The organism is Corynebacterium sp. HMSC036D02, from assembly GCF_001836165.1.
In the GTDB taxonomy this organism is placed as follows: Bacteria; Actinomycetota; Actinomycetes; order Mycobacteriales; family Mycobacteriaceae; genus Corynebacterium.
Map to the genome: position 1 here is coordinate 57672 of NZ_KV827649.1, position 43956 is coordinate 101627.

General features: G+C 59.7%; 42 protein-coding genes (1 of these 42 cut by a window edge). 12 read left to right on the forward strand and 30 right to left on the reverse strand.

Features of this window, described 5'->3' with window-relative positions; genetic code table 11:
• From HMPREF2743_RS01605 to aspS, 3 genes are all read right to left on the reverse strand, one after another.
• Window positions 1–371 carry the 5' portion of a replication-associated recombination protein A gene (locus tag HMPREF2743_RS01605; RefSeq protein ID WP_070527422.1) on the reverse strand. It extends 985 nt beyond the left edge of the window, so 371 of the gene's 1356 nt are visible here — the first part of the coding sequence; it begins with the start codon at window positions 369–371; its stop codon lies off the left edge, out of view.
• Entirely contained in the window at window positions 371–1573 is a 1203-nt protein-coding gene (locus HMPREF2743_RS01610; protein WP_246818740.1) for a phosphotransferase, read from the reverse strand. Before HMPREF2743_RS01610 ends, HMPREF2743_RS01605 begins: the two co-directional genes overlap by 1 nt.
• Window positions 1574–1654: 81 nt before the next feature.
• Window positions 1655–3475, reverse strand: coding sequence for an aspartate--tRNA ligase (gene aspS, locus HMPREF2743_RS01615; RefSeq protein WP_070818070.1), 1821 nt, complete (start codon window positions 3473–3475; stop codon window positions 1655–1657).
• 204 nt (window positions 3476–3679) lie between these two features.
• On the opposite strand from aspS, the gene HMPREF2743_RS01620 reads away from it, so the two are divergent.
• The 6 genes from HMPREF2743_RS01620 (at window position 3680) to HMPREF2743_RS01645 (ending at window position 10670) form a co-directional block, all read left to right on the forward strand.
• On the forward strand, window positions 3680–4573 hold the full coding sequence (locus HMPREF2743_RS01620; protein ID WP_070527413.1) for a KPN_02809 family neutral zinc metallopeptidase: 894 nt from the start codon (window positions 3680–3682) through the stop codon (window positions 4571–4573).
• Window positions 4574–4888: 315 nt separating this feature from the next.
• Window positions 4889–6499 carry an inorganic phosphate transporter gene (locus tag HMPREF2743_RS01625; RefSeq protein ID WP_070527410.1) on the forward strand — a complete coding sequence of 537 codons (1611 nt, stop codon included), beginning with the start codon at window positions 4889–4891 and terminating at the stop codon, window positions 6497–6499.
• Between the two features lie 135 nt (window positions 6500–6634).
• The gene (locus tag HMPREF2743_RS01630; RefSeq protein ID WP_070744760.1) at window positions 6635–7357 is read left to right on the forward strand and encodes a CBS domain-containing protein; all 723 of its coding nucleotides are present in this window, start codon (window positions 6635–6637) and stop codon (window positions 7355–7357) included.
• Window positions 7358–7402: 45 nt separating this feature from the next.
• Window positions 7403–8509 (forward strand): LLM class flavin-dependent oxidoreductase, encoded by a 1107-nt coding sequence (locus HMPREF2743_RS01635; RefSeq protein WP_070818071.1) that lies wholly within the window; start codon window positions 7403–7405, stop codon window positions 8507–8509.
• A complete protein-coding gene (locus HMPREF2743_RS01640) occupies window positions 8510–9187 on the forward strand; it encodes an FMN reductase (RefSeq protein ID WP_070527401.1) in 678 nt (225 codons plus the stop codon).
• Window positions 9188–9260: 73 nt separating this feature from the next.
• On the forward strand, window positions 9261–10670 hold the full coding sequence (locus HMPREF2743_RS01645; RefSeq protein WP_070527398.1) for an L-serine ammonia-lyase: 1410 nt from the start codon (window positions 9261–9263) through the stop codon (window positions 10668–10670).
• Here HMPREF2743_RS01645 and hisS read toward each other — a convergent pair.
• The 3 genes from hisS to tpx are packed head-to-tail and all read right to left on the reverse strand — an operon-like array spanning window position 10667 to window position 13091.
• Window positions 10667–11944, reverse strand: coding sequence for a histidine--tRNA ligase (hisS, locus tag HMPREF2743_RS01650; RefSeq protein ID WP_070527395.1), 1278 nt, complete (start codon window positions 11942–11944; stop codon window positions 10667–10669). The two genes, HMPREF2743_RS01645 and hisS, sit on opposite strands and share 4 nt — an antisense overlap.
• A 5-nt stretch (window positions 11945–11949) precedes the next feature.
• The gene (locus tag HMPREF2743_RS01655; RefSeq protein WP_070527391.1) at window positions 11950–12594 is read right to left on the reverse strand and encodes an MBL fold metallo-hydrolase; all 645 of its coding nucleotides are present in this window, start codon (window positions 12592–12594) and stop codon (window positions 11950–11952) included.
• Entirely contained in the window at window positions 12594–13091 is a 498-nt protein-coding gene (gene tpx / locus HMPREF2743_RS01660) for a thiol peroxidase (protein WP_070818072.1), read from the reverse strand. Before tpx ends, HMPREF2743_RS01655 begins: the two co-directional genes overlap by 1 nt.
• 107 nt (window positions 13092–13198) lie before the next feature.
• Here tpx and HMPREF2743_RS01665 point away from each other — a divergent pair, with 107 nt between their 5' ends.
• The 3 genes from HMPREF2743_RS01665 to HMPREF2743_RS01675 all read left to right on the forward strand — a co-directional run bounded on the left by HMPREF2743_RS01665 (window position 13199) and on the right by HMPREF2743_RS01675 (window position 14987).
• Complete coding sequence (locus tag HMPREF2743_RS01665) at window positions 13199–14056, forward strand: peptidylprolyl isomerase (RefSeq protein ID WP_070818073.1); 858 nt, start codon at window positions 13199–13201, stop codon at window positions 14054–14056.
• Between the two features lie 287 nt (window positions 14057–14343).
• On the forward strand, window positions 14344–14676 hold the full coding sequence (locus HMPREF2743_RS01670; RefSeq protein WP_070744767.1) for a hypothetical protein: 333 nt from the start codon (window positions 14344–14346) through the stop codon (window positions 14674–14676).
• Between the two features lie 56 nt (window positions 14677–14732).
• Entirely contained in the window at window positions 14733–14987 is a 255-nt protein-coding gene (locus HMPREF2743_RS01675; RefSeq protein ID WP_070527378.1) for a hypothetical protein, read from the forward strand.
• A gap of 134 nt (window positions 14988–15121) precedes the next feature.
• Here the strand turns inward: HMPREF2743_RS01675 and HMPREF2743_RS01680 are convergent, their stop codons facing one another.
• The 11 genes from HMPREF2743_RS01680 to ruvC form a co-directional block, all read right to left on the reverse strand.
• Complete coding sequence (locus tag HMPREF2743_RS01680) at window positions 15122–15697, reverse strand: DUF421 domain-containing protein (RefSeq protein ID WP_210383634.1); 576 nt, start codon at window positions 15695–15697, stop codon at window positions 15122–15124.
• A 73-nt stretch (window positions 15698–15770) separates the two neighbouring features.
• Complete coding sequence (locus tag HMPREF2743_RS01685; protein ID WP_070818074.1) at window positions 15771–17834, reverse strand: bifunctional metallophosphatase/5'-nucleotidase; 2064 nt, start codon at window positions 17832–17834, stop codon at window positions 15771–15773.
• A gap of 171 nt (window positions 17835–18005) precedes the next feature.
• Window positions 18006–20303, reverse strand: a complete 2298-nt coding sequence (locus HMPREF2743_RS01690) for a RelA/SpoT family protein (protein WP_070527372.1) — start codon at window positions 20301–20303, stop codon at window positions 18006–18008.
• Between the two features lie 34 nt (window positions 20304–20337).
• Window positions 20338–20892 (reverse strand): adenine phosphoribosyltransferase, encoded by a 555-nt coding sequence (locus tag HMPREF2743_RS01695; protein WP_070527368.1) that lies wholly within the window; start codon window positions 20890–20892, stop codon window positions 20338–20340.
• Window positions 20889–22502: an ABC transporter substrate-binding protein gene (locus HMPREF2743_RS01700; RefSeq protein WP_070527365.1), complete on the reverse strand. Its 1614-nt coding sequence runs from the start codon at window positions 22500–22502 to the stop codon at window positions 20889–20891. The genes HMPREF2743_RS01695 and HMPREF2743_RS01700 overlap by 4 nt, the downstream gene beginning before the upstream one ends.
• Before the next feature lie 3 nt (window positions 22503–22505).
• Window positions 22506–23669, reverse strand: coding sequence for a protein translocase subunit SecF (gene secF / locus HMPREF2743_RS01705; protein ID WP_070527362.1), 1164 nt, complete (start codon window positions 23667–23669; stop codon window positions 22506–22508).
• 2 nt (window positions 23670–23671) lie between these two features.
• Window positions 23672–25465, reverse strand: coding sequence for a protein translocase subunit SecD (secD, locus tag HMPREF2743_RS01710; RefSeq protein ID WP_210400238.1), 1794 nt, complete (start codon window positions 25463–25465; stop codon window positions 23672–23674).
• A gap of 246 nt (window positions 25466–25711) precedes the next feature.
• Window positions 25712–26044, reverse strand: a complete 333-nt coding sequence (gene yajC, locus HMPREF2743_RS01715; RefSeq protein WP_070818076.1) for a preprotein translocase subunit YajC — start codon at window positions 26042–26044, stop codon at window positions 25712–25714.
• A 39-nt stretch (window positions 26045–26083) separates the two neighbouring features.
• Window positions 26084–27169 (reverse strand): Holliday junction branch migration DNA helicase RuvB, encoded by a 1086-nt coding sequence (ruvB, locus tag HMPREF2743_RS01720; protein ID WP_070818096.1) that lies wholly within the window; start codon window positions 27167–27169, stop codon window positions 26084–26086.
• Between the two features lie 15 nt (window positions 27170–27184).
• Complete coding sequence (ruvA, locus tag HMPREF2743_RS01725; RefSeq protein WP_070818077.1) at window positions 27185–27793, reverse strand: Holliday junction branch migration protein RuvA; 609 nt, start codon at window positions 27791–27793, stop codon at window positions 27185–27187.
• A 39-nt stretch (window positions 27794–27832) separates the two neighbouring features.
• Window positions 27833–28444 (reverse strand): crossover junction endodeoxyribonuclease RuvC, encoded by a 612-nt coding sequence (gene ruvC, locus HMPREF2743_RS01730; RefSeq protein WP_070744892.1) that lies wholly within the window; start codon window positions 28442–28444, stop codon window positions 27833–27835.
• A gap of 141 nt (window positions 28445–28585) precedes the next feature.
• On the opposite strand from ruvC, the gene HMPREF2743_RS01735 reads away from it, so the two are divergent.
• Complete coding sequence (locus HMPREF2743_RS01735) at window positions 28586–29281, forward strand: nitroreductase (RefSeq protein WP_083276479.1); 696 nt, start codon at window positions 28586–28588, stop codon at window positions 29279–29281.
• Window positions 29282–29286: 5 nt separating this feature from the next.
• On the opposite strand, the gene HMPREF2743_RS01740 is transcribed toward HMPREF2743_RS01735, so the two are convergent.
• Both HMPREF2743_RS01740 and HMPREF2743_RS01745 read right to left on the reverse strand, forming a co-directional pair.
• Entirely contained in the window at window positions 29287–30042 is a 756-nt protein-coding gene (locus HMPREF2743_RS01740) for a YebC/PmpR family DNA-binding transcriptional regulator (protein WP_070446794.1), read from the reverse strand.
• A gap of 104 nt (window positions 30043–30146) precedes the next feature.
• A complete protein-coding gene (locus tag HMPREF2743_RS01745; RefSeq protein ID WP_070744771.1) occupies window positions 30147–31013 on the reverse strand; it encodes an acyl-CoA thioesterase in 867 nt (288 codons plus the stop codon).
• A gap of 102 nt (window positions 31014–31115) precedes the next feature.
• Here HMPREF2743_RS01745 and HMPREF2743_RS01750 point away from each other — a divergent pair, with 102 nt between their 5' ends.
• Together HMPREF2743_RS01750 and HMPREF2743_RS01755 are read left to right on the forward strand one after the other, a co-directional pair.
• On the forward strand, window positions 31116–31604 hold the full coding sequence (locus tag HMPREF2743_RS01750) for a DUF3817 domain-containing protein (RefSeq protein ID WP_070744773.1): 489 nt from the start codon (window positions 31116–31118) through the stop codon (window positions 31602–31604).
• A gap of 25 nt (window positions 31605–31629) precedes the next feature.
• Window positions 31630–32877 carry a DUF2029 domain-containing protein gene (locus HMPREF2743_RS01755; protein WP_070818078.1) on the forward strand — a complete coding sequence of 416 codons (1248 nt, stop codon included), beginning with the start codon at window positions 31630–31632 and terminating at the stop codon, window positions 32875–32877.
• Here the strand turns inward: HMPREF2743_RS01755 and HMPREF2743_RS01760 are convergent.
• From HMPREF2743_RS01760 to HMPREF2743_RS12830, 11 genes are all read right to left on the reverse strand, one after another.
• A complete protein-coding gene (locus tag HMPREF2743_RS01760) occupies window positions 32858–33316 on the reverse strand; it encodes a LemA family protein (RefSeq protein ID WP_070818079.1) in 459 nt (152 codons plus the stop codon). The genes HMPREF2743_RS01755 and HMPREF2743_RS01760 overlap by 20 nt on opposite strands.
• Window positions 33317–34417, reverse strand: coding sequence for a glycosyltransferase family 4 protein (locus tag HMPREF2743_RS01765; RefSeq protein ID WP_070818080.1), 1101 nt, complete (start codon window positions 34415–34417; stop codon window positions 33317–33319).
• Between the two features lie 18 nt (window positions 34418–34435).
• Window positions 34436–35338: a phosphatidylinositol mannoside acyltransferase gene (locus HMPREF2743_RS01770; protein WP_070818081.1), complete on the reverse strand. Its 903-nt coding sequence runs from the start codon at window positions 35336–35338 to the stop codon at window positions 34436–34438.
• A 65-nt stretch (window positions 35339–35403) separates the two neighbouring features.
• Window positions 35404–36039, reverse strand: a complete 636-nt coding sequence (gene pgsA, locus HMPREF2743_RS01775) for a phosphatidylinositol phosphate synthase (protein ID WP_070527321.1) — start codon at window positions 36037–36039, stop codon at window positions 35404–35406.
• Window positions 36032–36610 carry an ATP adenylyltransferase gene (locus HMPREF2743_RS01780; protein WP_070818082.1) on the reverse strand — a complete coding sequence of 193 codons (579 nt, stop codon included), beginning with the start codon at window positions 36608–36610 and terminating at the stop codon, window positions 36032–36034. Before HMPREF2743_RS01780 ends, pgsA begins: the two co-directional genes overlap by 8 nt.
• Before the next feature lie 45 nt (window positions 36611–36655).
• Window positions 36656–38719: a threonine--tRNA ligase gene (gene thrS, locus HMPREF2743_RS01785; protein ID WP_070527315.1), complete on the reverse strand. Its 2064-nt coding sequence runs from the start codon at window positions 38717–38719 to the stop codon at window positions 36656–36658.
• Between the two features lie 93 nt (window positions 38720–38812).
• Complete coding sequence (locus tag HMPREF2743_RS01790; protein WP_070527311.1) at window positions 38813–40084, reverse strand: Dyp-type peroxidase; 1272 nt, start codon at window positions 40082–40084, stop codon at window positions 38813–38815.
• A gap of 66 nt (window positions 40085–40150) precedes the next feature.
• Window positions 40151–40831 carry a copper chaperone PCu(A)C gene (locus HMPREF2743_RS01795; protein ID WP_083321590.1) on the reverse strand — a complete coding sequence of 227 codons (681 nt, stop codon included), beginning with the start codon at window positions 40829–40831 and terminating at the stop codon, window positions 40151–40153.
• Between the two features lie 76 nt (window positions 40832–40907).
• Entirely contained in the window at window positions 40908–41495 is a 588-nt protein-coding gene (locus tag HMPREF2743_RS01800; protein ID WP_070527308.1) for a copper resistance CopC family protein, read from the reverse strand.
• Between the two features lie 252 nt (window positions 41496–41747).
• Window positions 41748–43253, reverse strand: coding sequence for a vWA domain-containing protein (locus tag HMPREF2743_RS01805; protein ID WP_210398340.1), 1506 nt, complete (start codon window positions 43251–43253; stop codon window positions 41748–41750).
• Window positions 43254–43314: 61 nt separating this feature from the next.
• Window positions 43315–43770 carry a VWA domain-containing protein gene (locus HMPREF2743_RS12830; protein ID WP_210398341.1) on the reverse strand — a complete coding sequence of 152 codons (456 nt, stop codon included), beginning with the start codon at window positions 43768–43770 and terminating at the stop codon, window positions 43315–43317.
• Window positions 43771–43956: the final 186 nt, after the last annotated feature.

The window sequence follows — 43956 nt, forward strand, 5'->3', positions numbered from 1 at the left end:
ACCGTGCGGCGGCCCTCGATGAGCTCGCGGCGCGCATGAGTAATCACTTCGCGGACTTGCTTAACCCCAGAGTCTAGGGCAGAAAGCCCAATGAAGTTATCCCCCAAGGAGGAAGCGATGAGGGAGGCTAGCGTTGTCTTTCCGGTTCCCGGCGGGCCGTAGAGGATGACTGAGGCCTCCCCCGAGCCCTCCACCAGCCGGCGCAACGGGGTCCCCGGCTCCAGTAGGTGCTTCTGCCCCACCACTTCATCAAGGCTCTGCGGCCGCATACGAGCGGCAAGGGGTGAGCCGGAATGAGTTGCAAACATATCGGGGCCACCCGGCAGGCGTGGCGCTGACTGGTCATCGCCGAAGAGTGACTCCTGCCCCATCAGGACTCCCGGAGACGGGAAGCTACTGCGCGGCCAAATGCGGCCACCGCGGAGCATCCATCATTCTTGCACTGCGCGGCAAACCGCGACAGCGCCTCGAAGGTTTCATAAAGATCACGGCGGATGAGGGCCTCATCTTCGGTGAAGGGCCCTTGATCGGAGCGGCGAAGCAGCGAGCGACGCGGGTCACGATAAATCTCGGCATTGCCCTCCGCCAGAGCTACAACACCTTCGATCCCACCGGCATACATGGTTGTCACGCTCGACAGAGCCCAACCGATGAGGCAGGCCACGAGCAATTCATGCAGTGTCTTCTCATCAGCAAACTGGGGCCATACATCGACGATGCGGCGCTGCCAGGCTTGGATGAAGACATCCGCTTCACTATCAGTAATCGGCCGTGAGAACAGGAATTGCGGGAAGCCAGCAACAACGCAGGCCACGTCGAAACCAACGTTACGGAAACCAGCCCACTCATAATCCAGGAAGGTCAACGTTGTCCCCGCAATGATGTTGTCTGGGGACAGATCGAAGGGAGTAAAAGCGCGGTTGCGGCCAGAGCTAAAGCTCTGCATGGCGCTGCGAGCCAAGTCGCGGACGTGCTCCGGCGGTTCCAGTCCGGCCTCACTGAGAATGTCAGCGCCGATCATAATGGAGCGCTTCAGCGAATCATCACGCAGCGCCTGGTGCTCAGCATATTCGGGATGCCGGCGCAGCTGACGGTTCAGCAGGGCCTCGTAATCCTCTTCGCGCCCCGCCGTTCCTGCGTGCATCTTGCCCAGCGCGCTGCCCAGGGATCGGAGCAGCTCACCGCGATCCTCATCGCTGCTGTGGGCGAGGGTATCCGCCAAGGTGTCGCCATCGCCGGCGTCGGTAAGCACGAGGATGCGCTTTTCCACATCGTGCGCAAGCAGGACTGGGCCTGGGCGGACCTCTTCAGACAGCGCCGTGGTGAATTGATAGGCCACCACTTCGCGTAGAAGCGCAGCGTCATCAATAGTGTGCCCGGTGACCGGGTTGTACTTGATGACGACCGACCGATGTGGAAAGAAGGCACTTGGTGTCGTGCGGGCACGAAGTACCACAGCATTGCCCGAGCCGGTGAGCTGTTGAATGTCACTCAGCTCAGGCTCGCCGCCATAGCGGCGGGAAATCATCAGCGATGCTTCCGTCACCACGGCATCAGCCGCAGAACTATTCATGGACTCGTGTCCCATCGAATTCACTTGCTTGCCTGCCTCCACTTGTCGTAGGCCCAACTACATTACCGGCGCTGCGCGGTCTTAAGACTCCTTCCCAGCCTTCTCCCCTTGTGCAGCCTTAGCGGCCTTTTCCGGCTTGAAGTCTACGCCGGTCTCCTTGCGCTGCTCAGCAGGGATGGTGCCCGGAGCATCGGTCAAGGGATCTACGCCGCCACCCGACTTCGGGAAGGCAATGACGTCACGGATGGAATCGAATCCGCCCAGCAGGGAGACGATGCGGTCCCAGCCGAAAGCGATGCCGCCATGCGGCGGAGCACCGAACTGGAAAGCCTCGAGTAGGAAGCCGAACTTCTCCTGTGCTTCCTCTTCACCAATGCCCATGACATCGAAGACGCGCTTTTGCACATCCTGGTCGTGGATACGGATGGAGCCGCCGCCGATCTCGTTGCCGTTGCAGACGATGTCATAGGCGTAGGCCAAGGCCTCTCCCGGATTCTCATCAAAGTTATCCAGGTACTCCGGCTTCGGCGAGGTAAAGGCGTGGTGGACTGCCGTCCACTTGGAGTGGCCCAGAGCAACGTCGCCCGAAGCGGTGGCATCAGCGGCCGGCTCGAAGAGCGGTGCGTCCACAACCCAGGTGAAGGCCCAGTCGCCGTCCTTGATGAGGTCCAGCTTCTTTGCAATCTCACCGCGCGCTGCGCCCAGCAAAGCACGGGAAGACTTTACGTCACCTGCGGCGAAGAAGATGGCGTCACCCGGCTTAGCACCGACGTGCTCGGCAATGCCCTCGCGCTCGGCATCAGTAATGTTCTTGGCCACTGGGCCACCCAGGGTGCCATCCTCGGCGATCGTGATATAAGCCAGGCCCTTCGCACCGCGTTGCTTTGCCCATTCCTGCCAAGCGTCGAACTGGCGGCGCGGCTGGGAAGCTCCGCCGTCCATGACAACAGCACCGACGTATTCGTTCTGGAAGACACGGAAGGTGGTGTCCTTGAAGAACTCAGTGCACTCCACGATCTTGATGTCGAAGCGCAGGTCCGGCTTATCAGAGCCGTAGTACTTCATGGCATCGGCGTAGGACATGCGCGGGATGGGCGTCTTAATCTCGTAGCCGATGAGCTTCCAGAGAGCGGATACAATCTCTTCCGCTAGGGCAATAACATCGTCCTGGTCCACGAAGGACATCTCAACGTCAAGCTGCGTAAATTCAGGCTGGCGGTCCGCGCGGAAATCCTCATCGCGGTAGCAGCGAGCGATCTGGTAGTAACGCTCCATGCCGGCCACCATGAGTAGCTGCTTAAACAGCTGCGGGGACTGCGGAAGTGCGTACCAGCTACCCGGCTTGAGGCGGGCGGGCACGAGGAAGTCACGAGCGCCCTCCGGGGTGGAACGAGTCAGGGTCGGGGTTTCGATCTCGGTGAAGTCGTGGCTGTCCAGAACTTCGCGGGCGGCGCGGTTCGCTGCCGAGCGCAGACGCAGCGCCTCGTGCTGACGCTCGCGGCGCAGGTCCAGGTAGCGGTACTTCAGTCGGGTTTCCTCACCGACTTCGCCGGAAGAAGACGGATCATCAATCTGGAACGGCAGTGCTGCGGACTTGTTGAGCATCTCCAGATCGGTGACGTTGACCTCAATCTCACCGGAGGCCAGGTTCGGGTTAGCCGAACCCTCAGGGCGCGGCTCCACAACGCCTGTGACCTTCACGCAGTACTCAGAACGCAGGTCGTGGGCACGCTCAGCCACCTCGGTCTCGCGGAAAACTACCTGGGCAACGCCGGAACGGTCACGCAGGTCAATGAAGATAACACCACCGTGGTCGCGACGGCGTGCTACCCAACCCGTCAGGGTGACGGTCTCCCCCGCCATCTCCTTGCGCAGTTCGCCTGCCAAATGTGTACGCAGCACTTTCGTTCAATCCCTTCTCATCGTTGACGCTCGCACCCACTCACGCCACGCGTAGACAGCACGCGCCGAGGGATGCAAGTACTTGAACGGCCCAAGTCTACCGCCCGCACCGGACTTGCTCAGCGCTAGGGTGAACACCATGTGCTTGTCGGCAGTCCACTTATCGAGCAGACACCACCTACAGCTTGTGGCAAAATCTCTGGCATGACTTTTAAATCTGGCGCCAATTTTGATGGTAAGCGAGCTAGCTCCGGCGGTGGAGGCCGCGGCGGCATGATCGCTACCGGCGGCGGCATTGGCTCTCTCCTTCTTATTGGTCTCTATCTACTACTCGGCGGCGATCCTGGCGCCATCACCGGAAGCGATCCCCAGACCGACCAGACCCAGGTGGGACCAGAGGAAAGCGGCGAAGACGCATTTGCGCATTGCCAAACTGCCGAGGACGGCAATAAGTACGACGATTGCCGCGTCATGTTTGCCGCCCAGTCCGTCGATAAGGTCTGGGCCCAGCAGTTGCCGGATCAGGCAGGCATCGAGTACATCGAACCGGGCCGCGTCATCTTCAACAACACCACCATGTCCGGCTGTGGCCAAGCCTCCGGCGCCACGGGCCCGTTCTACTGCCCGGCCGATGAGTCGGCCTACTTCGACACCGCCTTCTTTGATCAGCTCCGCAATTTCGGCGGCGAGAATGCTCCTCTGGCACAGATGTACATCGTGGCCCACGAATTTGGCCACCACATTCAAAAGCTGGAAGGCACGCTCAGCTTGTCCAATTACAACGAGCCCGGCGAGGATTCCAACGCTGTGAAGATTGAGCTGCAAGCTGATTGCTATGCCGGCCTCTGGGCACACTACGCCGATGAGGGCGAAGACGCTCTGCTCGAGACGATTACTGAACAACAAGTAACCGATGCCGTGAACACCGCTCGTGCTGTGGGCGATGACAACATCCAGCGCCGCTCGGGCGGCGAAGTACGCCCAGACATGTGGACGCACGGCTCCTCCGAGGACCGCGCTCAGGCCTTCCTCGCTGGATATAACACCGGCAAGATGGAACAGTGCGACACCTTGGGCCGAGGCGTATACAAGTCTTAATACTGAGCTTAAATAGTGCTAGTGCGGTCGCCACAAGGTCGCACCACCCCCAAATGTGCCACAAAAATGCAGATTAAATTCAAATACATGAAGTGTTTACCTGCTGGCAATCTTGATGCTTTACCCTGATCAAGTTCCCGCCGGTTTGCGGTGGGTTCCGCTCTGTCTTTAAAAGCATAAAAGAACCATGCGTGATGCCATCACCCTGCACCGCGACAGGCACACTATCCCCTGCTTTCACGGCGCATCCGCCCTGCCCGCGGCAGCCCGCGCTTCCTCATCACGCAACGTTCTCTTCATGAAAGGAACGACGTTTTGAGCACCGCCACGCCGACGATGCCTGACCTCGAATCGATGAATGGCAAGAACAAGGACTGGATCTGGCACTTGTTCTTCGGCGCCATCACCGCTGTCACGCTGATCTTCTTCATCATTTGGAGCAACGGCGAAGTTGCTGAGGGGGCTAATCGCGTAGTCCTGGTTACAGCGATCATCTTCGCCGTATTCATGGCCTTCAACATTGGCGGCAATGACGTCGCCAACTCCTTCGGTACCTCCGTGGGTGCAGGAACCTTGTCGATGAAGCAGGCCCTCGCGGTCGCAGCAGTCTTCGAGGTATCCGGTGCCATCCTCGCAGGCGGCGAGGTGACCGATACCGTCCGCTCCGGCATCGTGGACCTGGAAGCGATTGACGGGCTCGACCCCATGGAGTTCGTCTACATCATGATGGCCTCGTTGCTTGGCGCTGCCATCTGGCTGCTCGTCGCCACCCGCATGGGCTGGCCAGTTTCCACGACCCACTCCATCGTCGGCGGTATCGTCGGCGCCGCACTGACCGTCGGCTTCATCACCGGCAAGGGCGGCATGGATATGGTGCAGTGGGGCGGCATTGGCACCATCGCTTTCTCCTGGGTCCTTTCCCCAGTTCTTGGTGGTGTTGCCGCCTTCCTGCTCTTCAAGTGGATCAAGACGTCCATCTTGGTGTACAACGACACCGCAGACGAGCGCCTGCGCGAGATCAAGGTTCGCCGCGCCGCGCTGCGCAAGGAGCACAAGACCCGCTTCGAGCGCATGAACGAACTACAGCAGATTTCCTACACCAACGCCATGGCCCGTGATGCCGCCCTCACCGCGGAAGATGATTACGACCCAGAGGCCCTCGAGTCCGACTACTACCGGGATTTGCACAACCTCAACAAGGATCTCGAGGACATCAACGCGCATCGCGCACTGGAGAACTGGGTCCCGCTGCTAGCCGCTTTGGGCGCCATCATTATCTCCGCGATGATGCTCTTCAAGGGTCTGAAGAACACCGGCGTTGACTTCTCCACCCTGGAGACCTTCCTGGTCATGGGCATGATTGGCGCCGTGGTTTGGATGGCAGTGTTCATCTTCGCCCGCTCCCTGAAGAAGAAGTCCCTGTCACGATCGACCTTCCTTCTCTTCTCTTGGATGCAGGTCTTCACTGCTTCGGCCTTCGCGTTCTCACATGGCTCGAACGATATCGCTAACGCGATTGGCCCCTTCGCCGCCGTCTTCGACGTCCTGCAGACGAACCAGATTTCCAATGAAGTCACTGTCCCCCTCCCAGTCATGGTGGCCATGGGTATCGCCCTGATTTCTGGCCTCTGGTTCATTGGACGCTTCGTTATCCAGACGGTCGGTTCGGGCCTGACTCAGATGCACCCTTCCTCCGGTTTCGCCGCTGAGCTGGCCGCCGCGGCCGTCGTCATGGCAGCCTCCCTCCTGGGCCTCCCGGTCTCATCGACCCACATCCTCATCGGTGCTGTCCTTGGTGTCGGCATCGTAAACCGCGCCGCCAACTGGAAGCTGATGAAGCCTATCGCCCTCGCGTGGGTCATCACCCTCCCCGCAGCAGCTGCCATCGCAGCCGTGACGGTTTCCATCCTGCGCGTCGCCTTCTAAGACTTCAGCGCATCACGCGCACAGCACAATAGTGCTCTATCGCCGCGAGTGCCCCCATCAGCCGGGGACCTCGCGGCGATTGTGCTTTAGCGACTGGGCACAGCACGCACCGCCAGATCCGTACACTGGGTGCCCATGAGCGATAACTCCCTGGCTAGATTCTTTTCCGCCTTCAACGACATTGAGCAATTTCTCCGCCAGGCTATTGGGGCGAAGAATTCAGATTCTTTCTGGTGGATTGTTGATCGCGCACACGACAAGCATCTATTGGGCAAGCGCCAAGCAGAACAACTGAAAGACTTTGGCAACCTACGCAATGCCATTGCCCATGGCCGCTACTTCGACGGCGCACCCATCGCCACCCCGCACCCACAGGTCATCACGCAGCTGGAAAACCTGCGACGCCTGCTCACGGATCCGCCTACGGCGCAGTCCCTTCTTTCTGACCGTGACGTGACGATCCTTGCCCCAGATACCCCAATCATGGAGGCCTTGCGGCTCATTAACCAGACCGGCTATTCTCAGATACCTATCTATGAGTCGGGGGCATACCAGGCGCTGCTCACGACCAACGTCATCGCGCGGTGGATTGCGGCCGATTTGGGAGACGATGGCGTGGTCAACGCGGCGTCGATTAGCGCCGTTTTGGAATTCGCCGAGAAGAAGGACCGCGCCGAATTTCTGCCTCGCACAGCCAGCGCGCAAGAGGTCATCGACGCTCTCACGGAGCCCACCGCAGATGGCGTCCATGCCAGCGCAGTTCTCCTCACCGAGCACGGAAAGCCTTCGCAGCGTCCGCTGGGTATCGCGACACCGGGGGATCTCGCAGTATTGGTCGACGCCCTCGAATGGGAATAATCTCCTGGTACATTATTGTTGACACGTCACAGAAAGGAGATTGGCATGCAATTTGGAGTATTCAGCATCGGTGACGTCACGCAAGACCCCACCACCGGCCGCACCCCCACCGAGGCCGAGCGCATCCGCGCGATAACGGAGATCGCGCTCAAGGCGGAGGAGGTAGGTCTCGACGTTTTCGCCACCGGCGAGCACCACAACCCACCTTTCGTCCCATCGGCACCCACCACTCACCTGGCCTATATCGCGGCACAGACAAAGAACCTTCAACTCTCTACTGCCACCACGCTGATCACTACCAACGACCCCGTCCGCCTCGCGGAGGACTACGCCTTCCTCCAGCACCTGGCAGATGGGCGCGTCGACCTCATGCTAGGCCGCGGCAACACCGGCCCGGTTTACCCGTGGTTTGGCAAGGACATCCGTGAGGGCATTCCCCTCACCGTTGAGAACTACCACCTACTGCGCCGCCTCTGGCGCGAACCCGTCGTGTCCTGGCAAGGAAAGTTCCGCACCCCGCTGCAGGGTTTTACTTCCACGCCCGCACCTCTCGATGGCGTCCCACCCTTTGTCTGGCACGGCTCCATCCGCTCCCCACAGATTGCCGAACAGGCCGCCTACTATGGCGATGGCTTCTTCCACAACAACATCTTTTGGAACAAAGAACACACCGCGAAGATGGTGAACCTCTACCGCAACCGCTATGAATCCTATGGGCACGGCCGTGCCGATCAGGCCATCGTGGGCCTCGGCGGACATGTTTTCATCGGGTCTACCGAGCAGGAAGCGAAGGACTTCTTCCGCCCCTACTTCGACAACGCTCCGGTCTACGGCCACGGCCCTTCCCTAGAAGAATTCACGGCTCAGACCCCGTTGACGGTAGGCACCGTAGAGCAAGTGGTAGAGCGCACGCTGCAGTTTGCTGATTGGGTCGGTGACTATCAGCGCCAGCTTTTCCTCATCGATCACGCCGGACTGCCGCAAGAGGTGGTGCTTGAGCAGATCGAAATCCTCGGCACCCAGGTAGTGCCGGAACTGCGCCGCCGCTTTGAGGAACGCCGCCCAGATCATGTACCTTCTGACCCGCCAACGCACGCCACGCTCGGCTCCTATGCCCCACACGCACTGGTCAGCCCTGGAGAGGAGAAATAAATGCGCTCACTCGTGCTTGTTACGGCTGGGCTGTCCTCGCCGTCGTCGACGCGCGCGCTTGGCGACGCCCTTTCATCCGCCACCACCACTCACGTCACTGCCCGGGGTGAGGGCGTGGATATCACCGTCGTGGAGCTACGCGAGCTCGCGGGTGAGCTGGCCGAAGCCATGACCAACTGGGTCTCGCCTACGCCTCGTCTGAACGCGGCACAGTCCGCCGTACTGAATGCCGACGGTCTCATCGCCGTCAGTCCAGTCTTCCAAGGAAGCTACTCGGGCCTGTTCAAGATGTTCTTCGATACCTTAGAGCCGCATTCCCTGGAGGGGCTTCCTACCCTCATCGCGGCCACAGGCGGCTCCAGCCGGCACGCACTGGTCCTGGACTATGCCCTGCGGCCTCTACTCAATTACCTGCACGCCACGGTGGTCCCTACCGGTGTCTTCCAAGCCACGGAGGACTATGGCACCGCGGAAGGCGCGCGTAATGAAAGGCGCATCGAGCGCGCCGCTGGGGAATTAGCGGACCTCATGGTGCGCCCGCTCGACCGCGTCGCTGGGCTTACCGGCCCCCTCAGCGAAACGCAGGAAACGCCGCAGGACAGTTCCGAAGCCATACTGGATTCGGATCCTGCCAGTTTCCGCGCACTCCTGTCCCGCCACGACGGCCAACCGGACTAAGCAGGTATGGAGGGCTCTCGGTACTATCGTAAGGCGTAACTTATTTAACGCTTCTAAGGAGGTTTGACCCCACATGACAATTAGCGTGACCGATATCTTCTCCATCGGCATCGGCCCTTCCTCCTCTCATACCGTCGGCCCCATGCGGGCCGCCAAGGCTTTCCTCGAGACACTGGATGAACACCCTGCAAAGGTCCACGTCGTGCTGCGCGGCTCGCTCTCTGCTACCGGCCGCGGCCACGCTACGGATCGCGCCGTAATTTTGGGCCTTGCTGGTTGGGACCCGCTGTCAGTACCGCTCGACGCCGAGCCGCGCGCTGATGCCTTCATCCCTAGCGAGGGCTCCATCTCAGGCCCTGCAGGCGATGTGCAGTACATCATCGAGTTCAACAACGAGCCGGTGCCAGAGCACCCGAACTGCCTCATTTTCACCGCTTGGGACGAAGATGGCTCCATCCTCGCCGAGAACGCGGAATACTTCTCCGTCGGCGGCGGCTTCATTCTGTCCCGCGAGGAGTACAACGCCCAGCTCGAAACCGACACTGGCGTTCCGGCCGGTGTCGCTGCGGCTACCGCCGAGGACACCGTTCCTTATGAATTCCAATCTGGTGAGCACCTGCTTCACCTGTGCGCGGCCAACGACATGGCCATTTGGGAAATCGTCGCCGCCAATGAGGCAGTCCTGCACCGCGAAGAAGGTGGGCTCGACTACGTCTACCAGCACCTCGACCTTGTGTGGGACATCATGCGCGAATGCGTGACCGAAGGAATTTCCACCAAGGGAATCTTGCCTGGTGGTCTCCGCGTCAACCGCCGCGCGCCGCAGATGTACCAGCAGTTGTTGGCCAAGCAAGACGACGAGTCCTGTGGCTTTTCCGCGATGGAATGGGTAAACCTCTACGCGCTCGCCGTCAACGAGCAGAACGCCGCCGGCGGCCGCGTCATTACTGCGCCGACGAATGGCGCCTGTGGCATCATACCGGCGGTACTCCATTATGCCCGCGACTTCATGGCGGACTTTACGCGCGCCGATGCTCGCCGCTACCTGCTCACTGCGGGTGCCGTGGGCATCATTATCAAGTCCAATGCCTCCATCTCCGGCGCTGAGGTGGGCTGCCAGGGTGAGGTAGGCTCCGCCTCCTCCATGGCGGCGGCCGGCATGGCGGAGCTGCTCGGTGCAACCCCAGAACAGGTGGAAAACGCCGCCGAGATCGCGCTTGAGCATAACCTCGGCCTGACCTGCGACCCTGTCGGCGGGCTCGTGCAGATCCCCTGTATCGAGCGCAACGCCATCGGCGCCGTCAAATCCATCAATGCCGCTCGCCTGGCCCGCATGGGTGAGGGAACGCACCACGTCACCCTCGACAACGCGGTGCGCACCATGGCCGAAACCGGACGCGACATGCTCTCCAAGTACAAGGAGACCTCGCTCGGCGGCCTAGCGAAGACGATGGGCTTCACCGTCTCCCAGGTGGAGTGCTAAACCAGCTGACGGAGCTGGTTGACGATGTCCCCAACGGGGACGTCTTGCTGCTCGTGCGCGCGCAGGTCCTTGAGCGCCACGGAGCCAGCCTCTAGCTCTTGGTCACCGAGGACGAGCGCGAAGCGGGCGTTGGCGCGGTCAGCGCCCTTCATCGCTCCCTTAAGGCCGCGGTCACCGAAGGACATATCGGCAGAAATGCCGGCCTTGCGCAGGTCATTAATGATGCTGACCATTTTCTGCTTTGCCGCAGCACCCAAGGCCACACCATAAACAGCTACACGCTCGTCGACGCCCTCAAGCTCGACGCCCTCTGCCTCGAGGGCCAGAATAGTGCGGTCCACACCAAGGCCGTAGCCGATGCCGGACAGTTCCTGTCCACCAAGCTGGGCCATGAGGCCGTCGTAGCGGCCGCCACCACCGATGCCGGACTGCGCGCCAAGGCCATCGTGGACGAACTCGAAACAGGTCTTCGTGTAGTAGTCAAGACCGCGGACCATGCGCGGGTTGATGGTGTACGGCACGCTCATGTCATCGAGCAGGCCGGTGACCGTTTCAAAGTGCTCGCGGCACTCGGCATTGAGGTGGTCGAGCATCAGGGGGGCGTCGACAAGCTGCTCTTGGACCTCTGGGCGCTTGTCATCGAGCACGCGCAGGGGATTAAGCTCCGCGCGGGCCTTGGTCTCCTCATCTAGATCCAGCTTGAACAGGAACTCCTGCAGCTTCTCACGGTAGGCCGGGCGGCAGTCGTGGTCACCCAAGCTGGTCAGCTCGAGGCGGAACTGGCTAAGCCCCAAGCTGCGGTAGGAGCGATCCGCCAGCGCGATGATTTCCGCGTCCAGCGCCGGATCATCGACACCAATGGCCTCGACGCCGACCTGCTGCAGCTGGCGGTAGCGGCCCGCCTGCGGGCGCTCGTAGCGGAAGAAAGGGCCGAAATAGTTGAGCTTCACTGGAAGCTGGCCGCGGTCGAGGTTGTGCTCGATAACTGCGCGCATGACACCCGCGGTGCCTTCGGGGCGCAGAGTCACGGAACGGTCGCCGCGATCGGCGAAGGTGTACATCTCCTTCGACACGACGTCCGTGGACTCCCCCACGCCGCGGGCGAACAGTGAGGTGTCCTCAAAGACGGGGAGCTCGATGTGTTGGAAGCCGGACAGATGTGCCTGATGCACGAAGGTTTCACGGACCTTGGCAAAGATGGCCGATTGCGGCGGAACGTAGTCCGGCACACCCTTGGGCGCGGACAGGGCTTTGAACTGCTTCTTATCACTCACGCCCTTTAGAGTACATCCCCCGCCGCACGGAGAAACGGATTAGTCGCGCGTTCGCGGCGCATGGTCGTCGTTGGACCGTGGCCCGGCAAGATAGCAAGGGAGTCATCAAGTCCCCACACCGGACCGCGCAGTGAACGCTGCATCGCGGCGTGGTCAGAGTGCGGCAAGTCAGTGCGCCCGATGGAGCCCTTAAACAGCACGTCGCCGGTCAGGCCAATCCCCTCAGCCACGAGGATGACGCATCCCGGCGAATGCCCCGGTGCATGGAGCAGATCGAATTCAAGGCCAACTAGACTCAACGTTTCTCCGCCGATCAAGTCGCGGCGGTCCGCTACCTGCTTCATGGAGGCGGCAGCAAAGAGCATCTGCGACTCGGGAGATACTCCGGAGCCATCCACCAGCATGAACGCGTCATCCGGGTGGATGTAAACCGGTAGGTCAAACTCGGCGGCATCACGTGTGTGATCGATGTGACCGTGGGTGAGCACGACGGCTTCAAACTCCAGGGACTTCTCACGCGCGAGCTGCTCGAGCTTCTCGCGCGTGTGCATCCCTGGGTCCACGATGAACGCCCGGGAACCGTTAGCAACCACATAAGTGTTGGTTTTATAGGGCCCAGCGGCGAAACCGTAGATTTCGGGAGCGCTCATTACTTGAGTGCTGTCAAAGCTGCGTCGTAGTCCGGCTCAGTTGTGACCTCCGGAACCAGCTCGGTGTATGTCACCTTGTGGTCCTCGTCCGTGACGATAACCGCGCGGGCGAACAGGCCCTTGAGCGGGGAGCCTTCCAGGACGAGACCGAGCTTGTCGGCGAAATCGGAGCGGAAATCAGAAGCGCTGACGACGTTTTCGATGCCCTCTGCAGCGCAGAAACGCTCCTGCGCGAAAGGCAGGTCGCGGGAAACGGACAGGACAACGGTGTTCTCTAGACCAGCTGCCTCTTCGTTGAACTTGCGCAGCTGTGCCGCGCACACACCAGTGTCTACGGATGGGAAGCAGGACACCACCAAGCGCTTGCCTGCAAAGTCAGCGTTGGTCAGCTCTGCCAAGTCGGTTCCCACGAGGGCGAAGTCCGGCAGGGCGTCACCAACCTTGGGAAGCTCTGCGTTGGTTTGGACGGGTTCATTCTGAAAATTCGTTGTAGCCATGACACCCAAGCGTACTGACCCGCGGGGCGGCTCGCCACGGTGAATAACGGTGCGGTTAGGATGAGTGGGTCGAAAGTTTGTGAACCACCACAGTGAAGGAAACATAGGTGTCTACTAACAGCCAGCGCTTGGATGATGCGCTTAATCAGCTCGATCGCGAGCTGAAGTCCCGTGACCGCAAACAAAAGAGCCGACCGCTAGGCGTTGTTCTCATGGCGGCCGTGGTCATTATCGCCCTCGTTGGCGGTATCTGGTTCCTGTCCACGCGCTCATCAGAAGAAGAAATCCAGGCAGAAGAGACCTCCGCTGGGAAAACCACCACCGAAGCCCCCACTGCCGAGGCTTTGAGCGGCAAGCGCGCTAAGCCCCTTGGTGAGACCGTCACCTGTGAATACCCCGAGTCCGGCGACGCTTCCCGTGAGGTCCCCACTCCGGAGGGCAAGGACATTCCTGCCAAGGGTGAGGTGACCGTCAACTTCGCCACCAAGCAAGGCGATATTGAAATGACTCTTGATCGCTCCCTGGCTCCGTGCACCGTCAACGCGATTACGGACATGATTTCGGCGAAGTACTACGACGACACCGTGTGCCACCGCATGACTGATGGCGGCATCTTCGTCCTGCAGTGCGGTGATCCGTCCGGCAAGGGTTCGGGTGGACCGGGATTCCAGTTTGCCAACGAGTACCCCACCGATGAGGCTGACGACGCCGCAATGGCCCAGCCGGCTCTGTACCCGAAGGGTTCCATCGCCATGGCTAACGCCGGCGAGGACACCAATGGTTCCCAGTTCTTCATCAACTACAAGGACTCGGAGCTTCCGCCTGCCTACACCTACTTTGGCAACCTGACGGAGAAGGGCCAGAAGACCATCGACGCCATTGCCGCTAAGGGCGTCAAGGATGGGCAATCCGATGGTGAACCTGCTGAAGAGGTTCGCATTACTAAGGCCACCATCGAAAGCTAAGTTTTACCCCCTTTACGGTGATCAGCCTCGCTCACGTTCAGTGAGCGGGGCTTTTCCTTTCCCATCCCACACTATCCATCGCGTACTAAGAATTTCTTAGCCTTGAGCTGTTCGTTTGCCAAACCATGCTTAGTCACAGGCGTCACATCGGGATAAACCCAGCTCACATGCGACGGTCAGCAGTCCTCCAGACTGGCCATCCAAATGACAGAACCCTTGCAAAACACACAGCGTCTCAGTAGCATTTGTGAGGTCTTTGAAATTCCCGAGATACCTAAGGAACGAGAATGAAGCTCTTCTCCCGTAAGGCACTTGTTGCCGCCGCTACCGCCGCTACCGTTTCCCTGTCCGGCGTGACCGTTGCTACTGCTGAGACCCCTGCAGAGGGTACCCCGGTCGCAGCCACACCGAACACCGACGACTCCGCGAACGGTAAGAACAAGGATCAGAACACCGACGGCAATAAGAAGAAGGACGAAGAGTCCTCCAGCGTTTCCGAGGGCTCCTCGCTCTCCGACATGGACCCGAAGGTGATCCGTGACTGGATCGCTGTCTTCACCGCCATCATCGGCGCCCTGGGCACCGTCTTTGCTTTCTACAACAAGAACTTCGCTAAGTAAGTCAGACCACATAAGTCAGACTTTTCGTTCACCTTCGAGACAGATTAGGACACACTATGAAGTTCTTCTCCCGTAAGTCCATCGTTGCTGCTGCTACCGCTGCAACCATCGCTTTCTCCGGTACCGCAGTTGCTTCCGCAGCTCCGACTGAGGATGAGGGTTCCTCCAAGGCTTTCTTCGCTCTCTCCTCCGACGATGAAGGCAACGTTACGCCGAAGGAGATCCGCGAGTGGATCAAGGTTTTCACCTCCATCATCGGCGCCATGGATGACGCTCTGCGTCTCGGCGATAAGCTCGCTGGCATCAAGTAAGCCACAAGCGCCGCTCTCTCCCCTTGCGCAATCCGCGCAGGGGGAGATTTTTCGTTTTTCCTAACAGCGGATTCAACATCCAAACACGACGCGGCTTCTAAGCGCGGCTACTCTTGCAACCTGGAAGACAGTTCTTAGTCCTGTTCATCTACTTCCTCGATGCGCTCGGCGCCAAGGACATCCTTGAACACGGAGGCATCAACGAGCTGGCCTCGACGGATGACGGAGATCTGGCCGGTTGGCTCCAAGATCATCAACTGGACGTCGCTGCGCCGACCCAGGCCAGCCTTGCGCACGGCGGAATTAATGTCCCTTTCAGTGATGTGGGCGAAGCTCATGTTGTCTTCCTGCAACTGCCCCTTATAGACCAGCAAGACAGGCCTACGGTCGATAAACCGTGACCACGTCACTAATTGCCGGAAGGTACCGAATGCAGCTTCCAAAAGCATCAGGGTGAAAAGGCCGATGACGCCCGCAGCGAGCGTCGGTGGGTTTCCCACGATGACGCGGCCAGAGACCGCACCGAACATAATGATGATGACGGCGTCAGAGGCAGTGATGGATGTCAGAACACGGCTGCCGAAAAGCTTGACCAAGACCATGAAGGCCAGATAGATACCCAGCGTAGCGAGCATCACCAGGGGGATTCGGTGAGGCTCAATGCCGAGCTGGTAAACTGCCTCGCGTCCAAAAAGCCTCAGTGTATCCACAACCTACTACCCTACCTTCCGGGTGAAAAAGCTAAAGCCCGCACCGTAGTGCGGGCCTGTGCATTAGAAGTGACTAGATGTTGAACTGCTTGCGCAGCTGCTCAATCATCTGCTGTACCGGCGCTGGGAGTGCAGCAACCGGCATATTAATTGCACCGATAACTGCCGCGATGGCAGCAGCGATTGCGGCAGCGATGCCTACTCCCAAGCCTATGGAGGAGCCGGCGTCCTTAGCGGAGCCACCATCCTGCGAGCCATCCTGGCCATCAAGGGACAGCGGAAGAACAGCCTCAGTACCCGCATCGGTGGTAATGACGAGGTTCTGCTCACCCTTCAGCCCCTCCGGGATGGTGAGCTTGACGGTTGCGCGGCCACGCTCACCGAAGCCCTTGTCCCCTTCCTGCGCGGCGTTGTCGATTTCGGCCTCTGCCTTTGCATCACCAAGAGCAACGCTGACCTTCTTAGCCTGCGGCTCCTCCGCATTGGAGTAGTTCAGAGAGGACAGGTCAATAGCGATTTCGTTACCCGGCTTCACATCACCTTCGATGTGGACACCGATCTGGCCTTGGCCGGTGCGCACCTCAGCCTTGTCGGACTTGGCGTAGTCAATCATCGCCTGGGTGTCCATGTAGCCGACGTCATTGCGGTCCTTCAGCGCACCGGCGTTGAAGTAGCCATCGCCGCCCTTCTCGGTCTCGCTCGGAGCGAGGAAAGAGGACATCGCAATGGTGTAGTCCTTCTTCGGATCGAGCGGTTCGCCGTTGATGGTCACTGCCTTGACGCGGTTGCCCTGCTCTGCCTTCTGGTCATAAACCACGGTGACGTTGTTGGACAGGCCCATAGCCAGTCGAGCGCGCTCGCTGCCTGGCTGCCACTGGTTCTCTAGGGCGTTGATAAACTCCTGACCGGAAACGGTGCCTGTGATAACTTGGTTGCCGAAAGGCTGGACCGCGAAGATGTCCTTGTAGGTAACCTCCCCTGCCTTGAGGTCTGCGCGGACGCCGCCGGCGTTCATAATGCCAAGGTCAATGTCCTTGCCAATCTGCTGGGACAGTGCGTAGCGCTGGCCATCCGCAATGTAATTGTTGAGGGTGGATTCCACACCACGGTTGGAGCCTGGCTCGCCGCCCTCATCGGAACCACGGTACATGGCTTGCTCGATGGTGGCGGCAACCTTGTTGCCTTCCTCGTCAGACTCGGCCTTGGCCTGAGCAACGATCTCGGCAACCTCTGGGTCGTCGGCAAGCTCTGCGGCGTCGGCAGCTGTGTACTGCTTCAGCTCAATCTTGGTGACCTTCTTCTCTGCTTTGTCCCAGGTAATGTCGGCGTCATTCAGAAGCTTTCCGTACTCGTGGCCCTGTGCCCACTGCAGCGGGAGCGCACCTTCACGCTCAACCTCGCCCACAGTCTTCTGGTGGGTATCTCCGCCAAAGAGGATGTCAACGTCCTTGTTGAAGTCCTTGGCAAAGCCCTGTGCATCCTCGTGGAACAAGGCGACAACAACGTCGGCCTCGCCGGATTCCTTCAGACGGGTGGCCTCCTCGTTAGTGGCCTGTACTGGATCGGTGAACTCGACACCCGGGATGGACGCAGCGGACACCTTGTACTTAGTGTTCTCGGTGACGGTACCGACGAAGCCGACCTTCACACCGTTGATCTCACGGACTGCGGAAGCCTCGAGCAGGCGCTTCCCGTCCTTCATCACGTTGGCGCCAAGAATTGGGAAATCAGATTCTTTCATGATGCGCCCGGTAAGGTCTTCGGTGCCCTTATCGAACTCGTGGTTACCAACGGCGGTTGCAGCCAGATCCATGGCGTTCAAGGCCTGGGTGGTGTACTTGTCACCGGTGATGGCAGACACGAACGGAGAACCACCGACGTTGTCGCCGGAGGAGGTCAACGCGTATTCCTGGTCCTGGTTGACGTGCTTGATAAGGGCTGCCATACGTGCAGCACCGAGCTCATCAGGATTGCCCGCACGGTCGTTCGCAGGTTCAAGGTGGCCGTGGAAGTCGGTGAAATTAGTAACGGAAATGGTCACCTGGTCAGCCTCAGCAGCGAAAGCAGGTGTGCCGGAGAGTGCAACGGCGGTAACGGTAGTGGCGGCCAGTAGCTGGCCAAAGCGACGGAAGTTCACGTGGTTCTCCTGAGAATGAGAGGAATCTTGTCCACGTGTTTATAACGCATGTATCACGAAGGCGCAGCGCACGTTGAATCCGCCACCAGCGCGTTCATCAAAGATCTTTCCCAGTTTCACCCACGCGCAACCTTGAGTTCAGCCATGCACCCCCGAATCAGGGGTGGCGGCTTAGGCGGTGACGCGATAAACGTCGAAGACACCCTCCGTGTTGCGCAACGTTGTCATGAGCTGCCCCAACTGCTTGGTATCAGATACCGAGAAGGAAAAGCGCACGGTCGCGATGTGATCATCACCGCGATTGGACGTCATCGACAGCACGTTGAGGCTCTGCTCGCTGAAGATTCGCGTGAGCTCAAAAAGCAGGCCTTGGCGGTCGATCGCCTCCAATTGCAAGGTTGCGGCGAATGCGCCGGAAGACTTCGGTCCGCCGGCCCACTCGACCTGCATCATGCGCTCCGGCTCGGACTTCAACTTTTCGGCATTGGTGCAGTCCGCTCGATGGACAGACACACCACCGCCGCGGGTGACGAAACCAAAGATAGCGTCACCAGGCACCGGCTGGCAGCACTTCGCCAACTTGGCCATGACATCTGGGCTGCCCTCCACCAAGATTCCGGTACCGGCAGCGGAATCCTTCGTGTGCTGAGCGCGGGAGTTTTCCAGCTCGCTCAGTGGGGTACGCGAAGCCAAGGCATCGACGGCATCGTCTTGGTCCCCGAAAAGGGCCATGAGCTGGTTGGCAACGTGCTGTGCCGACACGTGGCCCGCGCCGATGGCGGTGTACAGCGCGTCCACATCTGGATAGTGCAGCTGCTCAGCCACCTGCTTCATCGAGCTGGCAGTGAACAGCCTGTGCATGGGCAAACCGCCACGTTGTACCTCAGCAGCCAAGGCATCGCGTCCGGCCTCGAGGTGCTCTTCACGGCGCTCCTTGGCAAACCACTGCCGCACCTTCGTCTTTGCCCGAGGTGATACGAGGAAGTCCTGCCAATCCCGCGAGGGACCAGCATTCGGATCCTTAGAGGTAAAGATCTCGACCTTATCGCCAGATTTCAGCTCCGATTCCAGGGCTACGAGCTTGCCGTTGACTTTGGCACCGATGCACCTATGCCCGACCTCAGTATGCACCGCATAGGCGAAGTCCACAGGGGTAGAACCGGCGGGCAGGTTAACCACGTCACCCTTGGGGGTAAAGGCAAAAATCTGCTTGGCCGTAAGGTCATAGCGCAGGGAATCCAAGAACTCGTTGGGGTCTGCAGCTTCCTTCTGCCAATCCAGCAGCTGACGCATCCACGCCATCTGGTCCACTTCTTCTTGGTGGCCCGAATTCTTGCCCTTAGTTTCCTTATAACGCCAGTGGGCGGCCACGCCAAACTCCGCGTTATAGTGCATCTCGTGCGTGCGCACCTGCACCTCAAGGGTGGACCCACCCGCTCCGATCACGGTGGTATGCAGTGATTGGTAGACGCCGAAGCGCGGCGAGGAAATATAGTCCTTAAAGCGCCCTGGAAGAGCTTGGTACAGCGAATGCACCACGCCAATGGCCGCGTAGCAGGAATTGATGTCATCGACGAGGATGCGAATTCCCACGAGGTCAAAAATTTCCGCGAAGTCACGGCCGCGCACGATCATCTTCTGGTAAATCGACCAATAGTGCTTCGGGCGCCCCATGACCTCGGCCTCAATGCCATTGGCCTTGAGGGCCTGGCCTACCTGGGCCTTAATTTCCTTCAGCGCTCGATCACGTGAGGGAGCACGATCCGCCACCATGCGCACGATTTCGTCGTACTTCTTTGGGTACAGGATGGCGAAGGCCAGATCCTCAAGCTCCCATTTGACGCTGGCCATTCCTAGGCGGTGAGCCAGCGGCGCAATGACATCGAGGGTCTGGCGTGCCTTCTTCGCTTGCTTCTCGGGTGGCAGGAAGCGCATGGTCCGCATGTTGTGCAGGCGGTCGCACACCTTGATGACGAGCACGCGCGGGTCGGTGGCCATGGCCACGATCATCTTGCGGATTGTTTCTGCTTCCGCGGCGGCACCGAGGGCGACCTTGTCGAGCTTCGTTACGCCGTCGACCAACCGGGCCACCTCGGGACCGAAGTCACGGGTAAGGTCCTCCAGCGAATAGTCAGTATCTTCCACCGTGTCGTGGAGCAAAGCCGCCGCGACAGTCGTGGTGTCCATACCAATTTCAGCCGCAATGGTCGCCACCGCCAACGGGTGCGTGATATAGGGCTCGCCGGACTTACGGAAAACGCCTTCGTGCAGGCGCTGTGCCGTGGTGTAGGCATTGTTGAGCAGCTCCGCGTCCGCCTTCGGATGAAATTCCCGGTGGATAGACATCAAAGGGTCCAGCGCCGGGTTAATCTTTACTCGGCCACCCGTCAGGGAGCGGGCCAAGCGGGCGGACATGCCGCGCACGCTGCCTGGCCGCCATGCAGTCTTGTCCTGCTTTTCAGTCGTCATGTCTGCCTCCGCGAAGTAGCTTAGGCATACAACCTTAGTCCTTCGACCCCATCTGGTTGAGCACAATCAGCGGAGAACCTTGCAGGCGCTCGCGGCCCTCAAGTCCTTGAACCTCTAAGACCACGACGTTGCCCACGACTTCAGCTCCAGCGGATTCCAAGAGCAAGGTGGCGCCGTGGAGTGTGCCGCCGGTGGCGAGGACGTCGTCGACAAGCACGATGCGCTTGCCCTTAATGTCAATGCTGCTATTGGGGATCTCCAGTGCTGCAGTGCCGTATTCCAGCTCGTACTCCTGGGTCAAGACGGGCGGCGGGAGCTTGCCCTTCTTGCGAATAGCCAAAATACCTAGTCCCAGCTTGTAGGCTACGGCTGAACCCAGCAGGAAACCGCGTGCATCGAGGCCACCGATCATGTCAGCGCCAAGCTCCTTGCAGGCCTCTGCCAAGCCATCGACAACCGCGGTGAAGGAATCAGCATCAGCCAACACCGGGGTCAGATCCTCGAAAAGAATTCCCTCCTCTGGGAAATCCTGGACAAGGCGCACCTTATCCTTCAAGGCTTGTGCTGCTGCGACGTAAATCTCGCTCACGACTCTTCCTTTGTTTCAGTTGCTGTTGTGGGGCTATAGCTCCAACGGTCGAGATTCCACCCGATACCCGCAAGGCCAGTGTAGGGCACCACGCCGGTGACAGCGCGGTCGACAATGAATGTGCGAGGCTGCGCGGCGATGGGAATAGAAGGCAGCTCCTCCCACAATTCCTGCTCCAGATTCCGCAGCGCCGCCGCGTGCTTCACGCTAGAGGACGGCGCGGAATGCTCACGCATCGGATCCACGGCGTCGAGGTAGACATCTATCTCCGGCAGCCCACTTGCAGGATCTGCGGCCAATTGCGCACGGGAAACCCGCTCACCGGAACGGTCCTCCACCGTGATTCCCGCCGGTTCGCACGCCGCGCGGAGCTCCTCCACCATCGCCTTATAACGCGGGTTAGGCGCGAGGTAACCCACTCCGATGGTGTAGCCGGATAGGCCGGATGCCGTTGCATTGTCTAGCGGAACGGTTGTCAGCGAGGACATCTGCGCCGCGACCGGATCATCATTGCGCACGGTACGGACTGTGACAGCAGGAACGTCCACGCCCGATTCCTTCGACGAGACCTGCGCCAAACGCTGTGCATCCACACAGGCCGCAAAGGCAGCGCGTGCCCACGGCTGGGAAAGAGTCCCAGCATCGGAGAATACTAAGGTGTCTGTCAGACTTCCCGCTACAGACGTCACCTCCACTGGCTTGCCCTCTGCATCCCGGTCGAACCACGACGGTGACGCGGTGGCGGCTTCGGCAACGCGGAGCTCATCTGAGGCGACAAACGCGGCGGCGTCTGCGCTTCTCGGAAGCATGAGGATTTCGCGCAGAGTCGGCTTATCGCCGTAATAGTTTTCGTTGGAGGTCAGCACGATAGCACCGTCATCCTCCACGCGTTCGATTTTATAAGGACCGAAGGAAACCTGTAACTCCGGGTCAAAGCGGCCTGGTTCCATAGAGAAACCATAGCGCCACGCCTCTGCTACCGGCTGCAAAGTCGCAACGTCCTGGGAATGCAGAGCTGCATTGAGTTCTTCGATGCTCATTTCGGCCCGCTTGGCCAACACGTGTGCTGGGACTACCGAACCCGGCCCAAACAAGTAGCGCCACCGCGAACCGGAATCGGGTGTAAACCATACGGTGAACTTCTTGCTATGGGGCGCGCATTCCACCTCCGTCACTTCCTCCATCAGTGGAAGGTGGGAACCGAAAGTCTCGCTCAACTGCCCGGCGGTAAAGGCCAAAAGGTAGTCGTCACAGGTCACGGGTTCGCCGTCGGCAAAACGCGCCTGCTCGGTAAGCGTAAAGTCCACGTGCGCCCCAGCGTTTTCCCCCTCGGCGGGGAAGAATTCAGCATCGGCGAGATCTGAATTAGGGACCATCTGCCCCGCCGGGCCCGGTACGTAGAGTGCCGGGAACACGCGGCTTGCCAGCTGGGCAGCACCCACCGCATCCCCCCACGCCGTGGCGGCATTGCTGGTGGCAATGGGGGCGTCGGCCAGCACCGCAAAGCGCGAAGGTGGTGTGTCTTTGTCAGTGCCGCCTTCCTGTGCCCCGCATCCGGTCACAGCAAGCGCTACGGCTGCAAGCAGCGCCGCGACTGATGGAATACGCACGGTTTAGCGCCCAGGGCGCCAGGACGCCCTACCAGACTCGTCGCTACGCGGCCCGGATTCGGTCTGCGTTACGGCTGGTGCGGAAGCTGCGGCCGGGGATGCCACGGTGCGCGTTGCCTTCGGCGCATCCTCACCCTCTGCTTCGGCGCTCCCACCCTCAGCACGGTAGGCAGCGACCACCTCGTTGTGCTTCTTGACACTCTTGCGCTGATTCGACAAGGTCACCAGCAACGTGGTGGCTAGGAAGATAGAGGAGAAGACACCTTCAATAACGCCAATGAACTGGACCAATGCCAGATCTCGCAAAGTACCAATGCCCATCAACCACACAGCGACGACGAACAGCGCGATGATAGGCAAGGCCGAAATCACGGAGGTCGAGATGGAACGCATCACGGTCTGGTTAACGGCCAAGTTAGTGAGCTCGGCGTAGGTCTTCCTGCGTTGGCCTTCCAGGCCCGTTGTATTCTCATCCACCTTGTCGAAGACAATGACGGAATCGTAGAGGGAGAAGGTCAGAACTGTCAGCAGACCGATGATGACGGCCGGGGACACCTCGAAGCCGAAGAGCGCGTAGATACCCGCGATGAAGACGCCGTCAAAGATGAGCGCGAGGATTGCGGCAAAGGCCATATCGCGCTGCAAGCGGACCGCCACATAAATGGTGGCCAGTACGAGGAAGACCGCCATGGCAACGACCATGCGTTGGGTGATCGACGAACCCCAGGATTCCGACACCGTCGAGGAGCCAATTGCATCCGGGCTCGGCTTGCCGTTGTCGTCCTTGACTTGGTACGTCTCAAAGATGGCCTGGCGGGCCTGGTTAACCTCCTCCTGCGATAGGCGCTCGGAGGTGATCTCCAGAGTCTCCGAGGAACCGGCACCCACAATCTGCACCAGCTCCGGAGTGACACCGGTGGCTTCAGTGAAGGTTTCTTCTACCTGTTCAGTAGAAAGATCGCCGGCAGGCATGTTGAGCTTCGTTCCGCCCTCAAAATCAAGAGACAGATTGAAGCCGCGAAGTACGATAGCCAGGATCGAGGCAATAAGCAGCACGCCGGCGATGGTGTACCAGGTCTTAGCCCGGCCCACGAAGTCAAATCCACTGCCGTCCACATAGAGACGGTCAAAACGGGAAATCTTGCGGTTAGTAGTTTCGACAGCCATGGTTACTTCTCCTCATCCGTAGCAGTAGCCACGAGTTTCTTGGCCGGTTTGGCATAAAAGCCGCGTTCACGGCGCTCCTCCACAAGGTTGTAAATACCGCCCAGGCCGTTCATGGACGGCTTGGCAAAGGCCGGGCGGCTACCAAGAAGCTGCATGAGCGGTGCCATGATCAGGAAGGATACGACGAGGTCGAAGATGGTGGTGAGGCCCATGGTGAAGGCGAAGCCCTTGACTGCGCCAATGGACAAGAAGTAGACCACCACGGAGCCAATGAGGGTCACGGCCTTACCGGTGACAATCGTGGCTCGCGAACGCTCCCAACCAGTGCGGGTGGCGGAGCGGAAGGTACGTCCGCTCAAGAGCTCATCCTTCATACGCTCGTAGTAAACCACGAAGGAGTCAGCCGTGGCGCCAATACCGATAACCAAGCCCGCCATGCCGGAAAGGTCAAGCGAGTAACCGATCCACCGGCCCAGCAGAACCAGTGCGCCATAAAGCAGGACGCAGGTTGCGCTGAGGACCAACAGGGCCACCGAAGACAGAGCACGGAAGTAGTAGATGGAATACAGCGAAACCAGAATGAGGCCCACGATGCCCGCGATGAGCGCTGCCTCAAGAGCTGCCTTACCCAGCGATGGCGGAACGGTTTCTACCGTGCCGCCCGGCTCGCCGTTAGCGCCGGTAAAGGACAGCGGGAGCGCACCATAACGGAGGTTATTGGCCAGGTTCTGGGCCTCCTCCTGCGTGAAGTCACCGGTGATGGAAGTAGCAGAACCAACCGGGGTCGCACCTTGGATCACCGGCGCGGAAATCACGGCGGAGTCAAGGGTGATAGCCACCTGCTTCTGCAGGTACTCCTGGGTCAGGGTGGCCCAGGTCTGCGAACCATTGGGCCCATCGCCGGTCTTGAAGGCGAAGTTAATCTCCATCTGTCCGGTCTGAGAATTCAGCCCGCCCTGAATCGGGGCGTTGTTATCAATCTCATTACCGGTCAGGCGAGTTCCGTGCGGATCGTCAATACCGTCCAGCAGCGGAGCCGGGTTAAGAATGTAGGGTTGCTGATTCGAGTAATCACAAGCCACCAAGGGCTTTGCGGGGTCGTCGGTACCTGCCAGCGGATCAGATTCCGCATCACAGGTCATCAGCCCCAGGGCTGCGGTCTGCACGGTAGGGTCTTCGGACTGGCGGTCCTTGAGCAGAACCTCAGTGACCTTGTCGCGGCGCTCAGTTTCCTCAAGGGAGTTCGCTGGGTCCGGAAGCGGCTTTTCGCTCACGGTCGGAGCCGGTGAATTGTCATCCTTCTCCTTGTCCTTCTGATCGCCGCCCTGGGCAGCGTCGGCACTCTGGTTGAGTGCTTCGTGGATGGAGGCCAGCGACTGGTTGGCATGCTCCGGGCTTACTACCCCGTACTTAACCCAGCGGTTAGCCATGTCCGTCATGGTCTTTTCAAGTTTGTCCATATCTGGCATTGGCTGCTCGCCCACTGGGCGGAACAACAGCTGGGAGGTTTGGCCCACGGCCTGCGCCTGGGAAGCATCTTCACCGGGAACGGTAATGACCAAGCTGTCGCCGCTGATGACGACCTCAGAGCCGGATACGCCCATGCCGTTCACGCGCTGCTCGAGGATGGTGCGCGCCTGCTGCAGCTGTTCCTGGGTGGGGTCTTCACCCTGTGGCACCAGGGTTACGCGGGTTCCGCCCTGCAGGTCAATGCCGAGCTTGGGGGTTGGTGATTTATCACCGGTCAAAAATATCAGCGCATAAACCACGATGACAATGAGCGCGAAGAGCGCCATCGCACGCTTGGGCCATTGCCGTTGACGGCTGCTAACGCCACCACGTTTCGAAGCGGACACAAAGATCTCCTGTGTTGTGAGGAACAGGGCTAAAAATCATAGGTCATGGCAGCTAACGCCGCGCACGCACTGGACGCCGCGGTGCCACCATGACTAAAGCACAGTCCACCATGGTACGTCATGGACCGTTGTTTTCCTTAACAGACTTAAGGTACGCGCCCGCACTGTGACGAGCGCAACGCAATCTTAGAGTTTCGGGAAGCGCTCGTCGCTCTCGTCCTCCGACTCCACCGGAGCATCCTCATTCATGCCGGCTTCTTCAGCGGAACGAACGATGGCCATCGTGTCGAAGGTCATCACGGTGCCGTCCTTCACCTGCAGATCAACCTGCTCCCCGCGAGCCTCGACGACGGTTCCGTGGAGGCCTCCGGCGGTAATCACGTCCTGGCCCGGCTGCAAAGACGACTGGAGTTTGTGCATCTGCGCCTGGCGCTTGCGCTGTGCGCGCATAGACATAAAGCTCGGCAGAATAACGAGGACGGCTAGGACTAGGAGGAGAATAAGTTGGGTTCCGTTCATAAAAGGCCAGTGTGCCAGACAGCCCAGCTTCTGGGCCAATTAGAAGAGCGCCCCGCCAACCGTCCCCTCGGGCGCTTCCAGTCCCAAGTGTTGCCATGCCGCCGCCGTGGCCACGCGGCCGCGGCCGGTTCGTGAGATCATGCCGGCACGCACGAGATAGGGCTCACAGACCTCCTCCACCGTCGATGGTTCCTCGCCCACCGCGATGGCTAGGGTATTCACTCCTACGGGGCCACCGCCGTGGCCTTTGATCAAAGCCCCGAGCACCGCGCGGTCAAGACGGTCCAATCCGCGCTCATCGACGTCGAAGACCCGCAGCGCTGCCTGGGCAGCTGCAACATTAATATGTCCATCCCCGTTGACTTCGGCATAGTCTCGGACTCGGCGCAAAAGCCGGTTGGCAATACGCGGAGTGCCACGCGAGCGGGAACCAATCTCTACCGCGGCATCCTGATCGATGTCCACCTCCAGAATCCGCGCTGCACGGCTAATTACCCGGGTGAGATCCTCAGTATCGTAATACTCCATCTGCGCGGTGAAACCGAAGCGATCACGCAACGGACCAGTCAGCATGCCCGCACGAGTTGTCGCTCCTACCAGTGTAAAAGGCGGGATTTCCAGCGGGATGGACGTCGCTCCTGGGCCTTTGCCCACGATGACATCGATGCGGAAATCCTCCATTGCCATGTAGAGCATTTCCTCAGCTGGGCGGGCGATGCGGTGAATTTCATCGATGAAGAGCACATCCCCCTCCATCAGATTCGACAACATCGCCGCTAGATCCCCGGCCCTCTCCAGCGCTGGGCCCGAGGTCATACGCAAGGAGCTTCCCAGCTCTTGGGCGATGATCATCGCCATGGTGGTCTTGCCCAGCCCAGGCGGGCCGGAGAGCAATACGTGGTCCGGGGTGACACCGCGGTTTTTCGCGCCATTGAGCACGAGCGATAGCTGCTCGCGCACCTTGGGTTGGCCAATGAATTCATCGAGGGACTTCGGGCGCAGCGAGCGCTCAATATCGTGCTCGCCCTGTTGCTCTGTGGCGTCCACATCCTGGTTACGCTGCGGGGGCGAGCTTAAATCCATCCCCTCCGGAAGCTTAAATTCAGTGCGTTCTACGTCTGACATGTCACCCACTCTCCCCTATTTCTTGGCGCCAAGCTGGCTCAGCGCTGCGCGCAGCACCACCGGCGTCGCCGCATCGGGTTGCTCTGCCGCCACGGATTCCACCACGGGGCGGGCCATTTTATCAGTAAAGCCCAACCCAATAAGAGCCTCAACGACATCCTCAACCACCGGCCCGGCGGCAGCCGGGGCAGCAGCCGAGAGATCCGCGCCTTCTGCCGGGGCGAAAGCCTTGACCTTATCTTTGAGCTCCAGAATCAACCGCTGTGCGACGCGTTTGCCCACTCCCGGGATTTTCTGCAAGCGTGCGGCCTCCTCCCCCGCAATCGCCTGTGCCAAATCGCCCGCGCTCATCACGGACAGAGCAGCTAGAGCCAGTTTTGGCCCCAGCCCAGAAACCGTTTGGAGGACGTGGAACATATCGCGGTCATCCTGACTGGTGAAGCCGTAAAGCGTCATCGAGTCTTCCTTTACCACGAGCGTGGTCATGATCCGCGTTTCCTCGCCACGCTGTAGGGTTCCCAGCATGGCCGGGGTGGCCAGGACCTTATAGCCCACGCCAGCGCATTCCAGCACGGCATGATCAAGCTGGATGTCTAGGACGGTTCCGCGCAAAGATGCAATCATTAATAGGGTTCCTTGGTGTGAGTGGTTGTGCCAGTTAGCTTAGGAGGTCGTCTTCGCCGCCCGGGAGACGGATGCGGTACGCGGCGAGGTGCCGCGTACTCCGCTCGTTCGTGCCCCGGCCCCGACGCCAGCGCTCGCATCACCACCGGTCATCCATGCCAGGGCTGGCGCACGCCAGCAGTGACACACGGCTAGGGCTAGGGCATCCGCAGCGTCGGCCGGCTTAGGCGCTTCACTGAGCCCCAAGATTCGAGTAATCATGGCAGTCATCTGCTTCTTATCAGCGCGCCCATTGCCCGAAATTGCTTTTTTGACTTCGGAAGGGGTGTACATGTGCACCGGAATATCCCGCTCTGCTGCGGCAAGGACCAATACCCCAACTGCGTGCGCGGTCTGCATCACGGTTGAGACTTGACCGCGTTCGAATACGCGCTCGAGGGCCACGACATCCGGCTTATAGTCATCCATCCATTCCCGGACTGCCACCGATAGTCGCTTCAGGCGCTCCCCTAAGTCCTTGTCGCTGGGGGTGCGGACGACCCCTACGGCGATGGGAATGACCCCACGCCCACAACCGGCTTGGACAACTGACAGACCGCAACGCGTCAGACCGGGATCAATGCCCATAACGCGCAACCCCTCCAAGTTCACGGCCGCCTCCTCGCCCTTGTTACACGCGCCCTTGTGAAGCGCTTGTTTATCTAGGAACAGTGTACACACATGTGTTCTAGTCTAGGCAGTCCCCCAAGCCGCTTACTCGCCTCTCCTACTGCGCGGCGTAGAGTGGCGCGCATGTCTCAACATCCTAATGACTATTCAGAGTTTATCCGTTCCCGCCATTCACCGCGCGCATTCCTTCCGGAGCCGCTCCCCGCTGATGTCATAAAGCAGGTGCTTATCGACGCCCGATCCGCCCCCTCCAATTCCAATACCCAACCATGGAATGTGCACCTCGTCGGCGGTACGGCACTGCAAGAACTAAGCGCTGCTCTCATATCCGAATTCGATAAGAACGGCATCAACCCAGACTTCACGATTGATTACGGTCAAGGCGTTCACCCGCAGCGCTCTCAGCAACTGGCAGCCAAAATGTATGGGCTCCTCGGCATTGCCCGTGAGGATAAAGAAGCCCGCACGGAATTTATCCGTGAAAACCTTCGCTTCTTCGGCGCCCCGCACACCGCGCTGCTTTTCATTCCCCCGATGGGTGACCGCATCCGTGCCGCTTTTGACCAAGGCACCTATGCGGAGAATTTTTTGCTCTCGCTCCAGGCGCACGGCTATCACGGCGTCCCGCAGGGCATGATTTCGCTGCTCGCCCCAACCGTCCGTGAGTTCCTGGGCGTGGACGAGGATTACAAACTCGTCACCGCCCTAACTTTCGGCGTAGCAGACCAGTCCAGCCCCGTGTTCAAGACTGCCCCGGGCCGCGCACCATTGTCAGAGACGGTGACTGCTCATGGCATGGAAGGCCTCGAGCTCGACTAGCCTTCTTAGTCCTCGTCCAGCTCGGCGAGGACCTCTTCGCTTAAGTCCATGTTGGTATAAACGTTCTGGACATCATCCGAATCCTCGAGAGCATCGATGAGGCGGAAGATCTTGCGGGCATCATCTGCCTGCAGCGGCACCTCAACGGAAGCACGGAAGTCGGTATCGGTGTCATCGACCTCGATATCGGCAGCAACGAGCGCCTCGCGCACGGCAGGAACATCGCCCGGTGCGCAGGTGATCTCAAACTTCTCGCCGTTGTCATTGACCTCTTCGGCGCCGGCCTCGAGGACGGCGAGAAGGATGTCATCTTCACTGAGTTCGCCCTTCTCCACCATAACCAGACCGGTGCGGGAGAACATATATGCCACGGAACCGGACTCGCCGAGGTTGCCGCCATTCTTAGACATCGCAGTGCGGACGTCCGTCGCCGCACGGTTACGGTTATCCGTCAGGCACTCGATGAGCATGGCCACGCCGTTCGGGCCATAGCCCTCGTACATCACGGTTTCCCAATCGGCACCACCAGCCTCTTCGCCGGAACCGCGCTTGCGGGCGCGCTCAATGTTGTCGTTGGGAACGGAGGCCTTCTTAGCCTTCTTGATCATGTCATCAAGGGTGGGGTTGGCTGCGGGGTCACCGCCGCCGGTGCGTGCTGCCACCTCGATATTCTTGATCAGCTTGGCAAATTCCTTGCCACGCTTGGCATCGTTCGCCGCCTTCTTGTGCTTCGTTGTTGCCCATTTAGAGTGGCCTGCCATGTCATCCCTTTCGATGTGGCTTAAAAGACTTGTGTGGAAACTGTTGTAATTATACGGCCTCACCGAGCCTCCACCAGCACAGGGGGCCGTGCCCCGCCTGCATCCTAGACGTTTTGCCAATTGCCATTGGCGCTGGAGCCATCACTATCCGGATGCAAGGTGCGCGTCAGCCCCTCCTGCATCGCCACGGCCAGTAGCTCGCCGCGCTGGTTGAAAATCTTTCCCTGGGCAAGTCCCGTACCGGATTGCGCTGACGGGCTGGACTGCGAATACAGCATCCATTCATCCACCCGGACCGGGCGCAAGAACCACAGCGAATGATCCAAGCTGGCTAGCTGAATCCTTTCGCCTTGGTGCGGGAGAAGCGCCGTGCGGATCAACGTCATGTCAGACATATACAACAACGCTGCCTGGTGGAGGGATTGGTCAGAGGTAGCACCAAGCAGGTCACCGGTGTTGCGGAACCAGATATTTCTAAACCCTGCCCCGGTGGTTTCGGCGGCGACAGCATCGCGCTCCGCGTCCGGAATGAGCCGCACGTCCCAGTCTTCCCATTCCTTCAAAATGATGCGGGTGTAGTATGGCGAGTCCTTAATGCTCTCCGGTGGCGGTACCTGTGGCATTGCGGCTTGATGCTCAGGGCCGATATCCCCAGTCGCGTGGAAACCGGCGCTGAGCATGAAAATCATGCGGTCCTTTTGGTAGACCCGCACGTGGCGATGAGCAAAAGAACGGCCATCCCTAATCCGCTCGACCTGGATGGTAGTGGGAACGCTGGAATCGCCCGGGCCCACGAAGTAGCAGTGCATAGAGTGCACTAGCTTCTCATCGACAGTAAGCTGCGCTGCCCGCAGCGCCTGCGCCATGGTTTGTCCGCCAAAGGTGCGTGTAATGAGCGAGGGAACCACAGGGCCGCGGAACTCGTCGTCACCGATCCGCTCGATATCGACCGCCTGGGCCACCGATGCCATGTTCTGCTCCCCTTTCCTTTCTGTTATGGCGCTCGCCACACTAACCCCGACCATCCTACTCACGTGCTGATCCGCTCTCGGGAGTTGCGTACTATATTCCGCATGACTTCAACCACCCCGCACAGCGTGCACCGTGTGGCCGCGTACCTGGAAATGTTCACGTGGGGCCTGCTGATCTTCTCCATGATCCTCAAGTACTCCGGCACGACCGAAGTACTCACCCCCATCGCGGGAGGTATCCACGGCTTCGGTTTCCTCTGTTTCCTGCTCATGACGGCGCTGGTCTGGATCAATAACCGGTGGTCACTTGGCGTGGGAATTCTGGGGTTGGCCGTAACCGTAATCCCTTTCGCGGCCTTGCCCTTTGCTGTATGGGTATCGCGGCGCGGACTCGTCGCCGGCCCGTGGCGGTTTAGCAATGACGATGACGCGGAGCCACACGGTGTCTTCGACACGATCTTGGCGCAGGCCATTCGCCATCCGGTGCGCACCGCGCTCATTGCGCTGCTCGTCGTAGCCGTAGTCTTCAGCGTTCTGCTCATGTTAGGGCCACCCGTCGACGTCGAGTCCGCCATTGAAAATAATCGCTAAGGCCCCAAGTATTTGGGCTGGCTGGGTGCTGGCACGCCTTTTCCTTATCTACCTACTCCTCAACGAGAAGGGTCCGCTCGGGGACGTTCGGTATTACCTCGAGGGTGTCTACGGCGCTAACCCCAGCGACATGACGGAATATCCCCAAGTCGGTACCTGGCCCAGCGTTCTGCTCGCGTGGCTTACCGGCTACGACTTTGAGCGCTATGCCATCGGCTTTACGGCAATGATGCTGCTTGCCGACGCCACCTTCCTCGCCCTCCTCCTTCGCCATCACCGCTCCACCCCAGGGGCGTATAGCGCCGGGTGGTTCTGGGTATTCTTCGGCACCGCGGCGGGACACGTATTCACGTGGCGGCTCGATCTCTACCCCGCCTTGCTGGTTGCTGGTGCGGGCGCACTTCTGGCCACCCGCCCGCGGCTTGCCTCGGTTCTGTTGGCTTGGGCCACCGCAGCGAAGCTGTGGCCTGGTGTCCTCGCTGCCGGGCTTGTCGGGCGCGCAACCTCCCGCGCTACGTGGCAGCGACTAGCCGCGTTCTTTGGAAGCCTCATTGCCCTTTGCATCGGCGTGGCAGCAATGACCAGCATGGACAGAGTTCTTTCCCCGTTGACTTATCAAGGAGAGCGCGGCCTCCAGATCGAATCTCTGGCCGCCACGTGGTTCGTGTACCAAGCTCATCGCCAGCCTGATGTGTGGACGATGGGATACGCGGCCTCGAAAAGCTATGAAATTTCCGGTCCTGGCGTCGACACGGCAATTGTTTTGAGCAGCATTGCCATGGGAGCAGCCCTCGTGTGGATCGTGGGAGTAGCACTCGTGCACTTTCTACGCGGGAATTGGAGTCCGCACTCCACCCTCGTCTTCTTCATCGCGGCGATCCTCCTTCTCATCGCGACGAACAAGGTCTTCTCCCCGCAGTACATCGTGTGGCTTGGGCCGATACTAGCGGTGACGCTCCGCTCCCCTATCCCCGCGCCACCTACAGCTTCGAAGAAGGTGGCCGCTGATATCAGAGGGATCCGTGCCATCATTGCGGTACTCGCCGTGGGAACCGCTGCCTTGGGAACCGTTATCTACCCCTATGGCTATAACTACATCTGGCTCCATGTGGGAGAAAACCCCAATCCGGTCTACGCGCTGTTATTGCGCAACCTGCTCATCCTGGCAATGACCGCTTTTGCCGTCTATTGGCACCTGCTTGAGTACCGCGTGGCACGAGCGAATCAGACGCGGGGTGACAGGCGCGGGAGAATCACACGTCAATCTGGCTAAGCTCAAAGTACTCCGGCAATTTTGCTGTTCCTCCCAGACGCAGCAGCTTGACCGCGGGACGCAGGCGCAGCGCGCGGGTATCGCTGACTGCCTCGTTGTAGAAGCGATGCGCTAGGTGGATGCGGCCCTCGGCGTCGGCAAGCACGGCCGGACGTGACTCAAAGCGCTGCGCAATAGCCGCCGAGAGCTCCCGTTCCCGGGTGGCTCTTTCATCGAAATGCCCTTGCGCAAGCTCCGTTGACTCTGCACGCGCCGCGATGACCTCAAGCTCAGGAGCCAAGGCACTTATCACTGCTGCGCGGCGATCCAGAGTGGCTTCAAGCTGCGCCAAAGCTGCATCGGTGCGGATGTGGAGCGAGTTGAGCCGCTGCGCCGTGTACAGCGCCCACATACCGAGTACGAGGAGCACAGCGAGGGCGATAACTATCTCGATAGCCATTTATGACACCCGAACCTTCGTGCCATCCGCCACGGTCTCGTATACCTGCATGACAGCTGCGGCCACATGATCCCAGTCGTATTCGCGAGCACGCTCCACCCCCACCTTAATCAAGGCCTGCCGCTTGTCGGAATGGGTCACCAAATCCTCCAACACCCGCGCTAAGTCCGTAGCATCCCCGTTCTTGAATAAGGCACCCGCGGGTTCCTCCGAGTCTGCGTTGCACACCGCAGCGAAAGCCTCCAGGTCCGAAGCCACCACTGCGCATCCAGCGGCCATTGCCTCAACAAGAACAATGCCGAAGCTTTCGCCGCCTGTATTGGGAGCCACATAAATATCAGCGCGCCCCAAAATGGCCGCCTTCTCGGCATCGCTGACACGCCCCACGAAGTCAACCCCCGGAACACGTCGCGGGTGTCCCCCGCCCATAACCGTCACCCGGACCGGCTGCGGGAGCAGCGTGAGTGCCTCAAGAAGAATGTCCAGGCCTTTTCGCGGCTCATCGAGGCGGCCCAAGAACACAATCTCAATTTCTGAATTATTCTCTTTATGCTCAGCGCAGGCACGCTCGCGCGCATAGACAGAGGTGTCGACCCCATTGGGGATGAGCACAGGGTCCCCTCCCAACTGCTCAACCTGCCAGCGGCGCGCCATCTCTGAAACCGCAATACCTCCCCGAACCTTTTCCAAGTACGGGCGGAGGAAAGGCTTAGCCAGGGTCAATACCAGAGAGCTCGAGGCCGAAGCATGGTACGTCGCCACGATGGGCCCGCGCACCACAGCCAGAGCAGCCATGGAATAACTTGGGGAGTTGGGTTCATGAATATGGAGGATGTCGAAATCCCCCTCGCGGATGAAGCGCTTGATATTTCGGTGCACGTGCGGGCCAATGGCAAGACGAGCCACGGAACCGTTATAGGTAATCGGCACCGCCCAGCCGCCCTTGCGAACAAAGCTGGGGACCTGCGTGCTTGTCGACGCCGGCCCCAGTACCTCCACATGGTGCCCTTGTTCAATAAACACGGTCGCTAAGTCAAGGATGTGGGCCTGAACCCCACCAGGTTCGTCGAAGGAATAGGGGCAGATAATACCTATGCGCATGGTCTGTGTTCTGCCTTTCTACTTCTTCTGGCGGGAAGCGCGCCGGCGTTCTACGTCGGCGTTCCAGTGTGGCTGCAACATGTGCCAGTCTTCTGGATGTGTCCTGATGTTCTCCACAAAGCCATCCGCGAGGCGCTGGCACGTCTCCTGCAGATCAGTGACCTCCACTTCGGGGCTGACGGACAACCCCCAACCCTTACCGTCAAACCACGAGTGCACGACGTGGAGTGCAGCTCCTGTCTCGATGGCCAGCTGGGCGGGGCCGGCGGCAACATTAGCTTCTTCGCCCATGAAGTCTACCGTCACGCCGGTGCGCGTGAGGTCCCGCTCGGACAACAAACACACCACCCCACCGCGTTCCAGCGTGTCCTTCAGACGCGGGTAAGGAGAAGAACTGCCACCGGTCAGTGGCAGGACAGTGAAGCCAAGGCTCTCGCGGTAGTCCACGAAGGCGTCGAAAAGCACTTCTGGCTTCAAGCGCTCAGCCACCGTAGTGAAACCACCATAGTGCCCCACGCAGAAGACACCCGCCATGTCCCAGTTGCCTGAATGCGGAAGCGCGAAAATCACCCCGCGCCCGGAAGCCACGGAGGCATCGGCGTGTTCCTTGCCGCGCAGGCCCGCCAATAGACGCCTCTGCAGATCAGGGTCCGAATGGATGGCAGGCAGACGGAAAGCCTCGAGCCAGTAGCGCATATAGGAGCGCATCGAATCCCGGACCAGTTCCCGCGTGACATTCTCCGCCCCCACCACCCTGCTCAGGTTCTGGCGCAGCTGTTCCATGCCTTGGCCGTTATCACTTGCCAGATCCGCACCGCGTTCAAACAGCCAAGCAGCCAGCGGCTGGGGAAGGAAGCGCACAACCTTCCAGCACGCGATGTATGCGGCGGCGGTCAGCCGGTCACGGTCCAGTAGAGCCACGGTTCGGGAGCCTTTCTGTGTGGGCCGGGGGCGCGATACCTTCCGGGGTGGAAGAGGGTGTCGGGCTAAAGGTGCTTCAGATCCTTCTTGAAACGCGCTTTAGTGTCCTGACGCGCTGCTTGGCGCATCCGCTGGTAGATGGTGAAGGCAGAGCCCACGGCCAGCAGCCACAGGGCAACCTCGAGTGCATAAGGCACGCCCAAGCCTTCCAGGCCCACGCCGCCGAGGCCCAAGATGAGCCGCTCGGGGCGCTCGACGAGTCCGCCAACCATCTTAAAACCGGAGGCTTCTCCGCGCGCCTTGACATAGGAGATGACCTGGGAACTCACGAGCACCATCATGCAGGCAGCGAAGTTGAGAGGGTGGGCGTTATCGACGTACACCATCCAATAGGCGATCGCCGCGAACAAAGCGCCGTCGGTAATGCGATCGCAGGAGGCATCGAGTGTCGCGCCGAAGTTGGATCCGCCGGTGGTCAGGCGCGCCATGGTGCCGTCAAGCATGTCGAAAGCGGCGAAGAGTCCCGACAGCAGAGCAGCCGCAAAGAGGTGATCAAGCGGGATCAGGATAACCGAAATAGCAATCGTGACGATCGTGCCCACGACGGTAACGACATTGGGTGTCAGCCCCATCTTCAGGAAGAGTTTGGCCACTGGGACCACAACCACGGCGGCGGGTTTGCGCCCATGAACACTAAGCATGCGCTTCTCCTGAAATAATTCCTTCGGCGGCGAGCTCCACCCACCCCTGCGCCAACAGGGAGCGGGTGTCTTTGAGGAGCTGCGGCAGCACTTTGACGCCGTCCACGATAGTCATGAAGTTTGAATCTCCGCTCCAGCGCGGAACGATGTGCATGTGGAGGTGCTGCCCCACCGAGCCGCCCGAGGCGCGTCCCAAGTTAAAGCCAGCATTGACGGCATCGGGGCCGGAGACCTTCTTAAGGACGCGGATGGCGGCCTGCGCAAACTGGAAGAGCTCGCGAGATTCTTGCTCGGTGAGGTTTTCCAGCTCAGATTCTTGGCGGTATGGGATCACCATCATGTGCCCTGCGTTATAGGGATAGAGGTTGAGAACACAGTAGACAAGCTCGCCGCGGGCAACGATGAGCCCGTCCTCGTCCGACATCTGTGGAATCTCCACGAACGGATTATGGGCTTTCTTCGGCACGTCGCCGGCGCCGCCCTCACGCTTGATGTAGCTCATGCGGTACGGCGCCCACAGGCGCTCTAAGCGGTCGGGGGTTCCCAGGCCGGTATCGACGTACTCTCCCACTCTTAGTGTTCTCCCTTTCTAGCCTCTGCCTAGATGCACATGCATCTAGACGCGCTCGGCGATGCTGTCCTTCGTCGGTTGCTCGTTGTTGCGCTCACGAACCCATGCTTCGATAACATTGATTGCCGCTTCGACCGGTACACCGTTGACCTGGGTTCCGTCGAGGAAGCGGAAGGAGACCGCACCTGCTTCGACGTCGCGCTCACCGGCCAGGAGCATGAATGGCACCTTGCCGGTGGTGTGGTTGCGGATCTTCTTTTGCATGCGGTCATCAGAGGTATCCACGTCAGCGCGCAGGCCGCGTGCGCGCAGCTGTGCACAGACTTCCTCAAGGTGCGGGGCGAAGGTATCGGCGACCGGGATTCCCACCACCTGATGCGGTGCCAGCCATGCCGGGAAGGCGCCGGCGTAGTGCTCCAGTAGCACACCGAAGAAACGCTCGATGGAACCGAAAAGTGCGCGGTGAATCATGATCGGGCGCTGCTTGGAGCCATCCGACGCGGTGTACTCAAGCTCGAAGCGCTCCGGCAGGTTGAAGTCCAGCTGCACGGTGGACATCTGCCAGGTACGGCCGATGGCATCGCGAGCCTGAACGGAAATCTTCGGGCCGTAGAATGCTGCACCCGCTGGATCCGGGACCAGCTCGAGGCCGGACTTCTCCGCAACCGACTGCAAGATAGCCGTCGAGCGCTCCCAGATCTCATCCGAGCCAACGTACTTGTTCGGGTCCTTAGTGGACAGCTCGAGGTAGAAGTCATCCAGGCCGTAGTCCTTGAGCAAGGAAATGATGAACTCCAGAACCTTGGTCAGCTCTTCTTCGAGCTGCTCCGGGGTGCAGTAAATGTGGGAGTCATCCTGGGTAAAGCCGCGGGCGCGGGTCAGGCCGTGGATAACGCCGGACTTCTCGTAGCGGTAGACCGTCCCGAACTCGAAGAGGCGCAGCGGCAGCTCGCGGTAAGAGCGGCCACGGGAAGCGAAGATGAGGTTGTGCATTGGGCAGTTCATCGGCTTGGCGTAGTAGTCCTGCGGCTGCTTGGTGCAGTTGCCGTCCTCATCCCACTCACCGTCGAGCTGCATCGGCGGGAACATACCATCCGCGTAGAAGTCCAAGTGACCAGACTTCTTGAACAGGTCGCCCTTGGTCAGGTGCGGGGTGGACACGAAGGAGTAGCCGTCCGCAATGTGGCGGCGGCGGGAGTGCTCCTCCATCTCCATGCGCACCGTGGCGCCATTGGGGTGGAACACCGGGAAACCAGAGCCAATCTCATCCGGGAAGGAGAACAGGTCCAGCTCAGCGCCCAAGCGGCGGTGGTCGCGCTTCTCAGCTTCTTCGACCATGGTCTTGTAGGACTCCAGGGCCTCCTTGGACTCGAAGGCGGTGCCGTAGATACGCTGCAGACCAGCCTTGGACTGGTCACCGCGCCAGTAGGCGGCAGAAGAACGCGTCAGGGCAAATGCTGGAATGTACTTGGTGGTCGGAACGTGCGGGCCGCGGCACAGATCGAACCACTCGACCTCGCCGGTGCGCGGGTTGACGTTGTCGTAGTGAGTCAGATCCCCGGCACCCACCTCAGCGGCCTCGTCGGAATCAGGGTCCACGTTGCCCTTGTCCTGGACCAGCTCGAGCTTAAACGGCTCGGCAGCAAGCGCCTGCTCTGCTTCCTCCGGGGAGGAGTAGACGTGGCGCTCAAATCGCTGGCCGCCCTTGATGATCTTCTTCATGCGCTTCTCAATGGCCTTCAGGTCCTCTGGGGTGAAGGGCTCAGCGGTCTGGAAGTCGAAGTAAAAGCCGTTCTCGATGGCCGGGCCAATACCCAGCTTGGTACCGGGGAATTCCGCCTGCACGGCCTGGGCCATGACGTGTCCGCAGGAGTGGCGGATAACGGCGCGGCCATCTTCCTCGCAGGCAGCAACCGGAGTGAACTCGGCGTCAGTGTCCGGCGTGTGGGAAAGGTCGTAGAGAGTACCGTCGGCGCCGCGGACGACGACTACTGCTTCGGGGCCCTTGTTGGGCAGCTCATGCTCGCGCATCGCTGCTCCCACGGCAGTACCGGCCGGGACCGTGATTGGTTCGTAGTTCACCGGGACTGCTGGAATCATTTCCGCCATGACTTGGTGCGCTCCTTTGCGCTCACGCGCCACTCGACATACCTGGCCGAGCAGCACTCAACGAGAAAGTTACAGCGGCTTAGTCTACCCCTCTTAACTGCGGATGAGCGATTCGCCCCAGAAGGTTTCATCCTCAGTTCCGGCCGGCATGTAGTAGACGGCCGAACCAATGTGGGTAATCCACTCGTTGAGACGATCCGCTTCATCAAGACGTGCCTGAATGGGCTCAAACTGGGCCGTTGGATCCTTCTGGTAGCAGATGAAGATCAATCCAGCGTTACTGAGCTCTCCGCGCTTGGTGGTCTCCGGAGTCGGCGGCAGGTTGTAGTTATACGGGCGACGCAGAAGCTTTTGCTCCGGATGCTCTGCCGGCGGATGCGCTCTGGCGACATGCGAGTTTTCATCAATAGCTTTGAGCCCAAACTCGTTTCGCGCATCCAGATCCACCGGGTCAAACTCGTCCTTAGCGCCTATAGGAGCTCCGGTATCAAGCGTGCGTCCAGTCGAGTTTTCGCGTGCCGCGCGATCAAGCTGCTCCCATGTGTCCAGGTTCATGTGGATGCGGCGCACCACCATGGCGCTGCCGCCAGCGAAGGGGCCTTCTTCGATCCACACTTGCTCGTTGAAGTCTTCATCGCTTCGGGGATTGACCGTTCCGTCCTTTTGCCCGAAGAGGTTGCGCGGAGTAACACCCTTCGGTGCAGAACCATAGGCATGGCTGAATCCCTGCTGGATCCAGGCAACTTCAGCATAATCTTTGCCCGCGCGGGTCATATGCCGCATCACGAAGGCAGCAGTGAAAGGATCATCGCTGCAGATCTGCAGGACGATATCCGTCTGGCCCCATTCCGGGCGGAGGTCATCGTGGTCAAAAGGCTGGATATCGCGCAGCCAGCTGGGCTTGGCGACGTCCACCGTGTCGAAAAATCCCTCTCCCCAACCGCACGTAATGGTGAGGTTTGCTGGGGTGGTAGACAATTCGGGTTCGAGGCTGCCCAACGGGTTCTCACCGGTGCACAGGCGGCGGGCATCTTCCGTCCACAGGCGCATGAGCGCGGCCGCGCCGCGAGCGGTGGTCCCCTTTTTCAGGTTAAAGCCCACCAGTTCCACGTGCGCCTGGACTGGAGTTTGGATGCCCGCTTGGTGCTTGCCGTCGAAGGCGACGATATCGCCACCCATGGTCTCCTCGCGGCTTTCCGGGCCGGTGCTTCCGGCGTCACCAGCCTGCGCTGCGCGGGAGGCATCCGCAGATGCCTGTCCAGGTTCATCCCCTTTCGCACAGCTTGCAAGCGCTACCGCGCTTGCCGCCACAGCACTTCCGGCGAGCAATCCACGCCGACTGACAGGTTCCACGAACCCGCTCATCTTTGATTTCTCCCTATCTCGTGAGAACCGATTTCTTGCCTACCTTGGCCCGGAACACGCTGGTTTCTAGTGCGCGTGCTCTTCCTTCTTCATGTCAGACATGTCTGCGGACTCCGAATGGTCCATGTGCTCTGCATGGTCCATGGATCCGTGGTCCATATCGCCGTGGTTCATGTGACCCATATCGCCGTAGTCTTCATCGCCGGCACCAATGGTGCGCACCGGGATGTCACCGAGCTCGATCGTGGAACCGTCGGCAAGCTCCAGTGTAAGGGTGGCAGTCTCGCCGGCCATAACAGGCTCGGTCACTCCCATCAACATGAAGTGGAAACCGCCCGGCGCGAGCTCGAGGGATTCGCCGGCAGGAATATCGAAGCCGCCTTCCTTCTCCTGCATGACGCCATCGACAACCTCATGGATCTCGTAGTGCTTCGCCTTCACCGAAGAGCTGAAGCCAACCACGTTGATGTCCTTGTCCGTGTCGTTGTGGAGAGTGCCGAAGATAGCGGTCATATCGGAGTCCTTCTTCATAGCGCGCACAACAGCATCCTCGAAAGTTACGCCAGACTCAGCGGAGGAAGAAGCCGAAGCACTGGTCTCTGCATCCTTGTCCTTCTCAGCGCTGGTTGCAGCGCTCGACGGAGCTGCGGCGGAATCCTCTTCGCTCGGGGAGCAAGCCGCCAAGGTCAGGCTACCAGCCGCGAGAGCCGCCAGGGAGACTCGGAGGAAAGAACGGGTATTCAGCATGGAACATGCCTTTCTGCAGTAACAGTAGTTAAGGAAAGTGCGGATTGACCCTCGCCTCATCGGAGGCGGGTGGTGTTTAGTCTTCTGAGCCTTCTCCACCTGCGCGGCGGGTCTTTGCTCCGAAGGCAAAGAGCGCTGCGCCGACGACGAGAACCGCTCCTACGCCAATGATCCATTTGGCCGCGGTGGGCAAGGAACTCAACGGATCCTGAGACTCCTGTGCCTCTTCGCCTTCCTGGGAGCCATCGGCCGAAGCATCTGCGGCCTCATTCCCGCCGGCCCCAGAGCCCACGCTAAACGGCACGGAACCGAGCGTGGAGTGACCATCGGAGGAGGTAATGCGGAAACCTACCTGGTATTCACCATCACCAGGTTCAATGTCCTGAGGAACCTCAACAGTGAGATTGCGGCCATCAATGGTTGGGGTGGCGTCAAAAAGCACCTCGCCGCTTGACTTATCGCTCACGGCAAAAGTATTGAAGTCATCCCGGGGAATACCAGAGAACTCCAGCGTGATTTCGCGGGGGAATTCCTCCAGCGGTGCGTCACCCACCACGTTTCCGCCAATGACTGAGTCATGTGCCACCGCTAGCGGCGCGGACAACCCAATCGCAAGGCCCGCGGCCCCAGCGGCAATTCCCGTAGTGACCTGACGCAGCTGCATTTCCCGGACTACTCCTTGATGGTCTGATGAAACTTTTGATTGAAGGTTCCCTCATCCTATCGCCGGGAGGGATCCTCGAGCCAATCCTTACCCCGCACGGAATGTGCGAGGTTAACAACTAGTCGCTGCGACGAGGAGGAAAGTTCCCCGCCGCAGCGAATCTTGTTGAAAAATGTTTCATCGCGAGCGTTTGCTGCGAGTTTTACCTTCCACGACCTCGGAGAAGAAATACCAGAAGGACAATGAGAGCAATCAAGAAGATAAGGCCCGCCGCCCCAGTACGTATAGAAGCCCCCTCATCGTCTTACCGGACTTGTCATCGGCACCGCGACCTTGCTCCTTCGCATCCGTCTTGATTCCGTCCAAAGGGCGAGACTCTTCGGTTTTGTCCCTGACTGGCTCGTACTTCGGCCCCTGAATAGGATCACCCAACACTTTGGACGTGAGGTAATACTTCATGGTGGCACGCTTATCAGTGAGGTTGTCGCCGCTCTCCCCTAAATCATCCCCCTTGCCCGCTCCTAGCGTCACCACGATGTAGTAGTCCCCCTCCAACCAGTTCGCGTTGCCATAAGAGGGTGCGGCATCCGAGCTGAAGCGGTTGGTAAAAGCAGTAGGGCTTGCTGCCGAAGCCGATCCCTCATCCCCCTCATTGGGCCAGATCAAAAACTCATGCTCTCCAGCTTTCTCACGAACTGGATTGAGAATAGACACATCGAGGCCTGAGTACTGGAGAGCCTTCTCATCCGAAACCTCTCCAGCTCTAATTGCGGCAGCCAACTGCTGCCCTTCCTTCATGGGGACCTTGTAGACGTGCGCTTCGCCCTGAACAATGTCGGTTTCGATGGTCTGACCGCTACGAAGCTCCGTGGCATTGTCAAACCAGTTTCCGGGAGCCATCTGTTCAGCACCGTTGGCGTTGGCATGGAGTTCGCCGTCCAGCTCGCTGCTAAGACCACTTACAAGCTCGTCAATGTTGGATACTGGGTCAACACGGTGAAGCAGGATCTCCACGTCGATAGGTTCATCGGCCTTGTACTGGCCTGCGCGCATCGCCGTCAAGACTAAGTCGCCCTGGCAATTCTTGGAACCGATTTCGTAGGTATACGCGCTAGTGTTTGGCAAGGCCTCAGATACAGAGCCGGTGTCCGCACTGTCCCAGTCAGCTGTGCAATCATCTGCGCCTTCGTCACCACCATGCGTACCCGTTGGCGGTTCCCTACCATCGCCGAAAAACGTCTTCAAAAACAGGTCGTTCGGTGTTCCCACTGCACCTTCGAGTGTCTTGTACATCGTCGCCACATAGCGCTCACCCGGCTTGACGGGGATAGACCATGACTCAGCATGGAAATCGGTACGAGACTCCTTGCCAGCATTCGGCGGGGCATCCAACTCGGCGCGAAAGATGAAGTCCTCTCCTGACTCCCAACGCGGCAGCTCCGTTGGCTGTGAGATATCTTTGCTACCTTCAATGTGTTCGACATCGGATTGGTAGATGTCCGCGGCGCGTCCAGCGGCCTTCTTAATCATTGACGCCAGTGAGTCTGCATCATCGGCGTCGAGATATTCGCCGCCTGCGGCGTCTGCAATGCAGGTAAGCTCCTTGCGGGCTTCCTCATCGACGTTAAAGCCAATGGTGTTGATGACTAGGTCAATGCCCTGCTCGTGGAGTTCCTTGGCCACCTCACATACTGGCGGCGGCGCGCAGGTATCGATTCCATCAGAGACAAGCACAATGGTGCCGTGCTGACCGCCCAATCCCTCGGCGGCCTTCTTCAGGGAATCACCAATCGGGGTATAGCCCTTCGCCTGGAGTGCATCAATTAGGACCCGTGAAGGAGTCCCCTACGTCCTCTTTAGGACCGCTGACCACGTGGATGTCCTGGCACCCTGCTTCTTGGTTCTCTGGTGCCTCGTCGACCGTACCGCCATAGGTAACGAGTCCCAGTGGAATGGTGCCACCGAGTTCAGATACGAATTTCTTCGTTGCGTCTTTCGCCGCGTCGAGACGAGTCTGCCCGCCAGCGTCTTGCACATTCATCGAGCCAGAGGAGTCGAGGACAAGCATCGTTGCACCACTCTGGGAATCGGCGGCACCCCCATTGGGGACGGCTTCAGAGCTCGGCTCGGCACTGGAAGTCACCCCTGTGGGATTCTGTGCAAAAGCTGGCACCGACGCCGGGCTGAGAAACGCGATGACAAGCACTGCGAGAATAGCAAAGACCCCGCGTAACAGGCCCTGCGGGGAAGACAAAGGTGGAGAAATGGCTTTCATGATGTCTGCTTTCTTGAGACGGCAAGACTGTGAGAAACATCATAAACAGCCGGCTGGCGGTTCTCTCGTCGACGGGGAAGAGCCCCCTCCGCCGGCCTTGGAAGTCGTAATACAGAAAACCAAAAGTACCCCTCCAAACTGGAGGGGCACTCAATGTGGAGCGGATGACGAGACTCGAACTCGCGA

Bases quoted from the DNA above. Each gene is read 5' to 3' on its own strand.
- HMPREF2743_RS01670 (WP_070744767.1), top strand. From the start codon at position 14,344: ATGAAGCTCTTCTCCCGTAAGGCACTTGTTGCCGCCGCTACCGCCGCT.
- HMPREF2743_RS01630 (WP_070744760.1), top strand. From the start codon at position 6,635: ATGAGCGATAACTCCCTGGCTAGATTCTTTTCCGCCTTCAACGACATT.
- yajC (WP_070818076.1), bottom strand. From the start codon at position 26,044: ATGAACGGAACCCAACTTATTCTCCTCCTAGTCCTAGCCGTCCTCGTT.
- HMPREF2743_RS01640 (WP_070527401.1), top strand. From the start codon at position 8,510: ATGCGCTCACTCGTGCTTGTTACGGCTGGGCTGTCCTCGCCGTCGTCG.
- ruvA (WP_070818077.1), bottom strand. From the start codon at position 27,793: ATGATTGCATCTTTGCGCGGAACCGTCCTAGACATCCAGCTTGATCAT.
- HMPREF2743_RS01790 (WP_070527311.1), bottom strand. From the start codon at position 40,084: ATGAGCGGGTTCGTGGAACCTGTCAGTCGGCGTGGATTGCTCGCCGGA.
- thrS (WP_070527315.1), bottom strand. From the start codon at position 38,719: ATGGCGGAAATGATTCCAGCAGTCCCGGTGAACTACGAACCAATCACG.
- HMPREF2743_RS01735 (WP_083276479.1), top strand. From the start codon at position 28,586: ATGTCTCAACATCCTAATGACTATTCAGAGTTTATCCGTTCCCGCCAT.
- HMPREF2743_RS01795 (WP_083321590.1), bottom strand. From the start codon at position 40,831: ATGCTGAATACCCGTTCTTTCCTCCGAGTCTCCCTGGCGGCTCTCGCG.
- HMPREF2743_RS01645 (WP_070527398.1), top strand. From the start codon at position 9,261: ATGACAATTAGCGTGACCGATATCTTCTCCATCGGCATCGGCCCTTCC.
- HMPREF2743_RS01620 (WP_070527413.1), top strand. From the start codon at position 3,680: ATGACTTTTAAATCTGGCGCCAATTTTGATGGTAAGCGAGCTAGCTCC.
- HMPREF2743_RS12830 (WP_210398341.1), bottom strand. From the start codon at position 43,770: ATGAAAGCCATTTCTCCACCTTTGTCTTCCCCGCAGGGCCTGTTACGC.
- tpx (WP_070818072.1), bottom strand. From the start codon at position 13,091: ATGGCTACAACGAATTTTCAGAATGAACCCGTCCAAACCAACGCAGAG.
- HMPREF2743_RS01750 (WP_070744773.1), top strand. From the start codon at position 31,116: ATGACTTCAACCACCCCGCACAGCGTGCACCGTGTGGCCGCGTACCTG.
- HMPREF2743_RS01745 (WP_070744771.1), bottom strand. From the start codon at position 31,013: ATGGCATCGGTGGCCCAGGCGGTCGATATCGAGCGGATCGGTGACGAC.
- HMPREF2743_RS01675 (WP_070527378.1), top strand. From the start codon at position 14,733: ATGAAGTTCTTCTCCCGTAAGTCCATCGTTGCTGCTGCTACCGCTGCA.
- secF (WP_070527362.1), bottom strand. From the start codon at position 23,669: ATGGCTGTCGAAACTACTAACCGCAAGATTTCCCGTTTTGACCGTCTC.
- HMPREF2743_RS01800 (WP_070527308.1), bottom strand. From the start codon at position 41,495: ATGCAGCTGCGTCAGGTCACTACGGGAATTGCCGCTGGGGCCGCGGGC.
- pgsA (WP_070527321.1), bottom strand. From the start codon at position 36,039: ATGCTTAGTGTTCATGGGCGCAAACCCGCCGCCGTGGTTGTGGTCCCA.
- HMPREF2743_RS01655 (WP_070527391.1), bottom strand. From the start codon at position 12,594: ATGAGCGCTCCCGAAATCTACGGTTTCGCCGCTGGGCCCTATAAAACC.
- HMPREF2743_RS01635 (WP_070818071.1), top strand. From the start codon at position 7,403: ATGCAATTTGGAGTATTCAGCATCGGTGACGTCACGCAAGACCCCACC.
- HMPREF2743_RS01740 (WP_070446794.1), bottom strand. From the start codon at position 30,042: ATGGCAGGCCACTCTAAATGGGCAACAACGAAGCACAAGAAGGCGGCG.
- secD (WP_210400238.1), bottom strand. From the start codon at position 25,465: ATGGCGCTCTTCGCGCTCATTGTCATCGTGGTTTATGCGCTGATATTT.
- HMPREF2743_RS01760 (WP_070818079.1), bottom strand. From the start codon at position 33,316: ATGGCTATCGAGATAGTTATCGCCCTCGCTGTGCTCCTCGTACTCGGT.
- HMPREF2743_RS01690 (WP_070527372.1), bottom strand. From the start codon at position 20,303: ATGACGACTGAAAAGCAGGACAAGACTGCATGGCGGCCAGGCAGCGTG.
- HMPREF2743_RS01610 (WP_246818740.1), bottom strand. From the start codon at position 1,573: ATGAATAGTTCTGCGGCTGATGCCGTGGTGACGGAAGCATCGCTGATG.
- HMPREF2743_RS01765 (WP_070818080.1), bottom strand. From the start codon at position 34,417: ATGCGCATAGGTATTATCTGCCCCTATTCCTTCGACGAACCTGGTGGG.
- ruvB (WP_070818096.1), bottom strand. From the start codon at position 27,169: ATGTCAGACGTAGAACGCACTGAATTTAAGCTTCCGGAGGGGATGGAT.